The organism is Martelella mediterranea DSM 17316, from assembly GCF_002043005.1.
GTDB lineage: Bacteria > Pseudomonadota > Alphaproteobacteria > Rhizobiales > Rhizobiaceae > Martelella > Martelella mediterranea.
Window position 1 is genome coordinate 4,252,478 of record NZ_CP020330.1, and the last position, 56,298, is coordinate 4,308,775.

Genomic DNA, 56,298 nt, shown 5'->3' on the forward strand with positions numbered 1-56,298 from the left:
CCGGGCAACCGTCTCGCGGCGGCGCTTGTTCTTTTCGACTGCGCTTGTCTTCGCCATGTCGTTGTTCCTTTTCTACGCTCGTCGTTACGGTTACTTGCGGAACGGGAAGTTGAACGCCGTCAAAAGCGCCCGTGCTTCATCGTCCTTGGTAGCCGTCGTGCAAACGATAATATCCATGCCCCACATCTGATCGACCTTGTCGTATTCGATCTCAGGAAACACGATGTGCTCCTTGACGCCCATGGCGAAGTTGCCACGCCCGTCAAAGCTCTTCGGATTGAGGCCCCGGAAGTCGCGAACGCGCGGAAGCGCGATGTTGATGAGGCGATCAACGAATTCATACATGCGGTTGCCGCGCAGCGTCACCTTGGCGCCGATCGGCATGCCTTCGCGGACCTTGAAGCCGGCGATGGAGTTGCGAGCGTGGGTGACGATCGCCTTCTGACCGGCAATCGCGGCCAGATCCGCGGCAGCGTTGGCGGGCTTCTTGCTGTCGCCAACCGCTTCGCCGACGCCCATGTTGATCACGACCTTGTCCAGGCGCGGGATCATCATGCCGTTGGCGTAGGAGAACTGCTCCTGCATCTGCGGGCGGATCTTTTCGAGGTAGACCGTCTTCAGACGCGGCTCATACTTTGCTTCAGCCATCGATCACTTCTCCCGAACGCTTTGCATAGCGGACCTTCTTGTCACCCTCGACCTTGAAACCGACGCGGGTCGGCTTGCCGTCCTTGGGATCGGCAACAGCGAGGTTCGACAGATGGATCGGCGCTTCCTTGGCGATGATGCCGGCTTCGGTGGTCTGCGTCTGGCGCTGGTGGCGACGCACGACATTGATGCCGGAAACGACGGCGCGGTCATCCTTCGGGGAAACCGCGACCACTTCACCGGTGCGACCCTTGTCCTTGCCGGCGATGACGACGACCTTGTCGCCCTTCTTGATTCTCTGCATTTTCCGCGCTCCCTTACAGAACTTCAGGAGCCAGGGAAATGATCTTCATATGGCTCTTGGCGCGCAGCTCGCGCGGCACTGGCCCGAAGATACGCGTACCAATCGGCTCTTTGTTGTTGTTGATCAAAACGGCGGCATTGCCGTCGAAACGGATGACCGAGCCGTCAGCGCGGCGGATGTCCTTCGCCGTGCGCACGACGACGGCCTTCATCACATCGCCCTTCTTGACGCGTCCACGCGGAACAGCCTCTTTCACGGACACGACGATGATATCGCCGACCGAGGCATATTTACGCTTGGAGCCGCCCAGAACCTTGATGCACATGACACGACGCGCGCCGGAATTATCCGCCACGTCGAGGTTTGTTTGCATCTGAATCATATCAGGTCGCCTTCTTGTTGTTACCGGCCCGGTTGGGAACACCCCCTAGACCAGCTTAATCGACACGTATCGAAGCGCCCGCCTGCCCCTATCCCGGAGCCTGCGGCCGCTCAAATTCCCTACCCGGCCCATCGCGCCGCCTTTCAGGCAACACGAGGTCAAGAGCCGGAGCGTCTTGGTGTAGCGTCTTTCAGGATGCCATGCGGATCGAGGATCCGGCCCAAACCTGGGCAGCGCCCTTACGGAAAAGGCCGCCCGTTGCCGGACGCCCTTTGCACATCTGCCGTGCTACATACAGAAATTTCGCCAAAGCGCAAGGGCTCGGGCCAAATACTGCCGGTATTTCCCGATCAAGCGTCGGCGGAAACGGTGGAAACCACCTTCCAGCGCTTGTCTTTGGAAACCGGAGCGCATTCTTCGATGAATACGGTGTCCCCGGTCTTGTACTGGTTCTCGGCGTCGTGCGCCTTGTACTTCTTCGAGCGGCGTACGGTCTTCTGGAGAAGCGGGTGGGCGAAACGACGCTCAACCCGGACGACGACCGTTTTATCGTTCTTGTCGCTAACGACAACGCCTTGCAGGATGCGTTTAGGCATTTTCTTGTCGGTCCCTTACGTTCAGGCCTTGGAGGCCGAAGCCTTCTGGCTTGCGATTGTCTTTACACGCGCGATGTCGCGACGAACCTGCTTGATGCGGCCCGTCTGCTCCAGCTGGCCGGTCGCCTTCTGGAAGCGCAGGTTGAACTGCTCCTTCTTCAGCTTGGCGAGTTCGTCCTTGAGCTGGTCTTCGCTCATGGCGTGTACGTCAGAGGTTTTCATCAGTACCACTCCTTATTCGGCGATGCGCTGGATGAAGCGCGTCTTGACCGAAAGCTTGGCAGCGCCGAGACGCAGGGCTTCGCGGGCAATGTCTTCGCTCACGCCGTCGATTTCGAACATGATCCGGCCGGGCTTGACCTTGGCTGCCCAATAGTCGACGCCGCCCTTACCTTTACCCATACGCACTTCGGTCGGCTTCGAGGTGACCGGAACGTCGGGGAAAATACGGATCCATACACGGCCCGCACGCTTCATGTGACGGGTGATCGCGCGGCGGGCCGCCTCGATCTCGCGTGCGTTGACGCGGTTGGGTTCCTGCGCCTTCAGCCCATATTCACCGAAAGCCAGGTCGCTGCCGCCCTTGGCAACGCCATGGATGCGGCCCTTGAACTGCTTGCGGTACTTTGTACGCTTTGGCTGCAACATTTTCTTTTATCTCCGAACTTCGCCGAACGCCTGAAATCAGGCGTTCTCGCGGCGGCGATTGTTGCCGCTGTTACCCTTGTTGTCGCCTTCGGTCGCGCGACGCTCGGAGGCCATCGGATCGTGCTCAAGGATTTCGCCCTTGAAGATCCAGACCTTGATGCCGCAGATGCCGTATGCGGTTTCAGCTTCGGCCGTGCCGTAGTCGATGTCGGCGCGCAGCGTGTGAAGCGGAACGCGGCCTTCGCGATACCATTCGGTACGCGCGATTTCCGCGCCGCCGAGACGGCCGCCGCAAACGATACGGATGCCTTCGGCGCCCATGCGCATCGCGGTCTGAACCGAACGCTTCATGGCGCGGCGGAACGCGATACGGCGCTCGAGCTGCTGAGCGATCGACTGTGCAACCAGCGTGGCGTCGGTTTCCGGCTTGCGCACTTCAACGATGTTGAGGTGCATTTCCGAATCCGTCATCGTGCCAAGCTTGCGGCGCAGCTTTTCGATATCAGCGCCCTTCTTGCCGATGATCAGGCCCGGACGCGCCGAGTGGATCGTCACGCGGCACTTCTTGTGCGGACGCTCGATCACGACCTTGGAAACGCCAGCCTGCTTCAGTTCCTTCTGAATATAGCTGCGGATCTTCAGGTCTTCATGAAGAAGCTTGCCATATTCATGGTTGTCTGCGAACCAGCGGCTGTCCCAGGTGCGGTTGATACCGAGGCGGAAGCCGATCGGATTGATTTTCTGACCCATTATGCGGCCTCCTCTTCGACTTCGCGAACGACGATCGTCAGGTGCGAGAACGGCTTCAGGATGCGCGATGCGCGGCCACGACCACGAACCATGAAGCGCTTCGCGACAATCGACTTGCCGACATAGGCTTCCGCGACGATGAGCTGGTCAGGGTCGAGATCGTGGTTGTTTTCTGCATTCGCGATCGCCGATTCCAGCGTCTTGCGGACCGTCTCGGAAACCCGCTTCTGCGAGAATTCGAGTTCGGCCAGCGCCCGGTCAACCTTCTTGCCGCGGATCATGGCGGCGACGAGGTTGAGCTTCTGCGGGCTGACGCGGATGGTGCGCGTAACGGCCTGCGCCTCATTTTCCTTAAGCCGGCGCGCGGCTTTTGCCTTGCCCATTGTTACTTCCTCTTCGCCTTCTTGTCGGCGCCGTGACCATAATAGGTACGGGTCGGCGCGAATTCGCCGAACTTGTGACCGACCATGTCTTCCGATACCGAAACCGGAATGTGTTTCGAACCATTGTAGACGCCGAAGGTCAGGCCGACGAACTGCGGCATGATCGTGGAGCGACGGCTCCAGATCTTGATCACTTCGTGGCGGCCGCCTTCACGAACCTTCTCAGCCTTCTTGAGAAGATAGCCGTCAACGAACGGTCCCTTCCATACTGAACGAGCCATTTCAGACTACCTCTCTTATTTCTTCTTCTGGTGGCGCGAACGCATGATGAACTTGTCGGTCGACTTGTTCTTGCGCGTACGCTTGCCCTTGGTGGGCTTGCCCCAGGGCGAGACCGGGTGACGACCACCGGAGGTGCGGCCTTCACCACCACCGTGCGGGTGGTCGATCGGGTTCATGACGACGCCGCGAACATGCGGACGCTTGCCCCGCCAGCGCGAACGACCGGCCTTGCCGTCATTCGTGTTGGAGTGATCGGGGTTCGATACAGCGCCGATCGTTGCAAGGCAAGAGCCCGGCACCAGACGCTGTTCGCCGGAGTTGAGCCGCAGGATCGCCATGCCCTGGTCGCGACCGACCAGCTGCACATAGGTGCCTGCCGAACGGGCGATCTGACCGCCCTTGCCCGGCTTCATCTCGACGTTATGCACGATCGAGCCGACCGGGATGTTCTGCAGCGGCATCGCATTGCCGGGCTTCACGTCGATGGCGCTGTCTGCAGCCTGCACCTTGTCGCCGACAGCCAGACGCTGCGGAGCAAGGATGTAGGCCAGTTCGCCATCGGCGTAGTTGATCAGCGCGATGAAGGCCGACCGGTTCGGGTCGTATTCAAGACGCTCGACCGTGCCCTCGACGCCGAACTTGCGACGCTTGAAGTCGATCATGCGATAGGTGCGCTTGTGGCCACCGCCCTGGAAGCGCGCCGTAACGCGACCGTAGTTGTTACGGCCACCCTTCGAAGACAGGCCCTGCGTCAACGCCTTGACGGGCTTGCCCTTGTAAAGCTCCGAACGCTCGACGATTACCAGTTGGCGCTGGCTCGGCGTTGTCGGATTGAATGTTTTCAATGCCATTTTCTCATTCCCTATTGGGTCTTTACCCTAACGGGTCTGTTTCAAACGCCGGTCGTCACGTCCACGGACTGGCCTTCAGCCAGGGTGACGATCGCCTTCTTGACGTCCTTCTGCTTGCCGGAGAAATTCCGGAAGCGCTTGATCTTGCCCTTGCGTACAAGCGTGTTGACCGCCTTGACCTTGACGCCGAAGAGTTCTTCGACGGCGGCCTTGATCTCGGGCTTGCTTGCAGTCTTGGCAACGTTGAACACGACCTGGTTGTTGTCGGAAACAAGGGTCGATTTTTCAGTGATGACCGGCGAAACGATCACGTCGTAATGGCGGATATCGCTCATTTGAACCGCTCCTCCAGAGCTTCGACCGCAGACTTCGACAGCACGAGCTTGCCGCGGCGCAGGATGTCATACACGTTGATGCCCTGAACCGGCAGAACATCGATATTCGGAATGTTGCGGGCCGCCAGCTTGAAGTTGCCGTCCACTTCCGCACCGCCGATGATCAGCGCGTTGTCGAGGCCGAGACCGGTGAACTGCGAAAGCAGCGCCTTGGTCTTGGCTTCCTTGGCAACCAGATCGTCGATGATGATCAGGTCCTCGGACTTCGCCTTGGTCGACAGCGCATGCTTCAGAGCGAGCGCGCGGACCTTTTTCGGCAGATCGTGCGAGTGATCGCGAACGACCGGACCATGGGCAACACCACCGCCGCGGAACTGCGGCGCACGCTTGGCGTGGTGGCGGGCGTTACCGGTGCCCTTCTGCTTGTACATCTTGGCGCCGGTCAGCGACACTTCCGAGCGTCCCTTGACCTTGTGCGAACCCTGACGCTTGGCAGCGAGCTGGTAGCGAACCATGCGGGCGAGGATGTCTTCGCGCGGCTCGAGGCCGAAGATCTCGTCCTTCAGGCTGACTTTGCCGGCGTCCTTGCCCTCAAGTGTTTTAACTGTGAGATCCATTATTCGGCTCCATTGGTTTCAGCCGCACGCAGGCCGGCAGGCCGCGGCGCATTTTCAGGAACACCGGACTTCACGGCATCGCGAACCGTAATCCAGGCGCCCTTCGAACCGGGAACGGCGCCCTTGACTAGGATCAGGCCGCGCTCTTCATCAGTGCGGACAACCTCGAGGTTCTGCGTGGTGACGCGGGTCTGGCCCATGTGACCGGCCATCTTCTTGCCCTTCCAGACCTTGCCCGGGTCCTGGTTGGAACCGGTCGAGCCGTGCGAGCGGTGCGAGACCGAAACGCCGTGGGTGGCGCGAAGGCCGCCGAAGTTGTGGCGCTTCATCGCACCGGCAAAACCCTTACCGATGGTGGTGCCGGTGACGTCGACGAGCTGGCCCGAAACGAAGTGGCTGGCCGTCAGTTCGGCGCCAACATCGAGCAGGTTGTCTTCCGACACGCGGAATTCGACGAGCTTGGCCTTCGGCTCGACGGAGCCGGCGGCAAAGTGCCCGCGCAGCGCCTTCGAGGTGTTCTTGACCTTCGAGCGGCCGGCGCCGAGCTGAACGGCGGTGTAGCCGTTCTTTTCCTTGGTGCGCGTGGAGACGACCTGGCAGCCTTCCATTCGCAAAACTGTTACAGGGATATGCTCTCCTGCGTCTGTGAAGACGCGGGTCATTCCCACCTTCTGTGCTATCACACCTGAACGCATCGGTTCGTTCCTTTTAGAGTTCCGGCCTTCGGCAAAGCCTCCGGCGTGTCTCTTTTTGGGACATCATGCGCGCTTCCATAAAGCGCCCAGCGATTGGTCCCGTTTAATTATCCCTCGCCCTGGAAATCAGAGCTTGATTTCAACGTCCACGCCGGCAGCCAGATCGAGCTTCATCAGCGCGTCAACGGTCTGCGGGGTCGGGTCGACAATGTCGAGCAGGCGCTTGTGGGTGCGCATTTCAAACTGCTCGCGGCTCTTCTTGTCGATATGCGGGCCACGGTTGACCGTGAACTTCTCGATCCGCGTCGGAAGCGGAACCGGACCGCGAACATTGGCGCCCGTGCGCTTGGCCGTCGAAACGATCTCACGCGTGGAGGCATCAAGGATCCGGTGATCAAACGCCTTCAGGCGGATGCGGATATTCTGGCCGTTCATGCGACTCGTCCTTGTCTTGTTCTTATCTCCGCCATCTCTCTTCGATCAGGCGCGTTGCTAACTTGCAGCCCGGGCTTGCCGGCTTTTCAAACATCTGCAGGGGCGGCTGACCCGCCCCTGGCATATTTGCGTCAAGCCCTCAGGGCCAGCCGCTTACTTGATGATCGAGGCGACGATGCCGGCGCCGACGGTACGGCCGCCTTCGCGGATCGCGAAGCGCAGCTTTTCTTCCATCGCGATCGGAACGATCAGCTCGACGTCAACCGTGACGTTGTCGCCCGGCATAACCATTTCCGTGCCTTCCGGCAGCGTGACGACACCGGTCACGTCCGTGGTGCGGAAGTAGAACTGCGGACGATAGTTGGTGAAGAACGGCGTATGACGGCCGCCTTCGTCCTTCGTCAGGATGTAGGCTTCTGCCTTGAACACGGTGTGCGGGGTGACCGAACCGGGCTTGCAGAGGATCTGGCCGCGCTCGACCTGATCGCGCTGGACGCCGCGGATAAGCGCGCCGATGTTGTCGCCGGCCTGGCCCTGGTCGAGCAGCTTGCGGAACATCTCAACGCCGGTAACCGTCGTCTTCTGCGTGTCCTTGATACCGACGATCTCGACTTCCTCGCCAACCTTAACGATGCCGCGCTCGACGCGACCGGTCACGACCGTACCGCGACCCGAGATCGAGAACACGTCTTCGATCGGCATCAGGAAGGGCTGGTCGATCGGACGCTCGGGCGTCGGGATGTAGTCGTCGACGGCGGCCATCAGTTCGCGAACGGCGTCTTCGCCGATCTTCTTGTCCGAATCTTCGAGAGCGGCCAGAGCCGAACCCTTGATGATCGGGATTTCGTCGCCGGGGAACTCGTAAGAGTCGAGCAGCTCGCGGACTTCCATTTCGACGAGCTCGAGCAGCTCTTCGTCATCGACCTGGTCGACCTTGTTCAGGAACACGACGATCGCCGGAACGCCAACCTGACGGGCAAGCAGGATGTGCTCGCGGGTCTGCGGCATCGGGCCGTCGGCGGCGGACACAACCAGGATCGCGCCGTCCATCTGGGCAGCGCCGGTGATCATGTTCTTCACATAGTCGGCGTGGCCGGGGCAGTCGACGTGGGCGTAGTGACGCTTGTCGGTCTCATACTCGACGTGCGCGGTCGAGATGGTGATGCCGCGGGCCTTTTCTTCCGGAGCCGCGTCGATCTGGTCATACGCGCGGAAATCGCCGAAATACTTCGTGATCGCTGCCGTCAGCGACGTCTTGCCATGGTCAACGTGGCCGATCGTGCCGATGTTTACGTGCGGCTTGCTCCGCTCAAACTTTGCTTTTGCCATTTTAAGGCTCCTATTCCTGTCGAACCCGCGAAGGGGTCAATCTCATTATCTTTGAGGCCGTGCTCCGGTCACTTCTGACCGGAGTATTTCGCCTGAATTTCCTGTGCCACATTCGAAGGCACCGGCGCATTGTGGTCGAAGACCATCGAATACTGGGCGCGGCCCTGCGACATCGAGCGCAGCGTGTCGACATATTTGAACATGTTGGCGAGCGGAACCTGGGCTTCGATCACCGTCGCGTTGCCGCGCGGTTCCTGACCCTGGATCTGACCGCGACGGGAGTTCAGGTCGCCGATGACATCGCCGACGTAATCTTCAGGCGTCACGACCTCGACCTTCATGATCGGCTCGAGAAGCTGGGCGCCAGCCTTGCGGGCTGCTTCGCGGAAGCAGGCGCGCGATGCGATTTCGAAGGCGAGAACCGACGAGTCGACATCATGGTAGGCACCGTCAACCAGCGTGGCCTTGATGCCGAGCATCGGGAAGCCTGCCAGCGGACCGGAGGACAGAACGCTTTCGATACCCTTCTGAACGCCAGGAATATATTCCTTCGGAACGGAACCGCCGACGATCTTGGATTCGAATACGAAATCCTCGCCATCCGGATTGGGTTCGAAAATAATCTTGACGCGCGCGAACTGACCCGAACCACCCGACTGCTTCTTGTGGGTGTAGTCTTCCTCGTGAGCCTGCGTGATCGTTTCGCGGTAGGCCACCTGCGGCGCGCCGACATTGGCCTCGACCTTGAACTCGCGCTTCATGCGGTCGACGAGGATGTCGAGGTGAAGCTCGCCCATGCCGGCGATGATGGTCTGACCGGACTCTTCGTCAGTGGCAACCCGGAAGGACGGATCCTCGGCGGCCAGACGGTTGAGGGCGAGACCCATCTTTTCCTGATCGGCCTTGGTCTTCGGCTCGATCGCGATCCGGATAACCGGCTCGGGGAACTCCATCCGCTCCAGGATAACAGGCTTCAGCGGATCGCAGAGCGTGTCACCGGTGGTGGTCTCCTTGAGGCCGGCAAGCGCGACGATATCGCCGGCATAAGCCACGTCAATGTCCGAACGGGAGTTCGAGTGCATCTGCAGCATGCGGCCGACGCGCTCGCGCTTTTCCTTGACCGTGTTCATAACGCCCGATCCCTTTTCGATCGTGCCGGAATAGACACGGCAGAAGGTCAGCGAACCGACGAAGGGGTCGTTCATGATCTTGAACGCCAGCATCGACAGCGGCTCGTTGTCATCGGCCTTACGCGAGATTTCGGCCTCGGTCTTGACGTCGATACCCTTGATCGCGGGAATTTCGACCGGCGACGGCAGGAAGTCGACAACAGCGTCGAGCAGCGGCTGAACGCCCTTGTTCTTGAACGCCGAGCCGCACAGCATCGGGAAGAACTCGACGTTGATCGTACCCTTGCGGATGAGTTCGCGGATCTTGTCGTTATCGGGCATATTGCCTTCGAGGTAAGCCTCCATGGCTTCCTCGTCGATATCGACGATCGTCTCGATCATCAGCTCGCGGTACTCTTCGGCCTTGTCCTTCATGTCAGCCGGGATGTCGGTGACGTCCCACTGAGCACCAAGATGCTCGCCATCCCAGACCAGAGCCTTCATCTCGATCAGGTCGATCACGCCGGCGAAGTCGTTTTCAGCGCCGATCGGCAGCTGGATGACAACCGGGGTCGCGCCGAGACGGGACTTCACCATGGAGACCGAGCGATAGAAGTCGGCGCCGATCTTGTCCATCTTGTTGCAGAAGATCATCCGCGGAACGTTGTACTTGTCAGCCTGACGCCAGACGGTTTCCGTCTGCGGCTCAACACCGGCATTGGCGTCGAGAAGGGCGACAGCACCGTCAAGCACGCGCAGCGAACGCTCGACTTCGATGGTGAAGTCAACGTGGCCGGGGGTGTCGATGATGTTGAAGCGGCGCTTCTTGCCGTCGCGACCTTCCCAGAAGGTGGTCGTCGCAGCGGACGTGATCGTGATGCCGCGCTCCTGCTCCTGCTCCATCCAGTCCATGGTAGCAGCACCGTCGTGGACTTCACCGATCTTATGAGACTTGCCGGTATAAAACAGGATGCGCTCGGTCGTCGTGGTCTTGCCAGCGTCGATATGCGCCATGATCCCGAAATTGCGGTAGTCTTCGATTTTGTAGTCGCGAGCCATGATATCAGGCCTTCCTCGGTGTTCTAATTACCAGCGGTAATGCGAGAATGCGCGGTTGGCATCGGCCATCTTGTGCGTGTCTTCACGCTTCTTGACGGCGGAGCCGCGATTGCTCGAAGCATCCATGAGCTCGCCGGACAGGCGCTCGATCATGGTGGTTTCGTTGCGCTTGCGCGCGGCAGCAATCAACCAGCGGATGGCAAGCGCCTGGCGGCGCTCGGGACGGACGTCGACGGGAACCTGGTAGGTAGCACCGCCAACACGACGGGAGCGAACCTCAACGTGCGGAGCAACGTTGTCGAGGGCCTGATGGAAAACCTCAACCGGGTTCTGCTTCAGCTTGCCTTCGACAGCGTCGAGCGCGCCGTAGACGATCGATTCGGCGACCGACTTCTTGCCGTGCAGCATGACGGCATTCATGAACTTGGTGATCACCAGATCGCCGAACTTGGGATCCGGGTTGATCTCACGCTTTTCTGCACTGTGGCGTCGTGACATGTTCTTTGTCTCTCAACAGTTGCGGCGCTTAAAACGCGGAGAACCTCGCGCAGCGCCAGAGAAATGAAAACCGAATTACTTCGGACGCTTCGCACCGTACTTCGAACGACGCTGCTTACGATTCTTGACGCCCTGGGTATCGAGCACGCCACGGATGATGTGGTAACGCACGCCCGGCAAGTCCTTCACGCGGCCGCCGCGGATCATAACGACGGAGTGTTCCTGCAGGTTGTGGCCTTCGCCCGGGATATAGCCAATGACTTCAAAGCCGTTGGTCAGGCGGATCTTGGCAACCTTACGAAGCGCCGAGTTCGGCTTCTTCGGCGTCGTGGTGTAGACGCGGGTGCAAACGCCGCGCTTCTGCGGGTTCTGCTCCAGAGCCGGAACCTTATTCCGCTTCACCTGGGGCTGACGCGGCTTGCGGATCAATTGGTTTACGGTAGGCATTCAACCATCCCTTGATTTCGTGTCTCATCGCCCTTCTGGGGCATATTCCATGCCGTTTCCGGCGATAAAGAAGCACATCAAGCGCTATATGCGCACAAGCACGGCCCAAGCCGCCTTTCCGGCGGATGGACCTAAAAGCAGAGGACACAGGCGCTTTGCCGCGTCATGCGTGCAGCATTTGATCTTCAACGTGCTGTATAGAACCTAGTCTGAGGTGAACTCCGGGACATTTGGCTTCCCGAACGGCCAGACCTCACATGGGTTCCGTTGGCGCGGACATACTCGGTTCCCCGGCCACCGTCAAGCCTGAAGCCCGGAATTTCTTTACCAAAACCCTTAAGGGTCGGCGGTTTGCGGGCCATTCTCACTGAGGCGGCAAGTTTTGGCAACAAGCGGACCGCCCGACGCAATAAAATGACTCGCCGCTCATGACGCCCGCCCGTCGAGGTCGATCATGCGCGTGACGCCGATTCTCTCAAGGAACGTCGCGTCGTGGCTGACCACTAGGATCGCCCCGTCATAGGCGTTGAGTCCCGCCTCCAGCGTGGCGAGGCTCTCGAGGTCGAGATGGTTGATCGGCTCGTCGAGAATCAGCAGTTCCATCGGCCGGGTGCCGCCGATCGCGACGGCGAGCCCCGCCCGCAATCGCTCGCCGCCGCTCAGCGTCGATACCATCCGCAAGGCGGCATCGGCACGGAACCGAAATCGCGCCAACGCGGCCCGGCAGGCATTCTCGTCGTCATCGGGATTGAGACGGCGGAAATTGTCGCGCACGGTCTGGTCCGGATCAAGCAGCGACACCGTCTGGTCGAACAGCGCATGGGTCACATGGATTGCGGCGCTGCCGCCAAGCGGAGCGAGCCTGCCGGTCAGGACGCGGATCAGCGTCGACTTGCCTGCCCCGTTGCGACCGACAATCGCCACCCGTTCGGGACCCGTCATCTCGAAGGAAAGATCGCGAAACAGGGGTTGCTCCGGACGGTAGCTGCCGGTAAGACGGTCCGCCGTGGCGACCCGCCTGCCCGAGGCAAGCCCCGAACGCGCAAGCATCACCGTGAACGGCGCGACCACCTCGACCCTGGCCCGGGCGTTCGCCAGTTCCGCCGCCGCCTCCTGCTGCTGGCGTTCGGACAGCGCCTTGTCGCGCGCGCCGGTCCGTTCCGCCTGCGCCTTCATCCCGTCGAGCACCATTTTCGGCTGGTCGCGACGGTCGCGCAGCCGGCGTCCCTTGGCATCGCGCCGCGCCTTGCGCTCGGAGCGTTCGCGCACGGTGCGTGCCGCCTTGCGCACATCCTTTGCGGCATCGCGGAGTTCGTGCTCCAGCGCCAGCCGCTCGGCCTCCTTCTCCGCCGCGTAGAAGCTGAAATTGCCGCCATAGCGCGTCATGCCGAGCGATGTCAGTTCGACGATCGAATCCATATGCTCCAGAAGCGCGCGGTCATGGCTGACCACCAGCGCGCCGCCGCGAAAATCCCCGAGGAAGCGGAGAAGGGCTTCCCGCCCGGGGGCATCGAGATTGTTGGTGGGTTCGTCGAGCAGGATGAAGTCCGGCGTTTCGAAAGCCAGCGCCGCCAGCCGGGCGCGGGTGACCTCGCCGCCGGAAAGCCGCCCCAGAGGTGTTGAAAGCGGCGCTGCCAGATCCAGCCGGGCAAGCGCGGCAACCGCCCTCTCCTCCGCTGTCCAGTCGATCGCGGCAAGCGTTTCGGCATCGGCCTCGCCGCGCTCCGCCCGTTCGATCGCCGCCAGCATGGCATCGATGCCGAAGAGCGTGGCCAGGGTCTCGCCCTCGCCCGCAGAAACCGCCTGATCGAGCACGGCGATCCGACCGACGACCTCAACGCTGCCGGAGGACGGCGTCAGCGCGCCGGCGATGAGCTTGAGCAGTGTCGTCTTGCCAACGCCGTTGCGGCCGACGAAGCCCGTCAGCCCGGCGCTGAAAACCGCGGAAATGTCTTTGAAAAGCGTGTGGCCGTCAGCAGTGCTGTAGGACAGGCCGGAAAGCGTGATGGACGCATGCATGGATGGAATTCTCCCTCGAAGCCAGAATCAGTGCTGTCTTGAGGTGATAAATCATCGTCCCGCGCATCCTTGTCGTTTGCTACCGCCTCTATCTATGCCATCCCTGCGGTCGTTTCAAGATCGCCAATGGCCGCTCGCCGCATCAGGAAACCGGTCCGCTTCCAAGGGTAAACTGGCCGAAATTCGGAAATGCCGACGAGGCGGTATTGCCGTCGTGGGCGAGAGGCTCCGTGATATCCATCTCGCTCTGGAACAGCGCCCAATTATCGGTCGCAAGCATCTGCTCGGTGCCGGACCAGCCGGTCGAGCCCGCAAGCCAGATCAGTTCCGCATGGCCTGCGCCGACCACGGCGGAGGCCACGGTTCCGGAGCCATAAACCCCGAGCCGGTATGCGCCCTTCAGCGCCTTGGAAACGGCGGCGAAATAGGATTCCACGGTCTGGAGATCGGCGCTCTCATAATAGTCATAGTCCACGGAGAAATAGATCGCGGAGCCATGCGGCTGGCCGATCGCGGCCGCAAGTTTCAGCGCCTGCGCGGCATCGCGGCTTCCGTTTGCAGGGTCGAGATCGCCGATCTTTCCGTCCGCGCCGCCGGTCTGCTCGAACACGACCGCCATCGTGAGGCCGGCTGCGGCAAGGGCGCTGGCCTCGGCCGGCTGAAACTGCTTCTGCGGCAGGGACGAGGAATCCTCGAGATTGTAATAGCGGATGACGGTCTCGACGCCGCCGCTTTTCAGTTGGGGAATATAGGCCGTCGTGTCCCACGGCGTATCAATGATCCTGTACATAGCGCTCCATCCTCGCCAAACTCGATTACACAACCTATGGTATAGTAAATATCGAACGGCAACCAGATGGAAAATCTATGGTCGCTTTCAAGGCCCGGATCGCGATATCATGCGACGAAGCAGGCTCCGCGCCACACCGTAAAACGCCCCTTATTCCCGGCAAATACTGATGCGGATCGGGAGCGACATCACAGAAAGGCCCGACATGATTGCCATACCCGGCTACACCAGCGACGGCGAGCGCATGGTCTTCATCATCACCGGCAAGGTCTACCACGAGTGGAATGGCGATACCGAGGTCCATGTCCTGATCGCCGCGCCGGACGAGGACACCGCCGTGCGCAACACGCTGAACGCGCTGGCAAACGAGGGCTACTCGGAGGCCGACCTTGACCAGATCGGCATGATTTCCGAAATCCCCGACGAAGAGCCCCACGCGTCAGCCTATCAGACGGCGCTCGAAGGCGAAGTGGCGATCGTGAAGCTCGGCGGCAGCGCAGACGGCGGCTTCTGAAACTGGCGCTCGGACGCTTTCAATGGATATTCGCGAGCAAGACAACGCCAGAATGCCGCTCAGCCGGCGCTCTCGCTCGGCGATGGCGTCCATGCATGATGGTTGGCCGGAAAGGCGCGTGAGAACTGTCGGGCGGGCATCGGCCGGCCGATCAGGAACCCTTGAATGCAGATGTCGGGATAGATGGCAACGAGATGGTCGGCCTGGCCTTTGGTTTCCACGCCCTCGCAGATCAGGGTCACCTCGAGCACCGCGGCAAGCTCACAGACCTTGCTGACGATCACCGCGCCGATCGCCTGCTGATCGAGCGCCTGGGTGAACATCCGGTCGATCTTGATGCCCGCGATCGGCATGCGGGCGATATAGGCAAGGTTCGAATAGCCGGTGCCGAAATCGTCGATGAGGATGCGATAGCCGCGTCTGCTGAAAGCCGCCATCGCCTGGGTCAGGCTGTCCTGGCTCGCCGTCGAACGCTCCGTCAGTTCCAGCGCGACCTGACCGGCGGAAAGCCCGTGGGACCGGGTTTCGGTCTCGAGAAAATCCAGAAACTCCAGGCTCAGTATGTCCTCGGAGGCAACATTGATGCTGACATAGAAATCCGGATCGGCGGCAAAATGCGCCGCCATGTCGGTGAATGCCCGCCTGACGACGCTGCGGGTGATCTGCCCGATGAACCCGCAGGTCTCCGCCGCGGGAATGAAATGATCGGGCGGGATCAACGTCCCGTCGAAATCGACCAGCCGCGCAAGGGCCTCCGCCCCGCATATTCTATTGTCGGAAAGCCTGACGATCGGCTGATAATGCACCGTCAGCCGATCGTCGTTCAGCGCCCGCTCCAGCTTCTGGCGCCATGACCGGCCTTCACGATAGAGATGCGCGTGCCAGAGCCCGAGACACGCGCCCGCCGAAACACCGCCGGCCAGGACAAGCAGGAAATCAAGCGGCGCCGTCTTCAAAAGGGCGGGCGCGTCATAGGTGGCGACGACGCAGACATCGATCTTGTCATTGCAGCGCGAATAGACCCTTCGCTGCGCAATGCGATACCAATCACTATTACTTCCGAGCAAAGGCGCGAGCCCTTCGGTATCGCCGAAGGATTGATAGCTGTAGCTGGCATCGCTGGTCAGCACCAGGGCGGCCAGGCGCTCGGCGGGGTCTTCGTAGCGCGCGAAGGCGGTGGGCGCCGTCATCACGACGCTGTTGCCGAAGGAAGACATATCGACCGCAAGGCCAGCCGGCGCGATGCCCCTGGCGCCCTTCCAGAGCGTGGCCGCGTTGACGCCCACGACCTGCGAACGCGGCGGCATCTTCACCGGCGTTGCCAGTTCGCCCCATATGCCGGTACAGACCAGGTACCCGTCCCTCAAACGACCGACGTCGGTAAGATACGGAGCGGCGAAAACGACGCCGCGCATCGCCTCCAGGTCCTCTGCGGAACAGGGCGCATTGTCAGATCGGTCGAGGGTGCGCAATACCGTCAGACTGGTTTCGGCGACGGAGACCGCGTTTTGAAAGACATCGGAGCCATAATAGTCGACATATTCGTCGGCGCTATGGTTGCGGATGAACTCGGCGATCACCAGCGAACATATCCCGCCCAGAAAGACCCAGACAAGACAGATGATCCAGATACTCCGTCTACCCGCCTCCATAGCGCTTCCTTTCCGCCGCCGCGCTAATCAGGGGACCTTTTGGCTCTCCCCTTCTGAAGCGCAAATCGCCCCGCAATCGCTCCCAGATCGACCGCCGACGACAAGACCGCGTAACCAGCAAATGTTATCGCTAGCATTTTAGCAGTAAATGTCAAAGACCGCCGAAAGTCGGTATCCTCTTACACAAAAGCGTGAAAACGCTTGGCCGGAAGCCGAAGCTGGTGCCTGTTCGCCCGGCTGCGGCTCGCTTTGCGGGTTTATCGCGGAGGTCATTGGCGGTCGCCTCGTCGGCGCGGGAGGTCTTTCGGCGGGCGTCGACGATGAGGTCGTCGCGGGACGCGCCGCGACGACCATCCATGTCATGAACATGGCGACCCGTACCGGCTTTGTTATCAGAACGCATGAAGCGCTCCATTCTTCCATGCGAAGCGAAGGCATGAAATCACCTGATCGCCGCTCGCTCCGCAACCACTTCAGTCTGTGCGTCCGCCGTTGTTTTGGCTAACGATATTTCAGTAGGACCCAAAAATGGTCCAGCCGCACCGTAAACGAGGGAAGCGGAGGAATAGCGGTAACAGGCCGGAGCCAGAATGTTTCCTACCGGCTGAAGGCCGAACGCATCAGACCGAAACCGGCCATGGCGAACAGACCGGCCACCGCGCCTTCGATGGCGCGCCTGAACCGCTGATATCCCGCCATCGCGCCCGGCAGCGAAAACACCAGGGCATAAAGCATGTAATTGACGAGCCCGAGGATCATGCAAAATCCCGTGGCGATAATCATCGGCTGCCCGCCGGACTCCGCGCCAATGGAAAGCGCCGCCATCCACGCCAGCACTGCCTTGGGATTCGAGAGGTTGAGGACAAGTCCGCGGCGAAACCAACGCCCGTCCACGGCCGTTTTCCCGCCAGTTTCAACGCCTGCTTTTGCCGCCGCGCGCGCCGACTGAAAGGCAAGGTAAAGCAGATAGGCCCCGCCGAGCACTTTAAGCACACTCAGGAAATATACCGATCCCTGAAGCATCGCACCCATTCCCGTCGCAGCGATAACGCCCCAGAATGAAAGCCCCGCAGCAAGACCGGCGCCGAAAACAAGCCCCGCGGCTCTGCCAAACCGCATCGCAATCGTCGCGACGGCGATATTGGCCGGACCGGGCGAGACGGCAACGACAAAGAATGCCAGCGCGATGGCGAGAATACCGGACAGATGGGCCATGGACGTGGTCCCCGCTACGTTTGAAAAACAGGTTACGCGCGTTGGCAACGCGTCGCAAGCTTGTCTGGCGACAGAGCGCTTCACAACAGAAAAGCCGCCGGTGCGAGACCGGCGGCTTCCAGATCAGACAGCTTCAACGCAGAGGCTTATTCGCCCGGCTGCGGCTCGCTTTCCGGGTTCATGGCGGACAGCATCGGGGTCGCCTCGTCGGCGCCGGAGGCCTTGCGGCGGGCGTCGATGATGAGCTCGTCGCGGGTGGTCGCGATGCGACGGACCTGCGACATGGCGCGACCGGTGCCGGCCGGGATCAGACGGCCGACGATGATGTTTTCCTTCAGGCCCTGCAGGGTATCGACCTTGCCGGCGATCGCCGCTTCGGTCAGCACCTTGGTGGTTTCCTGGAAGGAAGCCGCCGAGAAGAAGGACGGCGTCTGCAGCGAGGCCTTGGTGATGCCGAGCAGCACCGGTTCGCCTTCCGCAGGCTTCTTGCCCTGCGCGACCAGTTCCTCGTTGAGATTGTCGAAGGCGATCGCCTCGACAATATCGCCGGAGATATAGCCGCTGTCGCCCGAAGACGTGATCTCGATCTTCTGCAGCATCTGGCGAACGATCACCTCGATGTGCTTATCGTTGATCACCACGCCCTGCAGACGATAGACTTCCTGGATCTCGTTGACGAGGTAGGAGGCCAGCGCCTCGACGCCCTTGATCGCAAGGATGTCGTGCGGAGCGGGGTTGCCGTCGAGGATGTAGTCACCCTTCTCGATGTAGTCGCCATCCTGCAGGTGGAACGGCTTCGACTTGGGAATGAGATATTCCACCGGCTCGACACCGTCTTCCGCAGGCTCGATCTGGATGCGGCGCTTGTTCTTGTAGTCGCGGCCGAAGCGGATCGTACCGTCGATCTCGGCGATCACGGCATGGTCCTTCGGACGGCGGGCTTCGAACAGTTCGGCCACGCGCGGCAGACCACCGGTAATGTCCTTGGTCTTGGCGCTTTCCAGCGGCGAACGTGCAAGCACGTCACCCTGGCTGACCTTCTGGCCGGGCTCGACCGAGAGGATCGCGTCCACCGAAAGCGGCAGGCGGGCTTCGGTGCCACGCGGCAGCTTCAGGATTTCGCCGTCTTCGCCCTTGATGACGATTGCCGGCTTCAGATCCGAACCGCGCGGCGTCGAGCGCCAGTCGATGACCGAACGCTTGGTGAAGCCGGTGGCCTCGTCCGTGGTTTCGGTAACCGAAAGACCTTCGACCAGATCCTCGAAATCAACCGTACCGGAGATTTCCGTCATCATCGGGCGGGTATAGGGATCCCACTCGGCGAGACGCTGGCCGCGCTTGACCTTGTCGCCGTCGTCCACGAACAGCTTCGAACCGTAGGCGACCTTCTGCGAGGACCGCTCCTGATCGCGCTGGTCGAGGATCTGGATCGCCATGTTGCGGCCCATCGCCACCAGAACGCCGTCGGAATTGCGCAGAACGTTGCGGTTCTTGATGCGCACCGTGCCCTCATAGGAGGATTCCAGGAACGACTGGTCAACCACCGTTGCCGTACCGCCAAGGTGGAAGGTACGCATGGTGAGCTGGGTGCCCGGCTCGCCGATCGACTGCGCGGCGATGACGCCGACAGCCTCGCCGAGGTTGACCGGCGTTCCGCGTGCAAGGTCGCGACCGTAGCAGACCTGGCAGACGCCCGTCTGGACTTCGCAGGTCAGCGCCGAACGGATCTGCACCGACTGGATGCCGGAGGCTTCGATCCGCACGACGTCCGCCTCGTTGATCTGGCGGCCGGCCTCGACGATCAGTTCGCCGGTGGTCGGGTCCTCGATGTCAACGAGGGCGGCACGGCCGAGAACGCGCTGGCCGATGGACGCAACCACCTGACCGGCATCGACGATGGCGGTCATGGTCAGGCCCTTGTCGGTGCCGCAATCTGCCGTGTTGACGATGCAATCCTGCGCGACGTCGACCAGACGACGGGTCAGGTAACCCGAGTTCGCCGTCTTCAAGGCGGTATCGGCCAGACCCTTACGGGCGCCGTGCGACGAGTTGAAGTACTCGTTCACGGTCAGGCCTTCCTTGAAGTTCGAGATGATCGGGGTCTCGATGATTTCGCCCGAGGGCTTGGCCATCAGGCCGCGCATCCCGCCCAGCTGACGCATCTGGTTCACCGAACCACGCGCGCCGGAATGGCTCATCATGTAGATCGAGTTCATCTGCTTCTGACGACCGGTCTCCGGATCGAATTCGACCGCGCGAATGCGGGCCATCATCTCTTCGGTAACCTTCTCGGTGGCCTTGCCCCAGGCGTCGACGACCTTGTTGTACTTTTCGCCCTGGGTGATCAGGCCGTCATTGTACTGCTGCTCGTATTCCTTCACGAGCGCTTCGGTCTCGGCAACGATGGTGTGCTTGGCGTCCGGAATGACCATGTCGTCCTTGCCGAACGAAATGCCGGCCTTGCAGGCGTGGCTGAAGCCGAGCTGCATGATCCGGTCGCAGAAGATCACCGTGTCCTTCTGGCCGCAATGGCGGTAGACCGTGTCGATCATCTTGGAGATGTTCTTCTTGGTCATTTCCTGGTTGCAGGTGTCGAACGGCACGTTGACGTTCTTCGGCAGAAGCTCGCCGATGATCATCCGGCCCGGCGTGGTGTCGTGGATCTTGGAGACGACATTGCCGTCCTCGTCCACGGTCTTGAACCGGCCCTTGATCTTGGCGTGCAGCGTGACGACCTTGTTTTCCAGCGCGTGATGCAGTTCGCCCATATCGGCAAACACCATGCCCTCGCCCGGCTCCTTGTCGTTCATGATCGACAGGTAATAGAGGCCGAGAACCATGTCCTGCGACGGCACGATGATCGGCAGACCATTGGCCGGATGCAGAATGTTGTTGGTCGACATCATCAGGACGCGCGCTTCCAGCTGCGCTTCCAGCGACAGCGGAATGTGAACGGCCATCTGGTCGCCGTCGAAGTCGGCGTTGAAGGCGGTGCAGACCAGCGGATGCAGCTGGATCGCCTTGCCTTCGACCAGGATCGGTTCGAACGCCTGGATGCCGAGACGGTGCAGCGTCGGCGCGCGGTTCAGGAGAACCGGATGCTCGCGGATGACCTCGTCGAGGATATCCCAGACTTCCGGACGCTCCTTCTCGACCAGCTTCTTCGCCTGCTTGACGGTCGAGGAATAACCCTTGGCGTCGAGACGGGCGTAGATGAACGGCTTGAACAGTTCGAGCGCCATCTTCTTCGGCAGGCCGCACTGATGCAGCTTCAGCTCGGGACCGGTCACGATGACCGAACGGCCGGAATAGTCGACGCGCTTGCCGAGCAGGTTCTGACGGAACCGGCCCTGCTTGCCCTTCAGCATGTCGGAGAGCGACTTCAGCGGGCGCTTGTTGGCGCCGGTGATGACGCGGCCGCGACGGCCGTTGTCGAACAGGGCGTCGACGGACTCCTGCAGCATCCGCTTTTCGTTGCGGATGATGATCCCCGGCGCGCGCAGCTCGATCAGCCGCTTCAGACGGTTGTTACGGTTGATGACGCGACGATAGAGGTCGTTGAGGTCCGACGTCGCGAACCGGCCGCCATCGAGCGGCACGAGCGGACGCAGATCCGGCGGGATCACCGGAACGATCTTCATGATCATCCATTCCGGACGGTTGCCGGAATCGAGGAAGTTCTCAACGATCTTGAGACGCTTCATCAGCTTCTTCTGCTTCAGGTCCGACGTGGTGTCGGCAAGCTCGGCACGCAGATCGCCAGCGATCTTTTCGAGATCCATGCTGGCAAGCATCTCGTAGATCGCTTCCGCGCCGATATTGGCCGAGAACTGGTCCTCGCCGAACTCGTCGACGGCCATCATGTATTCTTCTTCCGAAAGGAGCTGGTTCTCCTTCAGGTCGGTCAGGCCCGGTTCGGTGACGATGTAGTTCTCGAAATAGAGAACGCGCTCGACATCCTTCAGCGTCATGTCGAGCAGCGTGGAAATGCGGCTCGGCAGAGACTTCAGGAACCAGATATGGGCAACGGGTGCTGCGAGCTCGATATGGCCCATGCGCTCGCGGCGAACGCGCGACAGCGTCACTTCAACGCCGCACTTTTCGCAGATAATGCCCTTGTATTTCATGCGCTTGTACTTGCCGCACAGGCACTCATAATCCTTCATCGGGCCGAAGATGCGCGAGCAGAACAGGCCGTCGCGCTCCGGCTTGAAGGTGCGGTAGTTGATCGTTTCCGGCTTCTTGATTTCGCCATAAGACCAGGAAAGGATCTTCTCCGGGCTGGCGATCGAGATCCGGATCGAATCGAAGACCTGCGCCGGCGCCTGCGGATTGAAAAGATTCATGACCTCTTGGTTCATGCCTGTCTCCTTGACTGGGCGGCATCGCCCTTGCTGGCAGTCGATCCGGTCAAAACCCCGATACCGGACGACCTGCCTTTAAAACGGTTGTGGCCGCGAAATGCGGCGAAACTGACACTTGAGGCTTACTTTCTAAGCATCGAGCGCCGGCGACGCGCCCGCCCTTCACAGGGGGCGCGTCGGCTCTCAACTTTATTCCGCGGCGTCCGGAAGCTCGACGTCCGGCTGCGGCTCCTCGGCGGAGTTCTCCAGTTCGACCGAAAGACCCAGAGAGCGCATTTCCTTGACGAGAACGTTGAAACTCTCCGGAATACCGGCTTCAAACGTATCATCGCCGCGGACGATGGCTTCATAGACCTTGGTACGACCGGCAACGTCATCCGACTTCACGGTCAGCATTTCCTGCAGCGTGTAGGCGGCGCCGTAAGCTTCGAGCGCCCAGACCTCCATTTCGCCGAAGCGCTGGCCGCCGAACTGCGCCTTGCCGCCCAGCGGCTGCTGGGTAACGAGCGAGTACGGACCGATCGAGCGTGCATGGATCTTGTCGTCAACCAGATGGTTGAGCTTGATCATGTACATATAGCCAACGGTTACCTTACGGTCGAACTGCTCGCCGGTACGGCCGTCGTAGAGCACGGACTGACCGGACGGGTCGAAGCCCGCGCGCGACAACATCTCCGACACGTCGCCCTCATGGGCGCCGTCGAAGACCGGCGTTGCGATCGAGACGCCGCGCTTGGCCTCTTCGGCCAGACGCACCAGACCGTCATCGTCGAAATACTCGACTTCGTTACGGGCTTCCGACGCATAGACCTCGGTCAGCGTTTCCTTCAGCGGGCCGATGTCGTTGGTCTCTTTATAGGCCTCGAGCATCTCGCCGATGCGCTTGCCCATGCCGGCACAACCCCAGGCCAGATGCGTTTCCAGAATCTGACCGACATTCATGCGGCTCGGCACGCCAAGCGGGTTCAGCACGACATCGACATGGGTTCCGTCTTCCAGGAACGGCATGTCTTCGGCGGGCAGGATGCGGGAAACCACACCCTTGTTGCCGTGACGGCCGGCCATCTTGTCGCCGGGCTGGATCTTGCGCTTCACAGCCACGAAGACCTTGACCATCTTCATCACTCCCGGAGGCATTTCGTCGCCGCGCTGGACCTTTTCGACCTTGTCCATGAAGCGCTGTTCAAGGCGGTTCTTGGAGTCGTCATACTGGCCGCGAAGCGCTTCGAGTTCACCCTGAAGGTTCTCGTCCTCGACGGCAAACATCCACCACTGCGAACGCGGATAGGCCGAGATCACCTCATCGGTCAGCACAGCGCCCTTCTTGAAGCCCTTGGGGCCTGCAATCGAGGTCTGGTCGCGCAGCATATCGGAAAGACGCGCGTAGACGTTGCGGTCCAGAATGGCCTGCTCGTCGTCGCGGTCCTTGGCGAGGCGTTCGATTTCCTCACGCTCGATCGCCATGGCGCGCTCGTCCTTCTCGACACCGTGACGGTTGAAGACGCGGACTTCAACCACGGTGCCGAAGGTGCCGGGCGGCATGCGCATCGAGGTGTCGCGAACGTCCGAAGCCTTCTCGCCGAAGATCGCGCGCAGAAGCTTTTCTTCCGGCGTCATCGGGCTTTCGCCCTTCGGCGTGATCTTGCCGACGAGAATGTCGCCCGGATGCACTTCGGCGCCGATATAGACGATGCCGGCCTCATCGAGGTTCTTCAGCGCTTCTTCCGAAACGTTCGGAATGTCGCGGGTGATTTCTTCCGGGCCAAGCTTGGTGTCGCGGGCCATGACCTCGAATTCTTCCAGATGGATCGAGGTGAAGACGTCATCCGAAACGATCCGCTCGGAAAGCAGGATCGAGTCCTCGTAGTTGTAGCCGTTCCACGGCATGAACGCGACCAGCGCGTTGCGGCCGAGGGCCAGGTCGCCGAGATCGGTCGACGGACCGTCGGCAATGATGTCGCCCTTGTTCAGAACGTCGCCGACGCGCACCAGCGGACGCTGGTTGACGCAGGTGTTCTGGTTCGAACGCTGGAACTTCATCAGCCGGTAGATATCGACGCCCGACTTCGAGGCATCGAGATCTTCCGTGGCGCGGATAACGATACGGGTCGCATCCACCTGGTCGACGATGCCGCCGCGCTTGGCGGCGATCGCGGCGCCGGAGTCACGGGCAACGATCGGCTCCATGCCGGTGCCGACGAACGGCGCTTCGGCGCGCAGAAGCGGCACGGCCTGACGCTGCATGTTCGAGCCCATCAGCGCGCGGTTGGCGTCGTCGTTTTCCAGGAACGGAATGAGAGCGGCGGCAACGGACACGAGCTGCTTGGGCGAAACGTCCATCAGGTTGATGTTTTCGCGCGGGGCCAGCATGACTTCGCCAGCGTGACGGCAGACAACGAACTCCTCAACAAAGGTGCCGTCATCGTTCATCACCGAGTTGGCCTGGGCGATGTAGTACTTCGCCTCTTCCATGGCCGACAGGTAGATCACCTCGTCGGTGAGCTTGCCGTCCTCGGAGATCTTGCGGTACGGGCTTTCGATGAAGCCGTACTTGTTGACGCGGGCGAAGGTCGCAAGCGAGTTGATCAGACCGATATTCGGGCCTTCCGGCGTCTCGATCGGGCAGATACGGCCGTAATGGGTCGGATGCACGTCGCGGACTTCGAAGCCCGCGCGTTCACGCGTCAGACCGCCCGGACCCAGCGCCGAAAGACGACGCTTGTGGGTGATTTCCGACAGCGGATTGATCTGGTCCATGAACTGCGAAAGCTGCGACGAACCGAAGAACTCGCGCACGGCGGCGGCCGCCGGCTTGGCGTTGATCAGGTCCTGCGGCATCACGGTGTCGATCTCGATCGAGGACATGCGTTCCTTGATCGCGCGCTCCATGCGCAGAAGACCCAGACGATACTGGTTCTCCATCAGCTCACCGACCGAGCGGACGCGGCGGTTGCCGAGATTGTCGATGTCGTCGATCTCGCCCTTGCCGTCGCGCAGGTCAACCAGCGTCTTGACGACGGCCAGGATGTCCTCCTTGCGCAACACGCGAACCGTATCCTCGGCATCGAGGTCGAGACGCATGTTCATCTTGACGCGGCCGACGGCCGACAGGTCATAGCGCTCGCTGTCGAAGAACAGCGAGTTGAACATGGCCTCGGCCGATTCCATGGTCGGCGGCTCGCCCGGACGCATGACGCGATAGATATCGAACAGCGCGTCCTGACGGTTCTCGTTCTTGTCCGCGACCAGCGTATTGCGGATATAGGCGCCGACATTGACGTGGTCGATGTTGAGGATCGCGATCTCGTCGATACCCTGATCGATGATGCCAGCGAGATTCTTCTCGTCCAGCTCTTCGCCGGCCTCGAGATAGATTTCGCCGGTTTCCAGGTTGACGAGGTCTTCTGCGAGGAAGGTGCCGTAAAGCTCCTCATCGCTCACCTTGAGCGCCTTGAGGCCGCCTTCGGACAGCTTCTTCAACATGCGCGGGGTCAGCTTCTTGCCGGCCTCGACCACGACTTCGCCGCTGTCGGCGTCGATCAGATCGGCAATGACCTTCTGGCCGCGCAGACGCTCGGGCGAGAACGGCACTTTCCAGCCCTCGCCATCACGCTCATAGGTGGCCTTCTCGTAGAAGGTCTCGAGGATTTCCTCGGTGTCCATGCCGAGCGCCATCAAGAGCGACGTCGCCGGGATCTTGCGGCGGCGGTCGATACGGGCGTGCACGATGTCCTTGGCGTCGAATTCGATATCGAGCCAGGAACCGCGATAGGGGATCACGCGGGCGGCAAACAGCAGCTTGCCCGACGAATGGCTCTTGCCCTTGTCGTGGTCGAAGAACACGCCCGGCGAACGGTGCATCTGCGAAACGATGACGCGCTCGGTGCCATTGACGATGAAGGTCGCGTTGTTGGTCATCAGCGGCATGTCGCCCATATAGACCGACTGCTCCTTGATGTCCTTGATCGACTTCGCGCCCGTGTCCTCATCGATATCGAACACGATCAGGCGCAGCTTCACCTTCAGCGGCGCGGCATAGGTCAGGTCGCGCTGGCGGCATTCCTCGACGTCGAACTTCGGCTGTTCGAACTCGTAGGACACGAATTCGAGCATCGAAGCGCCGGAGAAATCGGTCATCGGGAAGACGGACTTGAACACCGCCTGCAGCCCCTCGTCGGGACGTCCGCCCTTGGGCTCGTCAACCATGAGGAACTGGTCATAGGAGGCCTTCTGAACCTCGATCAGGTTCGGCATCTCCGCGACTTCCGGGATCTTTCCGAAAAACTTGCGTACGCGCCTGCGACCGTTAAAGGAAAGGGTCTGAGCCATTCAGGTAGCTCCTTCAATCTGCATCCGGGCCTGCAACAGACGGTCACCGATGGCCAATTGGCTCCGTCGTCATTTAAGGGTCTTCTTGAGAACCCATTACCCAAAGGCCCGAAATGGGACTTTGGGTAATGGTTTCGGGTCAGTTGTCATTGCGCGGGCGGTGACCGCCCGCGCAACAAAATGCAAAGCTTACTTGAGCTCAACCTTGGCGCCAGCTGCTTCCAGCTTGCCCTTGAGTTCTTCGGCTTCGGCCTTGGAAACGGCTTCCTTGACCGGCTTCGGAGCGCCTTCGACGAGGTCCTTGGCTTCCTTGAGGCCGAGACCGGTGATGGCGCGGACTTCCTTGATGACGCCGATCTTGTTGCCGCCGGCTTCCGCCAGGATGACATCAAATTCGGTCTTTTCTTCAACGGCTTCAGCAGCAGCGCCAGCGCCGCCGGCAGCAGCAACGGCTACCGGTGCAGCGGCGGAAACGCCCCACTTTTCTTCGAGCATCTTGGAAAGCTCGGCGGCTTCGAGAACCGTCAGCTCAGAGAGTTCTTCTACGATTTTGGCGAGATCAGCCATGTTCATATTCCTTCAGTGTTGGTTCGAACTGGTTCGAAATTTTGTAAACAGCGAAAAACCGCATCAGGCGGCTTCGTCCTTCGTGGCGTAGGCATTGAGCACGCGCGCAAGCTGGCTTGCGGGTGCCGAAGCAATCGTCGCGATACGGGTAGCCGGGGTCTGGATCATACCAACCAGCTTCGCACGCAGCTCGTCCAGCGAAGGCATCGTCGCAAGCGACTTCACACCTTCCGCGTCGAGCACGGTTGCCCCCATGGCGCCGCCGATGACAACGAGCTTGTCGTTGGTCTTGGCGAAGTCCATGCAGACCTTCGGAGCCGTCACCGGGTCATCGCAAAATGCGATGAGCGTCTGACCTTTGAACAGGTCGGACATACCCTCGGACTCCGTACCCTGAAGGGCAATCTTGGCCAGGCGGTTCTTCGCGACTCTGACAGTGCCGCCCGCTTGACGCATCTTCGAACGAAAATCGTTCATCTGCGCAACGGTGACACCGGCATAGTGGGCCACGACAACTGAGCCAGAAGCCTTGAAGACTTCGTTCAGTTCCGTGACGAATTCGCGTTTTTCCGCTCTTTCCACTGCCTATCTCCAGTTGACAGGCCCATTTTCGGACCTGTCGGTTTGCCTTTGCCGCAAGGGGCTTCTTGTTTTTATCCAAGATCCCAAGCGACGCTCGAGGATCCTGCCCCCATCGGCGCGCGATTTCTCAAGCGCCTAGGCACAACCAGGTTCGAACCAGTTAAACCGCCAAAGGTGACTTGCGTCGCCAACGGAAAAATTGGTCTCACCCGTCTCATGCAGGCATAATTAAGGTTGCCCACCTGCAATCTCGGACAGGAAACCGGGTTTTATCCCGGGTTTTTCCGGGCCCTGGAGCCCGGAAACTTGTCACCGGAAGCGCACTTCCAGAAATTCTTCAGTCCGCGCTCAGGCGTTGACCGACGAGAAGTCGATCTTGACGCCGGGGCCCATGGTCGACGACAGCGCCAGGCGCTTGACGTAGTTGCCCTTGGCGCCGGCCGGCTTGGCCTTGACGACGGCATCGGCGAAGGCGCGGATGTTTTCTTCCAGCGCGCTCGCGTCAAACGAGGCCTTGCCGACGCCGGCGTGAACGATGCCGGCCTTCTCGACGCGGAACTCGACAGCGCCGCCCTTGGAGGCTTCGACAGCCGCCTTGACGTCCATCGTGACGGTGCCAACCTTCGGGTTCGGCATCATGCCGCGCGGGCCGAGCACCTTGCCGAGACGGCCGACGAGCGGCATCATGTCCGGCGTGGCGATGCAACGATCGAAATCGATGTTGCCGCCCTGAACGGCTTCGACCAGATCTTCGGCGCCAACGACGTCCGCACCGGCCGCCTTGGCTTCATCGGCCTTGGCGCCACGGGCGAAAACGGCAACGCGAACCGTACGGCCCGTGCCGTTCGGCAGGTTGACGACGCCGCGGACCATCTGGTCGGCGTGACGCGGGTCAACGCCGAGATTCATCGCGATCTCGATGGTTTCGTCGAACTTCGCGGTGGCGCGTTCCTTGACCATCTTCACGGCTTCGGAAAGGGCGTAGAACTTGTCGGCATCAACGCCTTCGCGGTTCTTCTGAATACGCTTTGCAATCTTGCTCATGGCAATCAACCCGTCACTTCCAGGCCCATGGCGCGGGCGGAGCCCTCGACCATGCGCATTGCGCCTTCGATATCGGCGGCGTTCAGATCGCTCATCTTGGCTTCCGCGATCTTGCGGACCTGCTCAGAGGTGATCTTGCCTGCCGATGCGCGACCCGGGGTCTTCGAACCGGACTTCAGCTTCGCTTCCCGCTTCAGGAAGTAGGAAACCGGCGGCTGCTTCATCACGAAGGTGAAGGACTTGTCCTGGAAATAGGTGATGATGACCGGAATCGGCATACCCTTTTCCATTTCCTGCGAGGCGGCGTTGAACGCCTTGCAGAATTCCATGATATTGATGCCACGCTGACCAAGCGCGGGACCGATCGGCGGGGACGGATTTGCCGAACCTGCCGGGACCTGCAGCTTGAGCTGGCCTGCAACTTTCTTAGCCATTACTCTGCCTTTCACGTTGTGGACCGGAACCCCGGCCCGACTGCCGGCCTATCGCCGGCGGCTGCGGTTGCGTGGTGCGAACATCCGGGCGCCGGCTAAGCGTCCTGTTCTTCCACGCGCAATGCCCCCGAAGGGGCAAATCATCAAACTTTCTCGACCTGCGCGTATTCCAGCTCGACCGGGGTGGCGCGACCGAAGATCGAGACCTCGACCTTCAGGCGGGAGCGCTCCTCATCGACGTCCTGCACCACACCGTTGAACGATGCGAACGGACCATCGGAAACCCGAACCTGCTCGCCGATCTCGAAAAGCACGGTCGCCTTCGGACGCTCGACGCCTTCCTGAACCTGACCGAGAATGTGCTCGGCCTCGGAATCCGGAATCGGAACCGGCTTCTGGTCGCTGCCGAGGAAACCGGTCACGCGGGGCGTATTCTTGATAAGATGAAACACCTCGTCATTGAGCTCGGCCCTCACCAGCACGTAGCCGGGGAAGAACTTGCGCTCAGAATCGACCTTGCGGCCGCGACGCACCTCGACGACCTTTTCGGTCGGCACGAGAATGCGGTCGAAATACTGGTCGAGACCCTTCTGGCGGGCCTTTTCCTCGATCGCCTCAGCCACCTTCTTTTCGAAGTTGGAATAGGCGTGAACGATATACCAACGCATAGCCATCTGCTTCCCCTTCCCCGATCAGGCGCCGAGATTGAGGATGAAATTCATCAACAAGCTCATCAACTGGTCCGCAGCAAAAAAGAAAAATGCCGCGATCACGACCATCACGATCACCATGAGGGTCGAAATCACAGTTTCGCGCCGGGAAGGCCAAACGACTTTGGCCGTCTCAGCGCGCACTTGCTGCAGAAACGTGAATGGATTGGTTTTAGATGCCATAAATGCCCACGCCTTTACGGCACGTAAAGCGGAAGATCCAGCTCCACGCGCCGCGAGTCTGTTTTTCACTACATATCATCGTTTTTCGTTGACACAAGAGAAAAACGTATTTTTGTTTTCACATTCACGCGAGCCGGCCACTGATTTGCGCGACCAAACGGCGTGCTGGCAGGGGCAGAGGGGCTCGAACCCCCGACCTGCGGTTTTGGAGACCGCCGCTCTACCAACTGAGCTATACCCCTTCATCCTCAGCGAGCGACAGGCGTTTCCGCGCGCCAGCATCAGACATGGCGCTCATTTACGGATATGACGCGCGCTTTGCAAGGGTGTTTTTCATGAATGCCTGTGAAGATTGCGCAATCCGGCCCGTTGCCCGGTTGGTGGCGGCGTGACTCGCTCTACCCCCTGTCGCCGCAAAGTCATGGCGCGCGAAAACCTGAACCGTTGCCGCGTTGCCCTGCATGCCGGCTCAAGGCCGGCATGAAGAAGAAAGAGAGGTGCGGCCGGTCTACGCCCTGAGCGCCTCGTTTTCCGGATCGAACGGGCTCTCCTCCACAACGGTCGCGTCATAGAGATCGCCGAGGATCCTGATCTTCAGCTTGGTGCCGGGTACCGCATAGTCCGGCTTCAGCATCGCCAGCGCGATCGACTTGCCGATGCGCCAGCCGAAGCCGCCCTGGGTGGCGCGACCGGCGAGGTTGCCGTCGCCGTCATAGATCGCCTCCGAGCCGCGTGCGTCGCAATCGGTGACGCCGTCGACGATCAGGGTCGCGAACACCGAGCCGAGACCCGCCTCCTTCTTCGACAGCAGCGCCTCCTTGCCGATGAAATCCTTCTTCGGTTTGATGAAGCGGTCGAGGCCCGATTCGTAGGCGGTGTATTCGATCGACATTTCCCGCTGCATGGCGCGGTAGGATTTTTCGAGCGCCATAGCGCCCATCGCCCTTATGCCGAAGGGCTTGATGTCGAATTCGGCACCGGCTTCCATCAGCTTGTCGAAGATATAGGTCTGCATCGCGATCGGGTGATGCAGCTCCCAGCCGAGTTCGCCAACAAAATTGACGCGCAGCGCATGACAGCTTGCCGCCCCGATCGAGATCGGCTGCCCCGTCAGCCAGCCGAAATCCTCGTTTGCGAGCGAGGCGCGCGTCAGCTTCTTCAGGAGATCGCGCGATTTCGGGCCGGCGACGACCAGCACGCCCATTTCCATGGTCAGCGGCCGCAGCGTGACCGAGCCATCGGTCGGCGCGAGTTTCATCAGCAGGTCGTGGTCGTGGCTTTCGAGCCCCGCGCCGGAGACCAGATAGAACCGGTCGGGCGCCCATTCGTAAAGCGTGAACTCCGCCCTCACCCCGCCTTCCTGCCCCAGCAGGTGGCAAAGCGCGATCCGGCCGCGCTTCTTCGGAATGGCATTGGCGAAAATACTGTCGAGGAAGGCGCGCGCGCCGACGCCCGAGACTTCCATCTTGGCGAATGGCGTCATGTCCAGCACGCCGACCTTTTCGTGGACGTGTTTCACCTCATTGCCGACATGCTCGAAATAGTTCGAGCGCCGGAACGACCATTTTTCCACGATCCGGCCGTCTTCCAGCGGCGGAGCGTGGTTATGGCTGGTCAGCACATCGGCGCCGACGCCGAGCTCGCTCTCGTCCAGCGCATAGCCCTCCGGCGCGTACCAGTTGGCTCGCTCCCAGCCATAGACCGAGCCGAACACGCCGCCGAGCGCCTTCAGCCGTTCATAGACCGGCGAAGTCTTCAGCGGCCGGGCAGCGGCGCGCTCCTCGTCGGGATAGTGCATGGTAAAGACATTGGCATAGGCCTCCTCGTTCTTGGCGATGAGGTAGCCCTCGGTGGCGTAGGGCCCGAAGCGGCGCGGATCGACGCCGGCAAGGTCCACCGTCGGCTCGCCATTGACGATCCACTCGGCCAACTGCCAGCCGGCGCCGCCTGCTGCGGTAATGCCGAAGGAATGGCCTTCGTTCAGCCAGAAATTCTTCAGCCCCGGCGCGGGCCCGACGATCGGGTTGCCGTCCGGCGTATAGGCGATCGCGCCGTTATAGACCTTCTTGATGCCGACCTCGGCAAAGGCCGGAACGCGCGCCATCGCCGTCTCGATATGCGGCATCAGCCGGTCGAGCTCCTCCTGGAACAACTCGTATTCGCTGTCGTCGGAAGGCCCGTCGACATAACAGACCGGTGCGCCGACTTCATACGGCCCGAGGATCAGCCCGCCGGCCTCCTCGCGCATATACCAGGCGCTGTCGGATTCGCGGAGCACACCCATCTCGGGCAGCCCCTGCTTCTTGCGCTCCAGGATCGCCGGATGCGGTTCGGTGACGATATACTGATGCTCGACCGGGATGACGGGAATGTTGAGCCCGACCATGGCGCCGGTCCTGCGGGCAAAGTTGCCGGTGCAGGAGATCACGTGATCGGCGGTGAATGCCTCCTTGTCGGTCTCGACATGCCAGGTTCCGTCCGTGTTCTGGCGGATTTCAGTGACCGTGGTGTTACGCATGATCCGCGCGCCGTTGTCGCGCGCGCCCTTGGCCAGCGCCTGGGTCAGGTCGGCCGGCTGGATATAACCGTCACCGGGATGCTGGATCGCGCCGAGCAGGCCGTCGGTCTCGCACAGCGGCCAGACCTCCTTGACCTCCTCCGGCGTGAGGAACCTGAAATCGACCCCGATCGTCTCGGCGATGCCGGAATAATAGAGATACTCATCCATCCGGTCCTTGGTCATCGCGAGGCGGATATTCGAGACCTTCGAAAAACCGACATTCAGCCCGGTCTCTTCTTCGAGCGAGGAATAGAGATTGACCGAGTATTTGTGCAGCTGTCCGACGGAATAGCTCATGTTGAACAGCGGCAACAGGCCGGCGGCATGCCAAGTGGAGCCGGAGGTCAGCTCCTTGCGCTCGATCAGAACCGCGTCCGACCAGCCCTTTTTCGCCAGATGATAAAGCGTCGATACGCCGACGACGCCGCCGCCGATCACCAGTGCCCGAGTTTTCGTTGTCATCCGTTCCGCCTCTGAGGATAGCGTGTGCGCCCGCGTCAGACGGGCCGTTCTGTACCCGACTATGCAACGCCCACCGCGCCGCCAACAGCCCGTTTGCGACATGCAGTCTTGTGGCCGCGACGCGTTGAAAATCGGCCCGGCGCGCGCCGCTCAGCGCTCGCCGCTGTCGTCATTGCCGGCGTCGGGATGATCGTAGGAGGGCGTTGTCGTCTCCGTCGTCTCCACCGGCGCGGTTGCGGTCTTGCGCATCTGCTTGCGGATCGAGTTCGCCAGTTCGTCGTGGCGCTCCTTCTGCGGAATGATGTGCAGGTCGCGCTGGGGATAGGGGATGGTGATGCCCTCGTCGCGGAACCGCTCGAAGATCGCGACGCGGATATCGTTGCGCACGGTAATGCCGTTGAAGACGTCGGCGAGATAGACGCGCAGCTCGAAATCGAGCGTCGATTCGCCGAACCCCACGAAGATCACCATCGGCTCCGGGTTCTGCAATACCAGCGGATGGGTGGTTCCGATCTCCATCAGGATGTTCATCACGGTGCGGGGATCGCTGTCATAGGAGACGCCGACGGCGACTTCCGAGCGCCCCATCTGGTTGTGGTGCATCCAGTTGCCGACCGAGGCATTGATCAGCTCGGAATTCGGCACGATGATCGACTGGCGCTGGAAGGTCTCGATCTCGGTGGCGCGCACCGAGATGCGCTTGACGAAGCCTTCGGTGGTGCCGGACACGATCCAGTCGCCCACCTTGAACGGCCGCTCCGCCAGCAGGATGAGGCCGGAGACGAAGTTGGAGACGATCGTCTGCAATCCGAAGCCGATGCCGATCGACAGCGCCGAGGCGACAAGCGCAAGGCTCGACAGGTTGACGCCGGCGGCCGAAATCGCCAGCAGGCTCGCGAGCACGATACCGAGATAGCTAATGCCGGTCTTGACCGAATTTCTGACGCCGGAGTCTGCCTTCGAGCGCAGCAGCACATTATTGTCGAACCAGCCCTGGAACCAGCGGGTTCCGAGATAGCCGCCGACAAACAGCAGCACCCCGATCAGGATGCCGCCAAGCGAGATGGTGATCGATCCGACGGTGACCGAGGTCAGATGCTTTCCGGCCCAGAGCTTGATCTCCTCCCAGCGCACCCCCCACGATATCAGGATCATCGGGACACCGATGAGAAACGTCGCCGCATAGGTCACAAGCCCCAGAACAAGCGATATCTGGTCGCTGCGCACGCTTGAAACGCCGAAGCGGCTGACGACGTGCTTGCCATATCCGGTCCTTGCGAAACTGCCCGGCTGCGACACCGCCTGTCCGAGCAGGATGCCGATATACATCGTGATCAGCACGCCGCCCGTCAGCACCACCTGGTTTGCGGCAAACCGGGACAGCGCGACGTAGCCGATCAGCGCCGCCACCACGATGAACACGCCCACAAGCCGGGTCATGACGGCGATGGCGGACGGAAACAGGGTTCTGATCGACCGCTTCTGCGCCGTCGCCCCGCCAAGCGGAGCCCGGGGCCGGATGAACGAAACCGCGATCAGTATGGTGCCGATCATCACCGAGGTGATGAGACTTCGCGCCACTTCGAGACGCAGATCGGCATCGAGCGTGTCGTTCAATACGCCGAACAGGATATCCGCCCAGTTGATCACCGCGAGCGCGGTGAAGGCCAGCGTCAGGTTGCGCGCCGCCGAATTGCTGATCGGCACCAGCCGCCATTGCGGCCGCCCCGGCGTCAGCACGTTGCGCGACAGCAGAAACACGAAGATGACGACCGCGGCGGAAACATAGGCCGCCCGCACGAAGCGCTCGACATCCGGCAGGAAGATATTCAGGCCGACGAACAGCACATAGGACACGGCGAGAAAGGCAAGAAGCGCAAGACTCGGGATCATCGTTGTCCAGAAACTTGCCAGAAGCCGGGCGACGTAATCGGGCTCCTGCTCCTGCAGATCGAGTTTGGTGCGATCCAGAAGCCGGCTCGATATGCGGTAGGAGAACACCGCCGCCAGCAGGGACAGGAAAAGCGCGGCCAGAAACTGCAGCCGCTTGGCATTCCAGATATAATTCAGCCAACCGCCATAGGACACCTTGAATGCGGTGATCTCGCCGCGCACCAGACGACTGAAATCGGAGGAGAACAACTGCACCAGGTCGGTATGGGCAAACAGCATCTCGGTAAATTGCACCCGCCGCAGATGACTGATGTCGGCGGAGGTCTTCTCGGCCAGGGCGCTCAGTTTCTGCGCCTGGTCGGACAGCGCGTTGATTTCCGAACGCTGCGCCAGAAGCTTGTTGCGTTCCTCGGTGGTCACCGCAGGCTCCGGGGTCTCGCCCGGACCGGGCGCGGTGCCGAGTTCGAGAAGTTGCGCGCGGACCTCCGTCAGCCGGATCGAAATCGAGCTCAGAATTTTGGCGAGGCCGGCCTGAACCTGATCCACCTCAGTCTGCAGTCTCACCAGCGTATCGGTGCCCGGCGTATCCTCCGCAACGGTCGCGGCGACGGTTGAAAGCGACCGGGAGAACCCGTCAAGCTGATCCTTCATGTCCTGAAAGAAAGGATCGAGCGCCGGTTGCTCCGTTGCCGCCTGGTCGGCCGCCTGCGGCTGACCGGTTTCGGCGGCCGGCGCGGCGGACGCATCGCCCGCGGCCGGGGCTGCCGTCTCCGATGCCTGCTGGGCCCGGACATCCATGACCGGCAACGTAGAGGTGAGCGCCAGCGCCAGACATAAAATGCCGAAAATCCCCGCCCTTGCGCCGCCTCGCCAAATCAAACCGCTGGCCCTTTCACTTGTCCTGCACCGGTGCTCTTGACGAGCAGCGCGTCAATTTCAAGGCAGCGACCCTTGCCGCCGCCCCCGTTTCGTCACTTCTGGCCCCAGCCGGTGTTTTCCTCGCTCGAAAGATAGGTCCGCTCGGCAGGCGTGGAACGGCGCTTCAGGATCGCGTTGCGGTGGGGAAAACGGCCGAATTCGGCGATCACATCGCGATGGCTCTCGGCAAAGCGGGAATATTCCTCATTGCCGAGCGCCTTGAACAATTCGACGGAGCGCTTCTGGTCCTTCAGCTTTTCAGAATGCTCGAACGGCATGTAGAAGAATGCGCGACGGTCCGCCGGCAACGCCTGGTCCGCGCCGCTGGCCACCGCGAACTTGGCTTCCCTGAGCGCCAGCCGGTCTGTGGCAAAGGCCATCGGCGTCGCGCGGTAGATATTGCGGGGAAACTGATCGAGCACGATAACAGCCGCAAGCTGCGCCTCGGGGGTCGCGCGCCATGCGCCGCCGATCTTCTGCGCCAGAGCCCGGTGGGTGGAAAAGAAGCGGTAGAGGATGGTGCGGTCGAGCGCCGCCACATCGTCGGGCTGGAACCAGTCCTTTGGCGTCAGCTCCTCAAACCAGAATGCGAGCACCTGTTCAGGGCTCGCCGCCTCGTCGATGAATTCGCTCATGTCGCCTCTCCTCGGCTTATGCAGTTCTGCTTGCGCATGACAGACGGGGACGATACATTTTCACATAGCTCCGCTCAAGCAAGACATTTGCGAGACATATATGCCTGAACCAGCCGGATCGCGGCGCGGCGTCACCGTCGTCACATCGTTGATCTTCGTGATCCTGCTGTTGCTGGCAATCCGCGGAGCGGGGACATTCCTCAAGCCGGTGGCGCTGGCGCTGTTCATCATCGCCGTCACCTGGCCGATCAAGAACGCGCTGCAGAGATTCATGCCGGCGCTGGCGGCGCTGGCGCTCACCGTCATTTCCACAATCGTCGTGTTCGTGATCTTCGCCACGCTGGTGATCTGGGGCTTTTCCCGGGTCGCGACCTCCTTCATCGAGGCAGCGTGGCAGCTCCAGATCGCCTATCAGGACGCCGTCGCCTGGTTCGATGGAAAGGGGATCGCGGTCGCAAGCTCGCTCTCCGACGTCTTCAATGTCGGGCTCGTCGTGCGCACCATCCGGCAGATCACCGGCCAGGCCAGCACCACGCTGAGCTTCTGGCTTGTCGTCCTTGCCTATGTCGTGCTCGGCCTCACCGAGGTCGACAAGCTGCGGAGCAAGCTCGACGTGATCAACCAGCCCGGCTTTGCCGCCACGGCTGTCAGGATTGCCCACGAAACGGCCCGCAAATTCGGCCGATACATGCTGGTCCGGACCGAAATGAGCGCCATCACCGGCTTCCTGTTCTGGGGCGCCGCAACAGTCACCGGCCTCGATTTCCCCATCGAGTGGGGCGTGATCGCCTTCGCGCTCAACTACATCCCGTTCATCGGCTCGGTGATCGCCACCGTGTTCCCCTCGCTCTACGGCGTCATCCAGTTCGAGAACTGGGAAACCGCGCTGGTGCTGTTTGCCGCGCTCAACCTGATCCAGTTCATCATCGGCAATTATGTGGAACCGATGGTGTCGGGCTCGACCCTGTCGATCTCGCCCTTCGTGGTGGTTTTCTCGATCTTCTTCTGGACCTTCATGTGGGGCCTGTTCGGCACCTTCCTCGGCGTGCCGATCACGATCGCGCTCCTGACGGTGTGCGAGAACATTCCCTCGCTGCACTGGGTCGCCGCCATTCTCGGCGGCAAATCGAGACCGAAAAAAGCCAGGGCGCTGCTGGCCGCGCCGCGCCAGGACTAAGGCTTCAACGCGGTCGCTCGGCCCGGTCGCGGGTCATGCCCTTTTCGGCAAGCTCCGCCTCGTAGTCGGCGAACAACCGCGCGCCGTCCTCGCCCAGCTCACGCAGATAGCTCCAGGTATAGATGCCGCTGTCGTGCATATCGTCGAAGCCGATGCGGATCGCGTAATTGCCGGCGGCGGCGACCGTCATGATCTCGACATTGCGCTTGCCCGGCACCGTCACCGCCTGGCCGGGACCATGGCCCTTGACCTCTGCTGAAGGCGACAAGACCCGCAGCATCTCGGCCGGCAGCGCATAACGGGCGCCATCGTCAAACGTCACGGTCAGGCTTTTGCGGTCTTTCGAGACCCTGATCTCCGTCGGTGTCGCTGTCAAAACCGGTTCCCTTTTCCGTCCAATTCACAGAGCTTTGTTTGACACCGGACTTGACGCTTGCCAAGCCGAAGAACATCTTCCCGGCAAGGAGATTTTGCGTGAACCGGCATTTCAGCGAGATAGCGGACGAAAAAACCGCCCCGATGATCGACCCTTTTGGGCGCGCGATCACCTATCTGCGCGTCTCGGTGACCGACCGCTGCGATTTCCGCTGCACCTATTGCATGGCGGAAAACATGACCTTCCTGCCGAAACGCGACCTGCTGACGCTGGAGGAACTCGAACGCCTCTGCAACGCCTTCATCGACAAGGGCGTGCGCAAGCTGCGGCTCACTGGCGGCGAACCGCTGATGCGCAAGAATGTGATGCATCTGATCGAGGCGCTTGGCCGCCGCATTGATGACGGCGCGCTTGACGAGTTGACGCTGACCACCAACGGCTCTCAGCTTTCGCGCTTTGCCGACGATCTCCACGCCGCCGGCGTGCGCCGCATCAACGTCTCGCTCGACACGCTCGACCCGCAGAAATTCCGTGAGATCACCCGTTGGGGCGATTTTCACAAGGTGATGGCGGGGCTCGAAGCCGCGCGCAAGGCCGGACTGAAGGTCAAGCTCAACGCGGTGGCGCTTGCCGGCTTCAACGAGGCCGAAATCCCCGACCTTCTCCGCTTTGCCCATGGCGAGGGCATGGACCTGACGCTGATCGAGGCGATGCCGCTCGGCGAGGTCGAGACCGATCGCTCCGCGCAATATCTGCCGCTGTCGAAGGTCCGCCGCGACCTTGAGGAGCGCTTCACGCTCACCGACATCCCGCTCGACACCGGCGGGCCGGCGCGGTTCGTCAGGGTTGCCGAGACCGGCGGCAAGCTCGGCTTCATCACCCCGCTCAGTCACAATTTCTGCGCAAGCTGCAACCGGGTGCGGCTCACCTGCACCGGCATGCTCTATATGTGCCTCGGCCAGGACGACAATGCCGATTTCCGCGCCGTGCTGCGCGACAATCCGGGTGACGACGCGGCACTCCACCACGCCATTGACAATGCCATCGCCCGCAAACCGAAAGAGCACAATTTCGAGCTCGACGAGAAAACCTCCCGCGTCGCCGTCGCCCGCCACATGAGCATGACCGGCGGCTGAAAATATAAAGCATCAACGCGTCTTCCCCCAGACTCGGTTCGGCGATATGAACCGAATGATCAAAATATGGGCGAATGATGCGTATTTCCTCAAATCTTTCCGGCGCGCTGTTCATGATCGCGGGCATGGCCAGCTTTTCGATCAACGACGCGATCGTGAAAAAGCTGACCGAGGAGATCGGCGTCGGGCAGATCATGTTCTTCCGCGGCCTGATCGTCATGGTCATCGCACTGATCATCGCCTGGCGGGCGGGCGTGTTTTCGCACATACGGGCCGTGTTCGAGCCGCGGGTTCTGATCCGCAGCACATGCGAGCTTATCGCCGCCATCGCCTACCTCGAAGCGCTGAAGGCGATGCCGCTTGCCAATGCGGCGGCGATCCTGCAATGCCTGCCGCTCGCCGTGACCCTTGGCGCGGCGCTGTTCATGGGCGAACCCGTCGGCTGGCGGCGCTGGAGCGCGATCATCGCCGGCTTTATCGGGGTGATGATCATCATCAAGCCGGGTCCCGCCGGCTTTGAGAGCGGCGCGCTCTACGTCGTGATCGCCATGCTTTTCGCCACCGCCCGCGACCTTCTGACCAAGGCGATCCGCACCGATGTGCCGGCGATCGTGATCACCCTGTCGACCTCGGCCCTGCTGACCATCGGCGGCGCCGGGCTCGGCACGATCGAACAGGACTGGGATTTGATGCGCTGGCCGCTCGTCGGCCTGCTGGTCCTTGCGGCGGGCTTTCTGCTGATCGGCTACCAGTTCATCGTGTTTGCCGTGCGCAAGGCCGATATCTCCTATGTCGCGCCGTTCCGCTATACCGGGCTGTTGTGGTCGACCATTCTCGGCATGATCATGTTTGCGACCTATCCGGGCGTGAACGTGCTGATCGGCGGCGCGATCGTCGTCGGCGCGGGCCTTTACTCGTTCTACCGCGAACGCCAGAAGGGCATCGAGCCGCTCAGCGAAACCACCCAGCCCGGCGGCCCGCAGGGCGGGGGATTGCTGGCGCGCGCCGAAGAGGAGGTTTTGCGCGATTGACGAAACCTGACCGCATCCCGGCCGTCATTCTCGCCGGCGGCGCCTCGCGGCGCATGGGCGAAGACAAGGCGATGCTCGCCTTCGGCGATGGCACGCTGCTTTCCCATGCCCTTGCCCGTCTTTCCGCACAAAGCGGACCGGTGGTCATCAGCCGCCATGATGGGGCGATGGCGGAATTCGCAGGCGCCCCCATCGTCACCGATGGCGGCGGGGAGCACAATGGTCCGCTCTCCGGCATCCTTTCCGCGCTTCGCCATTTCGAGGGCGGGTCGGCATCCCATATCGCCTCGATCGCCGTCGACACGCCGTTTTTCCCGGCGGATTTCGTCGACCGGCTAGCCGCAGCAGCCCCCACCCCCAACGAAATCATTGCCGCGCGTTCGAACGACCGCGTCCATCCCGTTTTCGCGCTCTGGCCGCTCCTGCTTGCCGATGACCTTGCCGCCTGGCTTGCCGACGGCAACAGAAGACTGATGGGCTTTCTGGAGCGCCATCCGCACCGGTTCGTGGATTTCGAAATAACCGGCGATAGCGATCCGTTCTTCAACATCAACACGCCGGAAGAGCTGGAACAGGCCCGAATACGGTTCGGTTCGCTGTAAATCGGCTGTTGCGCCATCCCGCGACCCGGCATAGAGCGTAGGCCGAAAGACATGAGGCTGAGGCGATGGCGCGGAAGATCGACGAGAAGAAGCTGGCAAAGGCCTATAACCGGGCACTAGCGCTGGAAAAGGAAGGCAGGCTTGCCGAGGCCGCCGAGGCCTATCGCGAGGTGCTGGCCCTCGACCCCGAGGACCATGGCGGCGCTGAGGTGCGCCTTGCCGCCACAGGCTTCGGCGATACGCCGCTGAAGGCGCCCGGCGCCTATGTCGAGACCCTGTTCGACCAGCATGCCGATGACTTCGAGGATATTCTGGTGGAGCAACTCGGCTATTGCGTGCCGATGACGATCCGCCAGCGGTTTCAGGCGCTTGCGCTCGGCCCGTTCCGGCGAATGCTGGATCTCGGCTGCGGCACCGGCCTTGGCGCGGACGCGCTCAGCGACATGGCGGACGACATCACCGGCCTCGACATTTCCGAGAACATGGTCGAGATCGCCTATGAAAAGGGTCTCTACGACACCCTGTTCGTTGCCGAGGTCGAAGAATTCCTCGAGGAAAGCGACGAAACGCCGTTCGATCTGGTGATCGCCGCCGACGTGCTGCCCTATCTCGGCACACTCGACGCGCTGTTTCAGGGCGCTGCCGCCAATATGGAAACAGGCGGCATCTTCGCCTTTTCCGCCGAGACCCTGCCGGAGGAAAGGCTGAAGGGGGCGGGCTACGCCGTCGGCCCGCATCACCGCTTCGGCCACAGCCTCGCCTATATCGAGACTGGCCTGAAGAACGCCGGCTTCGAAACGGTTGAGGTTACCGATATCAATGTCCGGATGGAAAACGGTAAGCCGACGCCCGGCTATCTGGTGATCGCCCGGCTTCAGGAGGCATGACGGCGTCCGGCGCGATAGAATCGCCACGGCGTGTACCAGTGCCAGCGCGGGTCCAGCTTCTCCGGCACGGGATCAAAGCCGGACGTGCCGCCCGGCCCGCAGCGCCCGACCCTGAAGAGCGTGAGAAACCCGCCCGACCACAGACCGTGGCGGGCGATCGCCTCATAGCCATATTCCGAACATGTCGGCAGATGCCGGCAGGACTGGCCGATCAGGCTTGAAAAGGTGAGCTGGTAGAGCCGGATGAGGCCGGTTCCCAGAAGCCTGCCCGGCGTCTTCGGAAAGGGCCCGCTGTAATTGCGCGAATGCCCGTTACACATCGCGCCCGACGGCCTCGGCCAGAGCGGGGCCGCGTTCCAGCGCATCGAGCGCCTTGACGGTGGCCTCGAAGGTCAGCATCACCGAACCGTGGCGGGCCGGATAATCCTTCACCGGCAAGAGACAGCGCATCTCGGCAAAGCGGCCGTCCGGCCCCTCCCCGCCTTCCTTCAGCATGACCCGCATCTTATCGCGAGCATCGCGGATTTCCGCCGGCGTCGCGCCGATGATGGTCTCGGCCATGATCGCGGATGACGCCTGACCGAGCGCACATGCCTTCAACTCGTGGGAAAAACCGCTGACGCGACCATCCGCGAGGTTGAGATAGACCGTCAGTTTCGAACCGCACAGCCGCGAATGCGCCGAGGCCGATGCGTCGGCATCCGGGAGAACGCCGAGCCGGGTCACATTGCCGGCATGCTGCAATATTTTCGCGGAATAGATATCGTCCATCGGTCACCCTGCGGCGCGTCTTTTCAATGTTTCATACGGAAGATGGGTTTTCGGCGCTGTCGCAACAAGCCCGCAGCGCACGATTGCCAAGGTTCCGATCCGGGTCTATTTAAACCGCCGGAAACGGGAAAAGCCATGCTGAATTTCGAAAAGCCGCCGCAGGACAAGGCCCTGCTCGATGAATCGCGCGTCTTCACCCCGCGTTTTGATGAAAACGGTCTCGTCACCGCCGTGGTCACCGACGCGCGCGACAACGCCGTGCTGATGCTCGCCCATATGAATGCCGAGGCGCTGGCGCTGACGCTTCAGACCGGCTTTGCTCATTATTACAGCCGCTCGCGCAAGGCGATCTGGAAGAAGGGCGAGACTTCGGGCAATCTCCAGCGCGTCGAGACGGTGCTTGCTGATTGCGACCAGGACGCGGTTCTGATCAAGGTGACCATGACCGGCCACGCCGCCGCCTGCCACACCGGCCGCCGCTCCTGCTTCTACCGCTCCGCCTCGATCGAGGGCGGCAAAGCCGTGCTGACCAGCATCGACGATGACAGGGCCTTCGATCCGAAGGAAGTCTACGGCGGGAAATAGGGATTTTCGGGAGGGAGACTTCGACGTTACCTTGTCGCGAATCTCAGTACATTGAGGCGTCCGGTTTTGCAGCAGCCTCGCAGCCCATAATCTCCCCCCTTGAGGCAGGGCTATCGCATATGAGCGATCATTGAGATTAGGAAGGTATCGTCCCATCCGGCTTTTTTCATTTTGCGCCGGATGGACGCCTTGTCCGGGTGGTGTCGGATGATGTTGAGAGCGAGCTTGCGAAGGATCGAGAGGTTCCGGGGCCCGTGATCCTTTCGGTTTCTGGCGGCGTCTTCGCAGAAGGCGACGTCGAGCACCCAGTGCAGTTGGTTCTCGATCGTCCAGTGCGCTCTGGCGATGTCCAGAAAGGCGGTAGCGCTGACTGACCTGGACAGCAGGAAATGTCGGATGTGACGCGTTTGCCGGCCATCGGGCTCCACCCGGATGCTTTCAAGCCGTGCGATCGCCTTGACGCCGGGAAAATCCATTCCTTCCGCCTTGACGATGACGGCGCGTCGGGTTTCGGTTCTGTCATGGGCCTTGCCATCGGCCTTTTCGGCTCTGTCGGGGTTGCTTTCCTTTTCAAGCAGGGCGATCGCCCGGTTGAGAAGGCCCGGTTGGTTGCCCTTGAGTGCAAGCGCATAGTCGGCGCCGGTCTTGAGAATGGCAGAGGCTGTGTCTGCCCTGCAATGCAGCGCGTCAGCCGTGACGATGCAGCCATCCAGCGACAAGCATGAAAGAGCTTGCAGAACGCCTTTGACTTCACTGCGGCCCGGCGCGAGCTGCTGGCCGATGACCATGCGCTGGTCGGCGGCCCAGATGTTGACCAGATGCAGGGGCGAGGCCTTGTCGCCGCGTTTGTAGGCCCCGCGCACGGCCTTGCCGTCGATGGCGATGACGCCGCTGATGGATTTTGCGAAAGCCTGCGCGAAGCGTGCAAAGACCGTTTCGAAAGCCTCAGGGTCGATATGTCTGAAAACATTCGAGAAAACGTCGTGACTGGGAGTGCCGTAAGGCAGAGGCACGATCTCCTTCAAAAGCTTGTGCTTGGAGACGCCAAAGTCGGCCATGTCCTGACAGGTTTCGGCCCCGCACAGCACCGCGGCCAAGGCAATGAACAAAACGCTGTTCAGCGAATAGCGGACATTGGCCGCCCGAGGGTCCGGAACCGACCCGAAAAGAGACGCAAATCCGTCCATCCAACCCTCCACAACAGAAAGGCTGAAGATGAATCGATTTGCGTCAAATATTCAATAGCTTAAAAGCCATACGCGATTCCCCTGCCCCTTGAGGGGGAGATGTCGCGAAAGCGACAGAGAGGGGTAAAGGGCGTAAGCCCTAAAAGCCGAGTTCGCAGAAAGGGTTCACCCCTCTCTGCCCCTGTCGGGGCATCTCTCCCTCAAGGGGAGAGATTATTGGCTGAAAGGCCAGAGAAAGAAGGCGTTCCCCTCACCCGGCGATATAGGACTTGATGTGCTCGGCTTCCTGTTCGACCTCGCGGATGCGGGATTTGACGACGTCGCCGATCGAGATGATCCCGGCGAGACGGCCGTCGACTTCAACGGGAACGTGACGGAAATGGCGCTTGGTCATCACCTCCATCAATTCGTTGACGCTCACACCCTCGTCGCAGCGATAGACGTTTTCGGTCATCTCCGTCGAAACCGGATGGGAAAGACATCCCGCCCCGTGCTTGCTGATCGCGCCGACCAGGTCGCGCTCGGTGAAAATGCCGACAATGCTGTCATTCCTGCCGACGATCACCACGGCGCCGATCCGGTTTTGATGCAGGATCGTCGCGATTTCCGAAATCGACGTATCGCCCTTCGCGGTCACGACCGCGCGGCCCTTCTCGGCAAGTATCATTCTCACGGTAATGGACATCGAAACCTCCTCGTTTCCGGCGCCGACGCGTGTCCGCCTCCGGCCGGCCACGCAAAGTCGAATGGTGCATGAGGTTTCGGGCGATTGCAAGGAAACCGTGACCGGTTCAGAAAACCAGGGTGCGCGGCCGCTTGACGTCGAACAGCGGGAAGGTGAGGAAACCGAACAGAAAACCTCCGATATGGGCCTGCCAGGCGATTTCGCCGGCACTGACGCCGGCAAAGCTGACGCCCACCGCGATCAGCAGATTGCCGGCCAGCCAGACCAGCACGAAGGCGCGGGCGGTGCGATCGCGGAACACATCGGCAATGGCAAGCCGCGGCCCGAGATGCGCCTGCGGCAGGAACCGTCCGCCGGCGAACACGAAGCGGCAGGCCGCCCCCATATAGGCAGAGACCACACCGGACGCGCCGATCAGCACCGTGACCGCGCCCCAATCCGTGGCGGCGAAGAAGAACGCCGAGGCAGCAGCACTCGTCACCCACAGGATCAGGAAACGCACCGCCCCGATGCGCCGGGCGACGGGCGCGCCGAAGATCGCCAGCCAGATGGCGTTGAACACGATATGCGTCCAGCCGCCATGCAGCAGCGAATAGGTAAGCGGCGACCACAGCCATGCCCATCCCTGTTGCGAAAGGCTGTGGGCATAGCGCACCGGCAGGAACCCGAAGTCCTGCCAGATCATCACATTCGTGCGATAGGAGAGCAGGAATTCCTGCACAAGGAAGATCGCGAACAGCAAGGCCAGCGCGCCGATCACCACCGGCGGCAGGTTGATGGCGGGCTCGCGACGCCGTTCATGATCCATCCGGCCGCCGCCCATACGCGGTGTCTGCATGATCGCACTCCTGTTTGCGGGTGTGATATCCGATCGGCCGGGATTTTGAAAGCAGGCGTTGTATATGCGTAGATTCTTAAATAAACCACGCAAATCGCCCGCGGACTTAATGGGATATTAACCCCGATTTGCGCACACTCGCCGACAGCCTAGCAATGTGCTTTCCGGCCCGGTATCATCCGGTCACGGAACCGCCAGCAAACATCAACCGCCAGAATTCGCAAGAGTTTTTCGTATGCAGAGACAGGCAACAAGCCGATTCCCCAAGAGCCGGTTTTCAGCGGCCGCGATCCTTCTCGCGGCTTTCACGATTCTGCTGACCGGGTTTGCCCCAGCGCGCGCCGACAGCAATGACGCCGCCATCGTCATCGACGTCAACACCGGCAAGGTGCTTTACGGCGAAAACCCCGACGCGCCGCGCTATCCGGCCTCGCTGACCAAGATGATGACGCTCTACCTCACCTTCGAGGCGCTGGACGACGGCCGCATCACGCTCGATACCCGGGTCCCTTTCTCCAAGAACGCATCTGCCGAGCCGCCGACCAAGCTCGGCATCGGCGCTGGCAACTCGATCAGCGTCGAGACGGCGATCTATTCGCTGGTGACCCGCTCCGCCAATGACGCGGCGACCGCGCTTGGCGAACTCCTCGGCGGTTCGGAAACCAATTTCGCCAAGATGATGACCAACAAGGCGCACTCGCTGGGCATGACGAAGACGACCTACCGCAATGCACATGGCCTGCCGAACAGCGCGCAGAAGACCACGGCGCGCGACCAGGCCCGCCTCGGCATCGCGCTGCGCCAGCATTTTCCGCAGTACTACAAATATTTCGGCACCCGCAGCTTCAAGTTCGGCAAGACCACGATCGGCAACCACAACCGTCTTCTCGGCAATGTTCAGGGCGTCGACGGCATCAAGACCGGCTACACCAACGCCTCCGGCTTCAACATCGCGACCTCGGCAATTTCCGGCAACCGCTCGATCGTTGCCGTGGTCATGGGCGGCGCGACATCCGCCAGCCGCGACAAGTGGGCGACCCGGCTGATCACCACCTACCTGCCCAAGGCCTCCAATGGCCGCAAGCAGTTCGTGATCGCCCGCACCAGAAGCACCGGCGGCCCGATCGTCGCAGCCGCCATGGTATTCCCGAAGACCGGCCCGATCCCCTATGCACGGCCCACGAGCCAGACCGGCGGTGTCGCGCTCGCCTATGCCAACGACAACACGGCCGCCGCCGCCCCGGCAGTCCTCTCCGGACCGCAGGCCGAGCTGATCGCAAACGTTCCGGTGCCGAGCGCGCGCAGAGCGCCCGACAATGATGACGGTCTGAGCGTCGAGGACATTCTCGAAACCGCCGATGGCGTTGCCGATGCGGTGGGAAGCGCGATCGTGCCGGCCGCGGAGGCTTCGCAGCCCGACACTTCGATCAAGACCGGTTCGGTTCGCGCGTCGCGCGGCTGGGTGGTTCAGGTCGGCACCGCCGCAACGCCCGAGGCCGCCAAGGCGCTTCTCGCCAGCACCAAGGGCAAGGCCGGCGGCGCGCTCGACAGTTCCGAGCCCTTCGCGCTCGCCTACAATACCGGCGGCCAGTCGGTCTACCGCGCCCGCTTCGGCGGCTTCTCCGATCAGGAGGAGGCCGTGCGCGCCTGCCGCGCGCTGAAGCAGAACGGCGTGAGCTGCTGGGCAAGCCTCCAGTAGACGCCATGAATTAACGGCACCTTTCTGCTGTTTACGACAATAAAACGCCGGCCCCGATAACGGGCCGGCGTTTTTCGTAAAGCCTTTTGAAAGGTTTCCGCCTTATTCTCGAGAGTAAGGTTTTGGAAAGCAAGAACAGCGAAAGTTCGAATAGCCGCACCTCGCCCCAACGCGCTCCAAACCCCCGGTAAATCCTTGAGTGTCTTGCGTATGAGGATAGACGTGACCAGGAAACAGCGTTTCGGAATGATGTCAGGCCAATCTCTCCCCCTCGATCGCCGTGGCGGCCTAAACCCGCTGCAGGAAGCCGCCCAGAAGCTCGCCGATTACGCGCGCTTCCAGGGGCGCTACAAGGCCCGCGAACTGGTGGGCCTGTTGTCCAGCCAGAGCGAACGCGCCGCCCGCTCGATCGCCCCCGCCGTGAAGATCCATATCTATATCGCCGGCGAGCCCGAAGGCAGAATGCCCGTCAATCTCAGGCTGCGGTAAAATACAAAAAAAGGCCGCGCCGGGCGCGACCTCTTTTCATGAGTGCAAAGCCAGGAAGGCGGCCCGAAGGCCGCCTTTTGCCATTACATCTTGACGGCGGAGATCTGAACCTCGACGCGGCGGTTCTGGGCGCGGCCTTCCGGCGTCGCATTGGAGGCGACGGGGTTGGACGGGCCGAAGCCGACGGCGGAAATGCGATTGCCGCCCACGCCGGACTGGATCAGGTAGTTCGCCACGCTGTTGGCGCGCTCCTGCGAGAGCCGCTGGTTATATTCGAGCGAGCCGGTCGAATCGGTGTAGCCGTTGACGTTGACCGCGGTGCGGTCATACTTGCGCAGAACGGTCGAAACAGCGTTCAGCGTCGAGTAGAAATTCGGCAGGATCGTGTACTGATCCGTCGGGAAGGTCACATTGCCCGGCATGATCAGCGTCAGCATGTCGCCATTGCGGACCACGGAAACGCCGGTGCCGGCAAGCGCCTGGCGGAATTCACGCTCCTGATTGTCCATATAGGCGCCGATGCCGCCGCCGGCGATTGCGCCGAGCGCGCCGCCGATCGCGGCCCCCTTGGCGTCGCCGCCCACGGCAAGACCCGCCAGCGCGCCAAGCGCGCCGCCGGCGAGCGCGCCGGTTCCGGTGTTGTTGTTGACGGTCTGGCCCGAATACGGGTCGGTCGTCGTGCAGCCGGCAAGAAAGGCAAGGCCTACGGCTGCAATGGTGATCTTCTTCAGCATGGTGTCCCTCAGAGTTGAAAGCTTCGCCAATGTTGAAGCCGTTCCTTTGCGGCAATCATATGGCGTGAATGTGCGGCTTCTCGGGGGCAATCCCACAATCAGCCGCACCTGTTGTCAAGATAGCGCAGCCGCCTCAATTGGCCATGGGCGCCGCGGTCACGGGCGCGGCAGCCGTGGCGGCGGCGGCCGGCGGCGCGATCCGGATTTCGACACGGCGGTTCTGGGCGCGGCCGTCTGCGGTATCGTTGCTCGCTACCGGATCGGCCTTGCCATAACCAACCGGCAGGATGCGCTGCGGGCTGACGCCGCGCTGAATAATGGCGCCGGCGACCGCATTGGCGCGCTGCTGCGACAGTTTCAGGTTATAGGCGTCCGAGCCGGTGGAATCGGTATAGCCGTTCACGTCGATATCGGTGGCACTGTACTTGCGCAGCAGCGCGGCGATGGTATCGAGCGCCGGCGTGAATTCGGGAACGATGTCGTATTTGTCGGTCTCGAAGGTGATCGAGGACGGGAAGACCAGCGCGATGTATTTCGGCGTCCGGATGATCGTCACGCCGGTGTCCTTGAGCTGATCACGGAACGCCTGCTCCTGACTGTCCATGTAAGCCCCCGGATCGGAAACGGAAATATTCGTAACCGACACTTCCTGCGGCGCGACGTCTTCGCCCCCGGTCGAAGAGCATCCGGCAAGCAGCAGCAAGCCTGAAAGAGCAATAGCGATGGTCCTGATCATGGTGTTCCCCTCTGTTCTCGAAATGCCGGTGCTTCCGGCCGGTTTCCATAACAACAGCATGGCGGATGATTCCGCAAGCAGCGCCTGACGATTTCCGCTCATGACCGGGCCAAACGACACCGCAGGATGGCCCAACGTTAATGGTGCCCGAGCAATGTCGCGTCGTGCATTTCGGCGTTCAGGCGACGTTCCTCATCGACCTTCGGCTTGGAGAAGCGGGCGAGGATCAGATAGGCGACCGGGGTGATGTAAAGCGTCACGATGGTGGCGAAGCCGAGCCCGCCGACGATCACCCAGCCGAGCGCGATGCGCGCCTCCGCGCCCGCACCCGAGGCCAGCACCAGCGGGATGCCGCCGAGAACGGTGGAGATCATCGTCATCATCACTGGCCGGAGCCGCAGAAGCGTCGCATGCTCGATCGCGTCGCGCACCCCCTCGCCCCGGTCGCGAAGCTGGTTGGCGAATTCGACGATCAGAATGCCGTTCTTGGCCATCACCCCGATCAGCAGCACAAGGCCGATCTGGGAATAGATGTTGAGGCTGGTGCCCGTCAGCAGCATCGCGATCACCGCGCAGCCGATGCCGAACGGCACGGTCGCCAGAATGATCAGCGCGCTCCAGACGCTTTCGAACTGGGCGGACAGCACCAGGAACACGATGACGATCGCGAAGCCGAACACCATCGTCATTCCCGAGGCGTTCTCATCGAGCGCGGCGGCCTCCGCCTGCGCCTCGACATGGGCGCCGGGGGGCAGAAGCGGTTCCGCGATCTCGACGAGCCGCTGATAGGCCTCGCCCAGCGCAACGCCTTCCCCAAGGCTGGACGAAAGCGAAACCGAAGGCTGCTGGTTCTCGCGCTCCAGCGTCGGCGCGATCGATTTTTCCTCCAGCGTGGCGATGGTGGACAGCGGCACGATGCGGCCATCGCCTGCCTTCAGGAATATATTCCTGAGATCGGTCGGGTCATCGACCTTGCGGGTATCCGAGCGAAGCTGCACGTCATAGGATTGGCCGTCGATGAACACCTCGCCCACCGAGCGTCCATCGAGCAGGGCCCTCAAAGCCTCTGACAGACCGCCGATATCGATGCCGAGATCGGCCGCTCTGCGGCGGTCGAGCGTCAGGGCAAGCTGCGCCTGCGAGGCGTCATTGCTGAGACGCGGAGCGGAAAACATCGGATCGGCCTCCATCGCGGCCACGATCTCGGACGCCGCGACCGCGAGCTTCTCGTGCGTGGACCCCACCAGGGCGACGCTGAGCCCGTTGCCGCCGCCCCTGATATTGAGCGAATTGGGCTGGAAGGCGAAGGCGCGCACGGCCGGAATCTGGCCGGCGGCCATGTTGACATCGCCGGCGATCGCGCTCTGCACCCGTTCCCGCTCGCCCCAGGGGGCGAGCGTCATCACCATAAAGCCGCTATTGGTATTGCTGCCGAAGCCGGAGATCGAGAACACGCTTTCGATCTCGCCGCTGTCGAGCAGCGGCTGCAGGCGCTCTTCCACCTGCTGGATACGGTCGCGCGTATAATCGAGGCTGACGCCCTCCGGCGCCGAGACCCGCATCATCAGCATCGAGCGATCCTCGCTCGGCAGGAGTTCATTGGTGATGTTGGCATAGGCGAGATAGGCGCCGAACATCAGCAACGCACCGAAGGAAAGCACGACCAGCGGCGCGGCAAGCGCAAGGCGCAGCGAATGCGCATAGAAGCGGTTGAAACCATTGCCGAGCCGGGTGGCAAGCCCGGGCCGGGTCTCGGAATGCTGGACCAGGATGCGTGAAGCCAGCATCGGGCACAGCGTCAGCGCCACGAAGGACGACAGCATCACCGCGAAGGCGAGCACGAAGCCGAATTCGCGGAACAGGCCGCCAGCTTGGCCGGGCAGGAACGACAACGGCACGAACACGGCGGCAAGGGTCGCCGTGGTGGTGATCACCGCGAAGAAAACCTGGCGGGTGCCGAGAACGGCTGCCGCGCGCGGGCCCAAGCCGAGCGCGCGCAGGCGCACGATGTTTTCCAGCACCACGATCGCGTCATCGACCACCATGCCGGTGGCAAGCACGATCGCGAGCAGGGTCAGGATATTGATGGAGAAGCCGGCGACATAGATCGCGGCGACCGTGCCGATCAGGGCCACCGGCAGCGTGATCGCCGGAATGATGGTCGCCCGCCAGTCGCGCAGGAACAGGAAGATGATCGCCACCACGATCAGCGCGGCAAGGGTCAGCGAGCGGACCACCTCCTCGATCGAGCCCGAAATGAACACCGCATCGTCGCTCGAAACCCGTATCGTGGTGCCTTCCGGCAGGTTTGGCCGGAGCTCCTCGATGACCCTGTGCACGCCCTCCGATATCTCCAGCGTATTGGACTTGGCCTGACGCACGATGCCGAGACCGATGCCCGGCTGGCCATTATAGCGCAGCGCCGTCGCAGCCGTATCCGGGCCGAAGACGACAGTCGCCACATCGCCGAGGCGGACATTGTCGGCGACCTTCAGATCGGCGAATTCTTCCGGTGTGGTAAGGTCGGCGGTGGCGCGCACGCCGAGCGCCTGGGTGGTGCTGGTGAGCGACCCCGCCGGCACGTCCCACGACATGTCGGAAAGCGCATTGGCGAGATCGGCGACCGTCAGGCCGCGGCTGGCAAGCGCCGCCTGATTGATATCGATGCGGAAGATCTTGTCCCGGTCGCCATAGACCGCGACATCGGCGACGCCGGAAACGGCGGCAAGCCTGTCCTCGATATTGTCCGATACATATTTGGTCAGGTCGTCGATATCGAGCGTGGAGGAGGTGACCGCCAGCCGCAGGATCGGCTGCGCATCGGAATCCGCCTTGACGATGCGCGGCTCGTCGGCGTCGTCCGGCAGTTGCCCCTCGACCCGGCCGACGGCGTCGCGGACGTCCATCGAGGCGACATTGATATCGGTATCCTTGCTGAACTCCAGCGTCACCCGGCTGGAGCCGGTCTGCGATTGCGACGACATCGACTGCAGGCCGGAGACGCGCGCCACCGCGCCTTCGATGACATCGGTGACCTCGCGGTCGACGGTTTCGGGCGAAGCGCCGGAAAAGGTGGTGCGCACGGTGATCACCGGCTGGTCGACATCCGGCAGTTCGCGCACCTCGACGCCGAAATAGGCGGCAAGGCCGGCGACCACGATCAGCGCGTTGAACACCAGCGCCATGATCGGCCGGCGCACGAAGAGCGCGGTGAAGCCATGCTCGGTTGCGTGATCGACAGCGATTTCCTCGATCTCGTCGCGCTTGTCGCCGGTCGGGGTATCCTCGCTCATGACGAAGCCCCCGCATTCGCCTGACGCACCGCGCCGCCCTCGCGCAGGCGCTGGATGCCCTCGATGATCACGGGGTCGCCCGCCTCCAGCGCGGCATCGACCAGCACCACATCCGGGTCGCGCTGGATCACGCGGACCCGGACCTTCTCGGACGCGCCGTCGGCCATACGCCACACGAAGGCGCCTTCCGAATCCCACTGGATCGCCAGCGGATCGACGCCCGGATATTCATCGCCGGGAAACCGCATGGTCACGTCGAAGGACATGCCAGCTCTCAGCGCGTCGCTTTCGTTGTCGATACGCGCGCGCACGGTGAACGTGCGGCTTGCCGGGTCAATCCGGTTGTCGACCGCCTCGACCACGCCGTCAAAGCGCTTCTGGGGCGCTGCGACCAGGCTTGCCTCCACCGGCGTTCCCGGGGTGACGGCGGTTGCGAAGCGCTCCGGAACGTCGAAATCGACGAGGATCGCAGAGCGATCATCGATTGTGACGATCTCCGACGAGGTGGTGACATAGTCGCCGACATTGACGCCGACGATCCCGGCGACGCCCGAAATCGGCGCGACGATCTGCCGGCGGGCGAGATTGAGTTCCGCCGTCTCGAGATCGAGTTGAGCGGATTTCTCGGCGATCTCGGCGTTGTAGACTTCGAGATTGGAAATCGAGGAACTGATCTTGCGATTGATCTCCGCCTGCCGGGCGGCGCTTTCAAGCGCGACCTCCGCCAGGTTGCGCGCCAGAACCTGCTCGCGGTCGTCGAGCCGGACGATGACGTCGCCCTTCTCCACCTTGTCGCCGGAGGATATGCTGATCTCCGTGATCGTGCCGGCCTGCTCGGGCAGCAGCGTCACCGACTGGATCGCAGCCCCGCTGCCGATCGCCGTCAACTGGTCGTTGACCGTGCCGATCGCGACCGGCGCGGTGACGACCTGAACCGCGCCGCCGAAACCGCCGCCGCGGCCGCCTGCCGGGGGCCTGGCCGTGTCGTTATTACCGGCAATGCCCATCGAGGCCATGAGCTCGCGGCCATCGGGAGCAAACCAGAGCCAGGCCGCGGCCCCGACTGCCAGAACGCCGAGACTGACGGCAAGCTGTTGATAAAGACGCATTCATGACCTCGGACTGGCAACTGGGGCGGGATTCCTGTCACCGAAGTATCGTTATCGTTCCCGCCTCCGCAAGTCGCCAGATCAAACCTCACCAAATTGTAATGTTACCTCCGCCTGGCGGTACATAAACGGTGGCCGGCATTGGCTGGGATGTGCTTTTTTTGTTCTCATTTCCCGCGCCGCCTTCACCTTTGGCATGCAAGCCATTAGATTGGCCTCATGAATCAAGGTGACGACAATATTCCGTTTTTCGACGAAGACGATGCGCCGCAGCCCGCAGCGCCCGCCCGCTCCGGCCTTGCCGCACGAGCGATGGCCGCGCGCCGCGCGCCGGATGCGCCCGATTATCTCTCCGGCCTCAACCCCGAGCAGCGCGACGCCGTGGAAACCACCGAGGGGCCGCTTCTGGTGCTTGCGGGTGCGGGCACCGGCAAGACCCGGGTTCTGACCACCCGCATCGCCCATATTCTTGCTTCCGGAAGGGCCTATCCCAGCCAGATTCTTGCCGTGACTTTCACCAACAAGGCCGCGCGCGAGATGAAGGAACGGATCGGCGCGCTGGTGGGCGGCGCGGTCGAGGGCATGCCCTGGCTCGGCACGTTTCACTCGATCGGCGTCAAGCTTCTGCGCCGCCATGCCGAGCTTGCCGGTCTGCGCTCCGACTTCACCATTCTCGATACCGACGACGTGCTCAGGCTGCTCAAGCAGTTGATCCAGGCCGAGGGTCTCGACGACAAGCGCTGGCCGGCGCGGCAGTTCGCCGGCATGATCGACAACTGGAAGAACAAGGGCCTGACGCCGAAGACGATTGCCGAGGGCGACGCCCGTGCCTTTGCCAATGGCCGCGGCCGCGAACTCTATCAGGCCTATCAGGACCGGCTGAAGACGCTCAACGCCTGCGATTTCGGCGATCTTCTGCTGCACCCGATCGAACTGTTCCGTCAGCATCCGGATATCCTGAAGGAATACCACAAGCGCTTCCGCTACATTCTGGTGGACGAGTATCAGGACACCAACACCGCGCAATATATGTGGCTGCGGCTCCTGGCCCAGCGGCCCGCCGGCGACGAAGGTCCGATCAACATCTGCTGCGTGGGCGATGACGACCAGTCGATCTATGGCTGGCGCGGCGCGGAGGTCGACAATATTCTCCGCTTCGAGAAGGATTTCCGGGGCGCCAAGGTGATCCGGCTGGAGCGCAATTACCGCTCGACCGCGCATATTCTGGGGGCCGCCGGCAATCTGATCGCCCATAATGAGGGCCGTCTCGGCAAAACGCTGTTCACCGAACGCACCGATCCCGACGACAGCAAGGTGCAGGTTCACGCCGCCTGGGATTCCGAGGAGGAAGCCCGCGCGATCGGCGAGGAGATCGAGCAGTACCAGAAGCAGGGCGAGGCGCTGAACGACATGGCGATCCTGGTGCGCGCCTCGTTCCAGATGCGCGAATTCGAGGATCGCTTCGTCACGCTCGGGCTCAACTACCGCGTCATCGGCGGCCCGCGCTTTTACGAGCGCCTCGAAATTCGCGACGCCATGGCGTTTTTCCGCCTCACCTGCCAGCCGGCCGACGATCTGGCGCTGGAGCGGATCATCAACACGCCGAAGCGCGGCCTTGGCGATGCCAGCGTGCGCAAGGTCCACGACTATGCCCGCGAGCGCAACATTCCGATGCTGGCGGCCGCCCGCGAGCTGATCGACACTGATGAGCTGAAGCCGAAGCCACGCAAGGCGCTGTTCGACGTCGTCACCCAGTTCGACCGCTGGCAGGACCTGTTGGAAACCACGCCGCATACCGAGCTTGCCGAGCAGATCCTCGACGAGAGCGGCTATACCGAGATGTGGCAGAACGACCGGTCGGCGGAAGCGCCGGGCCGGCTCGAAAACCTGAAGGAGTTGATCCGCTCCATGGAAGGTTTCGAGAGCATGCGCGGCTTTCTCGAACATGTCTCGCTGGTGATGGACACCGAAAACAACGAAGACCTCGATGCCGTCTCGATCATGACACTGCATTCGGCCAAGGGGCTGGAGTTCAAGACCGTGTTCCTGCCCGGTTGGGAGGAAGGCCTGTTTCCGCACCAGCGCGCGCTCGACGAGAGCGGCCGCGCGGGGCTGGAGGAAGAGCGCCGGCTTGCCTATGTCGGCATCACCCGCGCCAAGCGCCACTGCCATATCTGGTTCGTCTCCAACCGCCGAATCCACGGGCTCTGGCAATCGACCATGCCGTCGCGCTTTCTTGATGAACTGCCGGAAGACCATGTCGAGGTCGGCGAGACCGAGGTGTCCTATGGCGGCTACGGCCAGTCGCGCTTCGACCGGGCCGAGCCGTTTTCCAACACCTATGCCACGCCGGGCTGGAAGCGTGCGCAGGGCAACCGCTCCGACGCCACCCGCGACAATTGGGGCACGCGCTCCGGCCACGCGGTGGAGCGGATCGGCTACGGCGAAAGCGGCCCGCGCGGACGCACCATCGAGGGCGAACTGGTGGCGCGCTCCACCGGCGAGGAGGCTTCCGCCTACGCCATCGGCGACCGCGTCTTCCACATGAAGTTCGGCAATGGCAACATCACCTCGATCGAAGGCAACAAGCTGACCATCGATTTCGACAAGGCGGGCCGCAAGCGCGTGCTTGATGGCTTTGTGAAGCCGGTCTGAACGCCGGAAGACGGTAATCGGACTGCCGAAGGGTCCTCCGTCATGCTGCTCTCCGGCTTAACCACTGGC

At 61.8% G+C, this 56,298-nt stretch carries 55 protein-coding genes and 1 tRNA gene (1 of these 56 running past the window's edge); 11 read left to right on the top strand and 45 right to left on the bottom strand.

The window, feature by feature from the left end; genetic code table 11:
* The 21 genes from rpsN to Mame_RS19975 form a co-directional block, all read right to left on the bottom strand.
* Window positions 1-57 carry the 5' end (the start) of a 30S ribosomal protein S14 gene (gene rpsN / locus Mame_RS19875; RefSeq protein ID WP_018065600.1) on the bottom strand. 249 nt of this gene lie to the left of the window's left edge, so 57 of the gene's 306 nt are visible here — the first part of the coding sequence; its start codon is at window positions 55-57; the stop codon falls past the left edge of the window.
* Between the two features lie 33 nt (window positions 58-90).
* Window positions 91-648, bottom strand: coding sequence for a 50S ribosomal protein L5 (gene rplE / locus Mame_RS19880; RefSeq protein ID WP_018065601.1), 558 nt, complete (start codon window positions 646-648; stop codon window positions 91-93).
* Window positions 641-952: a 50S ribosomal protein L24 gene (gene rplX, locus Mame_RS19885; protein WP_018065602.1), complete on the bottom strand. Its 312-nt coding sequence runs from the start codon at window positions 950-952 to the stop codon at window positions 641-643. The genes rplE and rplX overlap by 8 nt, the downstream gene beginning before the upstream one ends.
* A 13-nt stretch (window positions 953-965) precedes the next feature.
* On the bottom strand, window positions 966-1,334 hold the full coding sequence (rplN, locus tag Mame_RS19890; RefSeq protein ID WP_018065603.1) for a 50S ribosomal protein L14: 369 nt from the start codon (window positions 1,332-1,334) through the stop codon (window positions 966-968).
* A 350-nt stretch (window positions 1,335-1,684) separates the two neighbouring features.
* Window positions 1,685-1,930, bottom strand: a complete 246-nt coding sequence (gene rpsQ / locus Mame_RS19895; RefSeq protein WP_018065604.1) for a 30S ribosomal protein S17 — start codon at window positions 1,928-1,930, stop codon at window positions 1,685-1,687.
* Window positions 1,931-1,951: 21 nt separating this feature from the next.
* Window positions 1,952-2,152 (bottom strand): 50S ribosomal protein L29, encoded by a 201-nt coding sequence (gene rpmC, locus Mame_RS19900; protein ID WP_026173612.1) that lies wholly within the window; start codon window positions 2,150-2,152, stop codon window positions 1,952-1,954.
* Window positions 2,153-2,164: 12 nt separating this feature from the next.
* Complete coding sequence (rplP, locus tag Mame_RS19905; protein ID WP_018065606.1) at window positions 2,165-2,578, bottom strand: 50S ribosomal protein L16; 414 nt, start codon at window positions 2,576-2,578, stop codon at window positions 2,165-2,167.
* Between the two features lie 36 nt (window positions 2,579-2,614).
* The gene (rpsC, locus tag Mame_RS19910) at window positions 2,615-3,328 is read right to left on the bottom strand and encodes a 30S ribosomal protein S3 (protein ID WP_018065607.1); all 714 of its coding nucleotides are present in this window, start codon (window positions 3,326-3,328) and stop codon (window positions 2,615-2,617) included.
* Window positions 3,328-3,711: a 50S ribosomal protein L22 gene (gene rplV, locus Mame_RS19915; RefSeq protein WP_018065608.1), complete on the bottom strand. Its 384-nt coding sequence runs from the start codon at window positions 3,709-3,711 to the stop codon at window positions 3,328-3,330. Before rplV ends, rpsC begins: the two co-directional genes overlap by 1 nt.
* Before the next feature lie 2 nt (window positions 3,712-3,713).
* The gene (gene rpsS / locus Mame_RS19920; RefSeq protein WP_018065609.1) at window positions 3,714-3,992 is read right to left on the bottom strand and encodes a 30S ribosomal protein S19; all 279 of its coding nucleotides are present in this window, start codon (window positions 3,990-3,992) and stop codon (window positions 3,714-3,716) included.
* Between the two features lie 15 nt (window positions 3,993-4,007).
* On the bottom strand, window positions 4,008-4,844 hold the full coding sequence (gene rplB, locus Mame_RS19925; protein WP_018065610.1) for a 50S ribosomal protein L2: 837 nt from the start codon (window positions 4,842-4,844) through the stop codon (window positions 4,008-4,010).
* A 41-nt stretch (window positions 4,845-4,885) separates the two neighbouring features.
* A complete protein-coding gene (locus Mame_RS19930) occupies window positions 4,886-5,179 on the bottom strand; it encodes a 50S ribosomal protein L23 (RefSeq protein WP_018065611.1) in 294 nt (97 codons plus the stop codon).
* A complete protein-coding gene (gene rplD / locus Mame_RS19935) occupies window positions 5,176-5,796 on the bottom strand; it encodes a 50S ribosomal protein L4 (protein ID WP_018065612.1) in 621 nt (206 codons plus the stop codon). The genes Mame_RS19930 and rplD overlap by 4 nt, the downstream gene beginning before the upstream one ends.
* Window positions 5,796-6,491, bottom strand: coding sequence for a 50S ribosomal protein L3 (gene rplC / locus Mame_RS19940; RefSeq protein WP_026173613.1), 696 nt, complete (start codon window positions 6,489-6,491; stop codon window positions 5,796-5,798). The genes rplD and rplC overlap by 1 nt, the downstream gene beginning before the upstream one ends.
* Before the next feature lie 126 nt (window positions 6,492-6,617).
* Window positions 6,618-6,926 (bottom strand): 30S ribosomal protein S10, encoded by a 309-nt coding sequence (gene rpsJ / locus Mame_RS19945; RefSeq protein WP_018065614.1) that lies wholly within the window; start codon window positions 6,924-6,926, stop codon window positions 6,618-6,620.
* Window positions 6,927-7,079: 153 nt separating this feature from the next.
* On the bottom strand, window positions 7,080-8,255 hold the full coding sequence (tuf, locus tag Mame_RS19950) for an elongation factor Tu (RefSeq protein WP_018063709.1): 1,176 nt from the start codon (window positions 8,253-8,255) through the stop codon (window positions 7,080-7,082).
* Window positions 8,256-8,323: 68 nt separating this feature from the next.
* On the bottom strand, window positions 8,324-10,423 hold the full coding sequence (fusA, locus tag Mame_RS19955; RefSeq protein WP_018065615.1) for an elongation factor G: 2,100 nt from the start codon (window positions 10,421-10,423) through the stop codon (window positions 8,324-8,326).
* A gap of 27 nt (window positions 10,424-10,450) precedes the next feature.
* A complete protein-coding gene (gene rpsG / locus Mame_RS19960) occupies window positions 10,451-10,921 on the bottom strand; it encodes a 30S ribosomal protein S7 (protein WP_018065616.1) in 471 nt (156 codons plus the stop codon).
* 75 nt (window positions 10,922-10,996) lie between these two features.
* Window positions 10,997-11,368, bottom strand: a complete 372-nt coding sequence (gene rpsL / locus Mame_RS19965; protein WP_018065617.1) for a 30S ribosomal protein S12 — start codon at window positions 11,366-11,368, stop codon at window positions 10,997-10,999.
* A gap of 426 nt (window positions 11,369-11,794) precedes the next feature.
* Window positions 11,795-13,387 (bottom strand): ABC-F family ATP-binding cassette domain-containing protein, encoded by a 1,593-nt coding sequence (locus tag Mame_RS19970; RefSeq protein WP_018065618.1) that lies wholly within the window; start codon window positions 13,385-13,387, stop codon window positions 11,795-11,797.
* 142 nt (window positions 13,388-13,529) lie between these two features.
* The gene (locus Mame_RS19975) at window positions 13,530-14,177 is read right to left on the bottom strand and encodes a glycoside hydrolase domain-containing protein (protein WP_018065619.1); all 648 of its coding nucleotides are present in this window, start codon (window positions 14,175-14,177) and stop codon (window positions 13,530-13,532) included.
* Window positions 14,178-14,382: 205 nt separating this feature from the next.
* Between Mame_RS19975 and Mame_RS19980 the strand changes: the two genes are divergently transcribed.
* Window positions 14,383-14,691, top strand: coding sequence for a hypothetical protein (locus Mame_RS19980; RefSeq protein ID WP_026173614.1), 309 nt, complete (start codon window positions 14,383-14,385; stop codon window positions 14,689-14,691).
* Window positions 14,692-14,750: 59 nt separating this feature from the next.
* Here Mame_RS19980 and Mame_RS19985 read toward each other — a convergent pair whose 3' ends face one another.
* A complete protein-coding gene (locus tag Mame_RS19985; RefSeq protein ID WP_018065621.1) occupies window positions 14,751-16,343 on the bottom strand; it encodes an EAL domain-containing protein in 1,593 nt (530 codons plus the stop codon).
* A gap of 148 nt (window positions 16,344-16,491) precedes the next feature.
* On the opposite strand from Mame_RS19985, the gene Mame_RS19990 reads away from it, so the two are divergent.
* Window positions 16,492-16,848 carry a hypothetical protein gene (locus Mame_RS19990; RefSeq protein ID WP_018065622.1) on the top strand — a complete coding sequence of 119 codons (357 nt, stop codon included), beginning with the start codon at window positions 16,492-16,494 and terminating at the stop codon, window positions 16,846-16,848.
* 92 nt (window positions 16,849-16,940) lie between these two features.
* Here Mame_RS19990 and Mame_RS19995 read toward each other — a convergent pair whose 3' ends face one another.
* The 13 genes from Mame_RS19995 to Mame_RS20055 form a co-directional block, all read right to left on the bottom strand.
* Window positions 16,941-17,558 (bottom strand): LysE family translocator, encoded by a 618-nt coding sequence (locus Mame_RS19995; RefSeq protein ID WP_018065623.1) that lies wholly within the window; start codon window positions 17,556-17,558, stop codon window positions 16,941-16,943.
* Window positions 17,559-17,704: 146 nt separating this feature from the next.
* Window positions 17,705-21,919 (bottom strand): DNA-directed RNA polymerase subunit beta', encoded by a 4,215-nt coding sequence (gene rpoC, locus Mame_RS20000; protein WP_018065624.1) that lies wholly within the window; start codon window positions 21,917-21,919, stop codon window positions 17,705-17,707.
* A gap of 192 nt (window positions 21,920-22,111) precedes the next feature.
* Window positions 22,112-26,251: a DNA-directed RNA polymerase subunit beta gene (gene rpoB, locus Mame_RS20005; RefSeq protein ID WP_018065625.1), complete on the bottom strand. Its 4,140-nt coding sequence runs from the start codon at window positions 26,249-26,251 to the stop codon at window positions 22,112-22,114.
* 189 nt (window positions 26,252-26,440) lie between these two features.
* On the bottom strand, window positions 26,441-26,818 hold the full coding sequence (gene rplL / locus Mame_RS20010) for a 50S ribosomal protein L7/L12 (RefSeq protein WP_026173615.1): 378 nt from the start codon (window positions 26,816-26,818) through the stop codon (window positions 26,441-26,443).
* 63 nt (window positions 26,819-26,881) lie between these two features.
* Window positions 26,882-27,400, bottom strand: coding sequence for a 50S ribosomal protein L10 (gene rplJ / locus Mame_RS20015; protein WP_018065627.1), 519 nt, complete (start codon window positions 27,398-27,400; stop codon window positions 26,882-26,884).
* A 348-nt stretch (window positions 27,401-27,748) separates the two neighbouring features.
* Entirely contained in the window at window positions 27,749-28,444 is a 696-nt protein-coding gene (gene rplA, locus Mame_RS20020; RefSeq protein WP_026173616.1) for a 50S ribosomal protein L1, read from the bottom strand.
* Between the two features lie 5 nt (window positions 28,445-28,449).
* Window positions 28,450-28,878: a 50S ribosomal protein L11 gene (gene rplK / locus Mame_RS20025; protein WP_018065629.1), complete on the bottom strand. Its 429-nt coding sequence runs from the start codon at window positions 28,876-28,878 to the stop codon at window positions 28,450-28,452.
* A gap of 143 nt (window positions 28,879-29,021) precedes the next feature.
* On the bottom strand, window positions 29,022-29,552 hold the full coding sequence (gene nusG, locus Mame_RS20030; RefSeq protein WP_026173617.1) for a transcription termination/antitermination protein NusG: 531 nt from the start codon (window positions 29,550-29,552) through the stop codon (window positions 29,022-29,024).
* 18 nt (window positions 29,553-29,570) lie between these two features.
* Entirely contained in the window at window positions 29,571-29,771 is a 201-nt protein-coding gene (gene secE, locus Mame_RS20035; protein WP_026173618.1) for a preprotein translocase subunit SecE, read from the bottom strand.
* A 166-nt stretch (window positions 29,772-29,937) separates the two neighbouring features.
* Window positions 29,938-30,013, bottom strand: a tRNA-Trp gene (locus Mame_RS20040).
* 266 nt (window positions 30,014-30,279) lie between these two features.
* Window positions 30,280-32,793 (bottom strand): GcvT family protein, encoded by a 2,514-nt coding sequence (locus Mame_RS20045; RefSeq protein ID WP_026173619.1) that lies wholly within the window; start codon window positions 32,791-32,793, stop codon window positions 30,280-30,282.
* Between the two features lie 150 nt (window positions 32,794-32,943).
* Window positions 32,944-35,565: a mechanosensitive ion channel family protein gene (locus Mame_RS20050; RefSeq protein ID WP_018065633.1), complete on the bottom strand. Its 2,622-nt coding sequence runs from the start codon at window positions 35,563-35,565 to the stop codon at window positions 32,944-32,946.
* A gap of 92 nt (window positions 35,566-35,657) precedes the next feature.
* Entirely contained in the window at window positions 35,658-36,239 is a 582-nt protein-coding gene (locus Mame_RS20055) for a DUF924 family protein (protein WP_018065634.1), read from the bottom strand.
* Between the two features lie 100 nt (window positions 36,240-36,339).
* On the opposite strand from Mame_RS20055, the gene Mame_RS20060 reads away from it, so the two are divergent.
* On the top strand, window positions 36,340-37,416 hold the full coding sequence (locus tag Mame_RS20060) for an AI-2E family transporter (protein ID WP_018065635.1): 1,077 nt from the start codon (window positions 36,340-36,342) through the stop codon (window positions 37,414-37,416).
* A 4-nt stretch (window positions 37,417-37,420) separates the two neighbouring features.
* On the opposite strand, the gene Mame_RS20065 is transcribed toward Mame_RS20060, so the two are convergent.
* The gene (locus tag Mame_RS20065) at window positions 37,421-37,792 is read right to left on the bottom strand and encodes a gamma-butyrobetaine hydroxylase family protein (protein ID WP_018065636.1); all 372 of its coding nucleotides are present in this window, start codon (window positions 37,790-37,792) and stop codon (window positions 37,421-37,423) included.
* Between the two features lie 143 nt (window positions 37,793-37,935).
* Between Mame_RS20065 and moaA the strand changes: the two genes are divergently transcribed.
* From moaA to Mame_RS20085, 4 genes are all read left to right on the top strand, one after another.
* Complete coding sequence (gene moaA / locus Mame_RS20070; protein ID WP_155122245.1) at window positions 37,936-38,928, top strand: GTP 3',8-cyclase MoaA; 993 nt, start codon at window positions 37,936-37,938, stop codon at window positions 38,926-38,928.
* A 77-nt stretch (window positions 38,929-39,005) separates the two neighbouring features.
* The gene (locus Mame_RS20075; RefSeq protein ID WP_155122155.1) at window positions 39,006-39,959 is read left to right on the top strand and encodes a DMT family transporter; all 954 of its coding nucleotides are present in this window, start codon (window positions 39,006-39,008) and stop codon (window positions 39,957-39,959) included.
* Entirely contained in the window at window positions 39,956-40,561 is a 606-nt protein-coding gene (gene mobA, locus Mame_RS20080) for a molybdenum cofactor guanylyltransferase MobA (RefSeq protein ID WP_018065639.1), read from the top strand. The genes Mame_RS20075 and mobA overlap by 4 nt, the downstream gene beginning before the upstream one ends.
* Before the next feature lie 65 nt (window positions 40,562-40,626).
* Entirely contained in the window at window positions 40,627-41,448 is an 822-nt protein-coding gene (locus Mame_RS20085) for a methyltransferase domain-containing protein (protein ID WP_018065640.1), read from the top strand.
* On the opposite strand, the gene yidD is transcribed toward Mame_RS20085, so the two are convergent.
* Both yidD and Mame_RS20095 read right to left on the bottom strand, forming a co-directional pair.
* The gene (yidD, locus tag Mame_RS20090) at window positions 41,436-41,768 is read right to left on the bottom strand and encodes a membrane protein insertion efficiency factor YidD (protein WP_018065641.1); all 333 of its coding nucleotides are present in this window, start codon (window positions 41,766-41,768) and stop codon (window positions 41,436-41,438) included. The two genes, Mame_RS20085 and yidD, sit on opposite strands and share 13 nt — an antisense overlap.
* Window positions 41,761-42,219 (bottom strand): iron-sulfur cluster assembly scaffold protein, encoded by a 459-nt coding sequence (locus Mame_RS20095; protein ID WP_018065642.1) that lies wholly within the window; start codon window positions 42,217-42,219, stop codon window positions 41,761-41,763. Before Mame_RS20095 ends, yidD begins: the two co-directional genes overlap by 8 nt.
* 135 nt (window positions 42,220-42,354) lie before the next feature.
* Between Mame_RS20095 and hisI the strand changes: the two genes are divergently transcribed.
* Window positions 42,355-42,804, top strand: coding sequence for a phosphoribosyl-AMP cyclohydrolase (gene hisI / locus Mame_RS20100; protein ID WP_018065643.1), 450 nt, complete (start codon window positions 42,355-42,357; stop codon window positions 42,802-42,804).
* A gap of 110 nt (window positions 42,805-42,914) precedes the next feature.
* Here the strand turns inward: hisI and Mame_RS20105 are convergent, their stop codons facing one another.
* From Mame_RS20105 to Mame_RS20115, 3 genes are all read right to left on the bottom strand, one after another.
* Window positions 42,915-43,991 carry an ISAs1 family transposase gene (locus Mame_RS20105; RefSeq protein ID WP_079920686.1) on the bottom strand — a complete coding sequence of 359 codons (1,077 nt, stop codon included), beginning with the start codon at window positions 43,989-43,991 and terminating at the stop codon, window positions 42,915-42,917.
* A 250-nt stretch (window positions 43,992-44,241) separates the two neighbouring features.
* Window positions 44,242-44,676 (bottom strand): CBS domain-containing protein, encoded by a 435-nt coding sequence (locus tag Mame_RS20110; protein WP_026173990.1) that lies wholly within the window; start codon window positions 44,674-44,676, stop codon window positions 44,242-44,244.
* 106 nt (window positions 44,677-44,782) lie between these two features.
* Window positions 44,783-45,514: a rhomboid family intramembrane serine protease gene (locus tag Mame_RS20115; RefSeq protein WP_051085194.1), complete on the bottom strand. Its 732-nt coding sequence runs from the start codon at window positions 45,512-45,514 to the stop codon at window positions 44,783-44,785.
* A 235-nt stretch (window positions 45,515-45,749) separates the two neighbouring features.
* Between Mame_RS20115 and Mame_RS20120 the strand changes: the two genes are divergently transcribed.
* Window positions 45,750-47,213 (top strand): D-alanyl-D-alanine carboxypeptidase, encoded by a 1,464-nt coding sequence (locus Mame_RS20120; RefSeq protein WP_018067772.1) that lies wholly within the window; start codon window positions 45,750-45,752, stop codon window positions 47,211-47,213.
* A gap of 222 nt (window positions 47,214-47,435) precedes the next feature.
* Window positions 47,436-47,702, top strand: a complete 267-nt coding sequence (locus Mame_RS20125; protein WP_155122156.1) for a hypothetical protein — start codon at window positions 47,436-47,438, stop codon at window positions 47,700-47,702.
* Window positions 47,703-47,785: 83 nt separating this feature from the next.
* Here Mame_RS20125 and Mame_RS20130 read toward each other — a convergent pair whose 3' ends face one another.
* From Mame_RS20130 to Mame_RS20145, 4 genes are all read right to left on the bottom strand, one after another.
* Entirely contained in the window at window positions 47,786-48,436 is a 651-nt protein-coding gene (locus tag Mame_RS20130; protein WP_018067770.1) for a YiaD family glycine zipper/OmpA-like lipoprotein, read from the bottom strand.
* A 133-nt stretch (window positions 48,437-48,569) separates the two neighbouring features.
* Complete coding sequence (locus tag Mame_RS20135; RefSeq protein WP_018067769.1) at window positions 48,570-49,172, bottom strand: YiaD family glycine zipper/OmpA-like lipoprotein; 603 nt, start codon at window positions 49,170-49,172, stop codon at window positions 48,570-48,572.
* Between the two features lie 137 nt (window positions 49,173-49,309).
* The gene (locus Mame_RS20140) at window positions 49,310-52,465 is read right to left on the bottom strand and encodes an efflux RND transporter permease subunit (protein WP_018067767.1); all 3,156 of its coding nucleotides are present in this window, start codon (window positions 52,463-52,465) and stop codon (window positions 49,310-49,312) included.
* Window positions 52,462-53,574: an efflux RND transporter periplasmic adaptor subunit gene (locus tag Mame_RS20145; RefSeq protein WP_018067766.1), complete on the bottom strand. Its 1,113-nt coding sequence runs from the start codon at window positions 53,572-53,574 to the stop codon at window positions 52,462-52,464. The genes Mame_RS20140 and Mame_RS20145 overlap by 4 nt, the downstream gene beginning before the upstream one ends.
* Before the next feature lie 219 nt (window positions 53,575-53,793).
* On the opposite strand from Mame_RS20145, the gene Mame_RS20150 reads away from it, so the two are divergent.
* Window positions 53,794-56,229 carry an ATP-dependent helicase gene (locus Mame_RS20150; protein WP_018067765.1) on the top strand — a complete coding sequence of 812 codons (2,436 nt, stop codon included), beginning with the start codon at window positions 53,794-53,796 and terminating at the stop codon, window positions 56,227-56,229.
* Window positions 56,230-56,298 lie beyond the last annotated feature (69 nt).

What these genes read in the sequence shown, in the direction of transcription:
- rplE (WP_018065601.1), bottom strand. Translation starts at nt 648, where the DNA reads ATGGCTGAAGCAAAGTATGAGCCGCGTCTGAAGACGGTCTACCTCGAA.
- rplX (WP_018065602.1), bottom strand. Translation starts at nt 952, where the DNA reads ATGCAGAGAATCAAGAAGGGCGACAAGGTCGTCGTCATCGCCGGCAAG.
- rplN (WP_018065603.1), bottom strand. Translation starts at nt 1,334, where the DNA reads ATGATTCAGATGCAAACAAACCTCGACGTGGCGGATAATTCCGGCGCG.
- rpsQ (WP_018065604.1), bottom strand. Translation starts at nt 1,930, where the DNA reads ATGCCTAAACGCATCCTGCAAGGCGTTGTCGTTAGCGACAAGAACGAT.
- rpmC (WP_026173612.1), bottom strand. Translation starts at nt 2,152, where the DNA reads ATGAAAACCTCTGACGTACACGCCATGAGCGAAGACCAGCTCAAGGAC.
- rplP (WP_018065606.1), bottom strand. Translation starts at nt 2,578, where the DNA reads ATGTTGCAGCCAAAGCGTACAAAGTACCGCAAGCAGTTCAAGGGCCGC.
- rpsC (WP_018065607.1), bottom strand. Translation starts at nt 3,328, where the DNA reads ATGGGTCAGAAAATCAATCCGATCGGCTTCCGCCTCGGTATCAACCGC.
- rplV (WP_018065608.1), bottom strand. Translation starts at nt 3,711, where the DNA reads ATGGGCAAGGCAAAAGCCGCGCGCCGGCTTAAGGAAAATGAGGCGCAG.
- rpsS (WP_018065609.1), bottom strand. Translation starts at nt 3,992, where the DNA reads ATGGCTCGTTCAGTATGGAAGGGACCGTTCGTTGACGGCTATCTTCTC.
- rplB (WP_018065610.1), bottom strand. Translation starts at nt 4,844, where the DNA reads ATGGCATTGAAAACATTCAATCCGACAACGCCGAGCCAGCGCCAACTG.
- Mame_RS19930 (WP_018065611.1), bottom strand. Translation starts at nt 5,179, where the DNA reads ATGAGCGATATCCGCCATTACGACGTGATCGTTTCGCCGGTCATCACT.
- rplD (WP_018065612.1), bottom strand. Translation starts at nt 5,796, where the DNA reads ATGGATCTCACAGTTAAAACACTTGAGGGCAAGGACGCCGGCAAAGTC.
- rplC (WP_026173613.1), bottom strand. Translation starts at nt 6,491, where the DNA reads ATGCGTTCAGGTGTGATAGCACAGAAGGTGGGAATGACCCGCGTCTTC.
- rpsJ (WP_018065614.1), bottom strand. Translation starts at nt 6,926, where the DNA reads ATGAACGGCCAGAATATCCGCATCCGCCTGAAGGCGTTTGATCACCGG.
- tuf (WP_018063709.1), bottom strand. Translation starts at nt 8,255, where the DNA reads ATGGCAAAAGCAAAGTTTGAGCGGAGCAAGCCGCACGTAAACATCGGC.
- fusA (WP_018065615.1), bottom strand. Translation starts at nt 10,423, where the DNA reads ATGGCTCGCGACTACAAAATCGAAGACTACCGCAATTTCGGGATCATG.
- rpsG (WP_018065616.1), bottom strand. Translation starts at nt 10,921, where the DNA reads ATGTCACGACGCCACAGTGCAGAAAAGCGTGAGATCAACCCGGATCCC.
- rpsL (WP_018065617.1), bottom strand. Translation starts at nt 11,368, where the DNA reads ATGCCTACCGTAAACCAATTGATCCGCAAGCCGCGTCAGCCCCAGGTG.
- Mame_RS19970 (WP_018065618.1), bottom strand. Translation starts at nt 13,387, where the DNA reads ATGCATGCGTCCATCACGCTTTCCGGCCTGTCCTACAGCACTGCTGAC.
- Mame_RS19975 (WP_018065619.1), bottom strand. Translation starts at nt 14,177, where the DNA reads ATGTACAGGATCATTGATACGCCGTGGGACACGACGGCCTATATTCCC.
- Mame_RS19980 (WP_026173614.1), top strand. Translation starts at nt 14,383, where the DNA reads ATGATTGCCATACCCGGCTACACCAGCGACGGCGAGCGCATGGTCTTC.
- Mame_RS19985 (WP_018065621.1), bottom strand. Translation starts at nt 16,343, where the DNA reads ATGGAGGCGGGTAGACGGAGTATCTGGATCATCTGTCTTGTCTGGGTC.
- Mame_RS19990 (WP_018065622.1), top strand. Translation starts at nt 16,492, where the DNA reads ATGTCAAAGACCGCCGAAAGTCGGTATCCTCTTACACAAAAGCGTGAA.
- Mame_RS19995 (WP_018065623.1), bottom strand. Translation starts at nt 17,558, where the DNA reads ATGGCCCATCTGTCCGGTATTCTCGCCATCGCGCTGGCATTCTTTGTC.
- rpoC (WP_018065624.1), bottom strand. Translation starts at nt 21,919, where the DNA reads ATGAACCAAGAGGTCATGAATCTTTTCAATCCGCAGGCGCCGGCGCAG.
- rpoB (WP_018065625.1), bottom strand. Translation starts at nt 26,251, where the DNA reads ATGGCTCAGACCCTTTCCTTTAACGGTCGCAGGCGCGTACGCAAGTTT.
- rplL (WP_026173615.1), bottom strand. Translation starts at nt 26,818, where the DNA reads ATGGCTGATCTCGCCAAAATCGTAGAAGAACTCTCTGAGCTGACGGTT.
- rplA (WP_026173616.1), bottom strand. Translation starts at nt 28,444, where the DNA reads ATGAGCAAGATTGCAAAGCGTATTCAGAAGAACCGCGAAGGCGTTGAT.
- rplK (WP_018065629.1), bottom strand. Translation starts at nt 28,878, where the DNA reads ATGGCTAAGAAAGTTGCAGGCCAGCTCAAGCTGCAGGTCCCGGCAGGT.
- nusG (WP_026173617.1), bottom strand. Translation starts at nt 29,552, where the DNA reads ATGGCTATGCGTTGGTATATCGTTCACGCCTATTCCAACTTCGAAAAG.
- secE (WP_026173618.1), bottom strand. Translation starts at nt 29,771, where the DNA reads ATGGCATCTAAAACCAATCCATTCACGTTTCTGCAGCAAGTGCGCGCT.
- Mame_RS20045 (WP_026173619.1), bottom strand. Translation starts at nt 32,793, where the DNA reads ATGACAACGAAAACTCGGGCACTGGTGATCGGCGGCGGCGTCGTCGGC.
- Mame_RS20055 (WP_018065634.1), bottom strand. Translation starts at nt 36,239, where the DNA reads ATGAGCGAATTCATCGACGAGGCGGCGAGCCCTGAACAGGTGCTCGCA.
- Mame_RS20060 (WP_018065635.1), top strand. Translation starts at nt 36,340, where the DNA reads ATGCCTGAACCAGCCGGATCGCGGCGCGGCGTCACCGTCGTCACATCG.
- moaA (WP_155122245.1), top strand. Translation starts at nt 37,936, where the DNA reads ATGATCGACCCTTTTGGGCGCGCGATCACCTATCTGCGCGTCTCGGTG.
- Mame_RS20075 (WP_155122155.1), top strand. Translation starts at nt 39,006, where the DNA reads ATGCGTATTTCCTCAAATCTTTCCGGCGCGCTGTTCATGATCGCGGGC.
- Mame_RS20085 (WP_018065640.1), top strand. Translation starts at nt 40,627, where the DNA reads ATGGCGCGGAAGATCGACGAGAAGAAGCTGGCAAAGGCCTATAACCGG.
- yidD (WP_018065641.1), bottom strand. Translation starts at nt 41,768, where the DNA reads ATGTGTAACGGGCATTCGCGCAATTACAGCGGGCCCTTTCCGAAGACG.
- Mame_RS20095 (WP_018065642.1), bottom strand. Translation starts at nt 42,219, where the DNA reads ATGGACGATATCTATTCCGCGAAAATATTGCAGCATGCCGGCAATGTG.
- hisI (WP_018065643.1), top strand. Translation starts at nt 42,355, where the DNA reads ATGCTGAATTTCGAAAAGCCGCCGCAGGACAAGGCCCTGCTCGATGAA.
- Mame_RS20105 (WP_079920686.1), bottom strand. Translation starts at nt 43,991, where the DNA reads ATGGACGGATTTGCGTCTCTTTTCGGGTCGGTTCCGGACCCTCGGGCG.
- Mame_RS20110 (WP_026173990.1), bottom strand. Translation starts at nt 44,676, where the DNA reads ATGTCCATTACCGTGAGAATGATACTTGCCGAGAAGGGCCGCGCGGTC.
- Mame_RS20115 (WP_051085194.1), bottom strand. Translation starts at nt 45,514, where the DNA reads ATGCAGACACCGCGTATGGGCGGCGGCCGGATGGATCATGAACGGCGT.
- Mame_RS20120 (WP_018067772.1), top strand. Translation starts at nt 45,750, where the DNA reads ATGCAGAGACAGGCAACAAGCCGATTCCCCAAGAGCCGGTTTTCAGCG.
- Mame_RS20130 (WP_018067770.1), bottom strand. Translation starts at nt 48,436, where the DNA reads ATGCTGAAGAAGATCACCATTGCAGCCGTAGGCCTTGCCTTTCTTGCC.
- Mame_RS20135 (WP_018067769.1), bottom strand. Translation starts at nt 49,172, where the DNA reads ATGATCAGGACCATCGCTATTGCTCTTTCAGGCTTGCTGCTGCTTGCC.
- Mame_RS20140 (WP_018067767.1), bottom strand. Translation starts at nt 52,465, where the DNA reads ATGAGCGAGGATACCCCGACCGGCGACAAGCGCGACGAGATCGAGGAA.
- Mame_RS20145 (WP_018067766.1), bottom strand. Translation starts at nt 53,574, where the DNA reads ATGCGTCTTTATCAACAGCTTGCCGTCAGTCTCGGCGTTCTGGCAGTC.
- Mame_RS20150 (WP_018067765.1), top strand. Translation starts at nt 53,794, where the DNA reads ATGAATCAAGGTGACGACAATATTCCGTTTTTCGACGAAGACGATGCG.